The sequence below is a fragment of the Pedobacter sp. MC2016-24 genome (assembly GCF_015223055.1).
GTDB lineage: Bacteria > Bacteroidota > Bacteroidia > Sphingobacteriales > Sphingobacteriaceae > Pedobacter.
This window is the reverse complement of the sequence record NZ_JADFBX010000014.1, coordinates 57,672-115,342: the sequence shown is the minus strand read 5'-3', so window position 1 is coordinate 115,342 and position 57,671 is coordinate 57,672. Positions and strand designations below refer to the sequence as shown.

Annotated in this window: 47 protein-coding genes (2 of these 47 cut by a window edge); 16 read left to right on the top strand and 31 right to left on the bottom strand. The window is 41.2% G+C overall.

Features of this window, described 5'->3' with window-relative positions; translation table 11 throughout:
- From IM797_RS23105 to IM797_RS23080, 6 genes are all read right to left on the bottom strand, one after another.
- Positions 1-822, bottom strand: the 5' portion of a protein-coding gene (locus IM797_RS23105) for a RagB/SusD family nutrient uptake outer membrane protein (protein WP_194129573.1). 558 nt of this gene lie to the left of the window's left edge; the window shows 822 of its 1,380 coding nt (coding positions 1-822); it begins with the start codon at positions 820-822; its stop codon lies off the left edge, out of view.
- Positions 823-834: 12 nt separating this feature from the next.
- Positions 835-4,371 carry a SusC/RagA family TonB-linked outer membrane protein gene (locus IM797_RS23100; RefSeq protein WP_228099065.1) on the bottom strand — a complete coding sequence of 1,179 codons (3,537 nt, stop codon included), beginning with the start codon at positions 4,369-4,371 and terminating at the stop codon, positions 835-837.
- 369 nt (positions 4,372-4,740) lie between these two features.
- On the bottom strand, positions 4,741-5,841 hold the full coding sequence (locus IM797_RS23095) for a FecR family protein (RefSeq protein ID WP_194129572.1): 1,101 nt from the start codon (positions 5,839-5,841) through the stop codon (positions 4,741-4,743).
- A 91-nt stretch (positions 5,842-5,932) separates the two neighbouring features.
- Positions 5,933-6,490, bottom strand: coding sequence for an RNA polymerase sigma-70 factor (locus tag IM797_RS23090; protein WP_194129571.1), 558 nt, complete (start codon positions 6,488-6,490; stop codon positions 5,933-5,935).
- A gap of 73 nt (positions 6,491-6,563) precedes the next feature.
- Complete coding sequence (locus IM797_RS23085; RefSeq protein WP_194129570.1) at positions 6,564-7,118, bottom strand: hypothetical protein; 555 nt, start codon at positions 7,116-7,118, stop codon at positions 6,564-6,566.
- A gap of 31 nt (positions 7,119-7,149) precedes the next feature.
- A complete protein-coding gene (locus IM797_RS23080) occupies positions 7,150-7,722 on the bottom strand; it encodes a YceI family protein (RefSeq protein ID WP_194129569.1) in 573 nt (190 codons plus the stop codon).
- Between the two features lie 245 nt (positions 7,723-7,967).
- Between IM797_RS23080 and IM797_RS23075 the strand changes: the two genes are divergently transcribed.
- Positions 7,968-10,163 carry an ATP-binding protein gene (locus tag IM797_RS23075; RefSeq protein WP_194129568.1) on the top strand — a complete coding sequence of 732 codons (2,196 nt, stop codon included), beginning with the start codon at positions 7,968-7,970 and terminating at the stop codon, positions 10,161-10,163.
- Here IM797_RS23075 and IM797_RS23070 read toward each other — a convergent pair.
- Entirely contained in the window at positions 10,160-11,866 is a 1,707-nt protein-coding gene (locus IM797_RS23070; RefSeq protein WP_194129567.1) for an FAD/NAD(P)-binding protein, read from the bottom strand. The two genes, IM797_RS23075 and IM797_RS23070, sit on opposite strands and share 4 nt — an antisense overlap.
- A 7-nt stretch (positions 11,867-11,873) precedes the next feature.
- The gene (locus IM797_RS23065) at positions 11,874-12,353 is read right to left on the bottom strand and encodes a low affinity iron permease family protein (protein WP_370583112.1); all 480 of its coding nucleotides are present in this window, start codon (positions 12,351-12,353) and stop codon (positions 11,874-11,876) included.
- Positions 12,354-12,575: 222 nt separating this feature from the next.
- Here IM797_RS23065 and IM797_RS23060 point away from each other — a divergent pair, with 222 nt between their 5' ends.
- Positions 12,576-12,737 carry a lmo0937 family membrane protein gene (locus IM797_RS23060; protein ID WP_194129565.1) on the top strand — a complete coding sequence of 54 codons (162 nt, stop codon included), beginning with the start codon at positions 12,576-12,578 and terminating at the stop codon, positions 12,735-12,737.
- A 66-nt stretch (positions 12,738-12,803) separates the two neighbouring features.
- On the opposite strand, the gene IM797_RS23055 is transcribed toward IM797_RS23060, so the two are convergent.
- Both IM797_RS23055 and IM797_RS23050 read right to left on the bottom strand, forming a co-directional pair.
- On the bottom strand, positions 12,804-14,312 hold the full coding sequence (locus tag IM797_RS23055) for a hypothetical protein (RefSeq protein WP_194129564.1): 1,509 nt from the start codon (positions 14,310-14,312) through the stop codon (positions 12,804-12,806).
- Positions 14,313-14,464: 152 nt separating this feature from the next.
- Positions 14,465-15,268, bottom strand: a complete 804-nt coding sequence (locus tag IM797_RS23050; protein WP_194129563.1) for a universal stress protein — start codon at positions 15,266-15,268, stop codon at positions 14,465-14,467.
- Between the two features lie 127 nt (positions 15,269-15,395).
- Here IM797_RS23050 and IM797_RS23045 point away from each other — a divergent pair, with 127 nt between their 5' ends.
- Both IM797_RS23045 and IM797_RS23040 read left to right on the top strand, forming a co-directional pair.
- Positions 15,396-16,631 (top strand): carboxypeptidase-like regulatory domain-containing protein, encoded by a 1,236-nt coding sequence (locus tag IM797_RS23045; RefSeq protein ID WP_194129562.1) that lies wholly within the window; start codon positions 15,396-15,398, stop codon positions 16,629-16,631.
- Between the two features lie 44 nt (positions 16,632-16,675).
- Positions 16,676-17,749 (top strand): PA0069 family radical SAM protein, encoded by a 1,074-nt coding sequence (locus IM797_RS23040; protein ID WP_194129561.1) that lies wholly within the window; start codon positions 16,676-16,678, stop codon positions 17,747-17,749.
- 4 nt (positions 17,750-17,753) lie between these two features.
- Here the strand turns inward: IM797_RS23040 and IM797_RS23035 are convergent, their stop codons facing one another.
- The 5 genes from IM797_RS23035 to IM797_RS23015 form a co-directional block, all read right to left on the bottom strand.
- Positions 17,754-18,686, bottom strand: a complete 933-nt coding sequence (locus IM797_RS23035; RefSeq protein WP_194129560.1) for a hydroxypyruvate isomerase family protein — start codon at positions 18,684-18,686, stop codon at positions 17,754-17,756.
- Positions 18,679-19,641 carry an FAD:protein FMN transferase gene (locus tag IM797_RS23030; protein ID WP_228099064.1) on the bottom strand — a complete coding sequence of 321 codons (963 nt, stop codon included), beginning with the start codon at positions 19,639-19,641 and terminating at the stop codon, positions 18,679-18,681. The genes IM797_RS23035 and IM797_RS23030 overlap by 8 nt, the downstream gene beginning before the upstream one ends.
- Positions 19,642-19,722: 81 nt before the next feature.
- Positions 19,723-21,048: a Gfo/Idh/MocA family protein gene (locus IM797_RS23025; protein ID WP_194129558.1), complete on the bottom strand. Its 1,326-nt coding sequence runs from the start codon at positions 21,046-21,048 to the stop codon at positions 19,723-19,725.
- 38 nt (positions 21,049-21,086) lie between these two features.
- Positions 21,087-22,052, bottom strand: coding sequence for an SUMF1/EgtB/PvdO family nonheme iron enzyme (locus tag IM797_RS23020; protein ID WP_194129557.1), 966 nt, complete (start codon positions 22,050-22,052; stop codon positions 21,087-21,089).
- A 130-nt stretch (positions 22,053-22,182) separates the two neighbouring features.
- The gene (locus tag IM797_RS23015; protein ID WP_194129556.1) at positions 22,183-24,723 is read right to left on the bottom strand and encodes an ATP-dependent Clp protease ATP-binding subunit; all 2,541 of its coding nucleotides are present in this window, start codon (positions 24,721-24,723) and stop codon (positions 22,183-22,185) included.
- 289 nt (positions 24,724-25,012) lie between these two features.
- On the opposite strand from IM797_RS23015, the gene IM797_RS23010 reads away from it, so the two are divergent.
- From IM797_RS23010 to IM797_RS22995, 4 genes are all read left to right on the top strand, one after another.
- The gene (locus IM797_RS23010) at positions 25,013-25,612 is read left to right on the top strand and encodes a TetR/AcrR family transcriptional regulator (RefSeq protein ID WP_194129555.1); all 600 of its coding nucleotides are present in this window, start codon (positions 25,013-25,015) and stop codon (positions 25,610-25,612) included.
- Positions 25,613-25,678: 66 nt separating this feature from the next.
- Positions 25,679-26,770 carry an HlyD family secretion protein gene (locus IM797_RS23005; protein WP_194129554.1) on the top strand — a complete coding sequence of 364 codons (1,092 nt, stop codon included), beginning with the start codon at positions 25,679-25,681 and terminating at the stop codon, positions 26,768-26,770.
- The gene (locus IM797_RS23000) at positions 26,770-28,353 is read left to right on the top strand and encodes a DHA2 family efflux MFS transporter permease subunit (protein WP_194129553.1); all 1,584 of its coding nucleotides are present in this window, start codon (positions 26,770-26,772) and stop codon (positions 28,351-28,353) included. The genes IM797_RS23005 and IM797_RS23000 overlap by 1 nt, the downstream gene beginning before the upstream one ends.
- A gap of 19 nt (positions 28,354-28,372) precedes the next feature.
- Positions 28,373-29,680 carry a TolC family protein gene (locus tag IM797_RS22995; protein ID WP_194129552.1) on the top strand — a complete coding sequence of 436 codons (1,308 nt, stop codon included), beginning with the start codon at positions 28,373-28,375 and terminating at the stop codon, positions 29,678-29,680.
- Positions 29,681-29,780: 100 nt separating this feature from the next.
- Here IM797_RS22995 and IM797_RS22990 read toward each other — a convergent pair whose 3' ends face one another.
- Complete coding sequence (locus IM797_RS22990) at positions 29,781-31,418, bottom strand: hypothetical protein (protein WP_194129551.1); 1,638 nt, start codon at positions 31,416-31,418, stop codon at positions 29,781-29,783.
- Positions 31,419-31,629: 211 nt separating this feature from the next.
- Between IM797_RS22990 and ettA the strand changes: the two genes are divergently transcribed.
- A complete protein-coding gene (gene ettA, locus IM797_RS22985; RefSeq protein ID WP_194129550.1) occupies positions 31,630-33,309 on the top strand; it encodes an energy-dependent translational throttle protein EttA in 1,680 nt (559 codons plus the stop codon).
- Between the two features lie 66 nt (positions 33,310-33,375).
- Here ettA and IM797_RS22980 read toward each other — a convergent pair whose 3' ends face one another.
- Both IM797_RS22980 and IM797_RS22975 read right to left on the bottom strand, forming a co-directional pair.
- Positions 33,376-34,191, bottom strand: a complete 816-nt coding sequence (locus IM797_RS22980) for an alpha/beta hydrolase family protein (protein ID WP_194129549.1) — start codon at positions 34,189-34,191, stop codon at positions 33,376-33,378.
- Between the two features lie 13 nt (positions 34,192-34,204).
- Positions 34,205-35,080 (bottom strand): ROK family protein, encoded by an 876-nt coding sequence (locus tag IM797_RS22975; RefSeq protein ID WP_194129548.1) that lies wholly within the window; start codon positions 35,078-35,080, stop codon positions 34,205-34,207.
- Between the two features lie 143 nt (positions 35,081-35,223).
- Between IM797_RS22975 and IM797_RS22970 the strand changes: the two genes are divergently transcribed.
- Positions 35,224-35,847, top strand: a complete 624-nt coding sequence (locus tag IM797_RS22970; RefSeq protein WP_194129547.1) for an alpha-ketoglutarate-dependent dioxygenase AlkB — start codon at positions 35,224-35,226, stop codon at positions 35,845-35,847.
- Positions 35,848-35,856: 9 nt separating this feature from the next.
- Here IM797_RS22970 and IM797_RS22965 read toward each other — a convergent pair whose 3' ends face one another.
- Positions 35,857-36,342 carry a hypothetical protein gene (locus IM797_RS22965; protein WP_194129546.1) on the bottom strand — a complete coding sequence of 162 codons (486 nt, stop codon included), beginning with the start codon at positions 36,340-36,342 and terminating at the stop codon, positions 35,857-35,859.
- A gap of 154 nt (positions 36,343-36,496) precedes the next feature.
- Between IM797_RS22965 and IM797_RS22960 the strand changes: the two genes are divergently transcribed.
- Positions 36,497-37,048, top strand: a complete 552-nt coding sequence (locus tag IM797_RS22960; protein WP_194129545.1) for a helix-turn-helix transcriptional regulator — start codon at positions 36,497-36,499, stop codon at positions 37,046-37,048.
- A gap of 31 nt (positions 37,049-37,079) precedes the next feature.
- On the opposite strand, the gene IM797_RS22955 is transcribed toward IM797_RS22960, so the two are convergent.
- The 3 genes from IM797_RS22955 to IM797_RS22945 are packed head-to-tail and all read right to left on the bottom strand — an operon-like array spanning position 37,080 to position 38,889.
- Entirely contained in the window at positions 37,080-37,316 is a 237-nt protein-coding gene (locus IM797_RS22955) for a DUF1456 family protein (protein ID WP_194129544.1), read from the bottom strand.
- Positions 37,317-37,333: 17 nt separating this feature from the next.
- Positions 37,334-38,641, bottom strand: a complete 1,308-nt coding sequence (locus IM797_RS22950; RefSeq protein WP_194129543.1) for a DEAD/DEAH box helicase — start codon at positions 38,639-38,641, stop codon at positions 37,334-37,336.
- Between the two features lie 26 nt (positions 38,642-38,667).
- The gene (locus IM797_RS22945; RefSeq protein ID WP_228099063.1) at positions 38,668-38,889 is read right to left on the bottom strand and encodes a hypothetical protein; all 222 of its coding nucleotides are present in this window, start codon (positions 38,887-38,889) and stop codon (positions 38,668-38,670) included.
- 245 nt (positions 38,890-39,134) lie between these two features.
- On the opposite strand from IM797_RS22945, the gene IM797_RS22940 reads away from it, so the two are divergent.
- Positions 39,135-39,608, top strand: coding sequence for a ribonuclease H-like YkuK family protein (locus tag IM797_RS22940; protein WP_194129542.1), 474 nt, complete (start codon positions 39,135-39,137; stop codon positions 39,606-39,608).
- 1 nt (position 39,609) lies between these two features.
- On the opposite strand, the gene IM797_RS22935 is transcribed toward IM797_RS22940, so the two are convergent.
- From IM797_RS22935 to IM797_RS22925, 3 genes are all read right to left on the bottom strand, one after another.
- Positions 39,610-40,191, bottom strand: coding sequence for a DUF4468 domain-containing protein (locus tag IM797_RS22935; RefSeq protein WP_194129541.1), 582 nt, complete (start codon positions 40,189-40,191; stop codon positions 39,610-39,612).
- A 68-nt stretch (positions 40,192-40,259) separates the two neighbouring features.
- Positions 40,260-41,303: a porin gene (locus IM797_RS22930; RefSeq protein ID WP_194129540.1), complete on the bottom strand. Its 1,044-nt coding sequence runs from the start codon at positions 41,301-41,303 to the stop codon at positions 40,260-40,262.
- A gap of 42 nt (positions 41,304-41,345) precedes the next feature.
- Positions 41,346-42,713: an ammonium transporter gene (locus IM797_RS22925; RefSeq protein WP_194129539.1), complete on the bottom strand. Its 1,368-nt coding sequence runs from the start codon at positions 42,711-42,713 to the stop codon at positions 41,346-41,348.
- Positions 42,714-43,074: 361 nt separating this feature from the next.
- Between IM797_RS22925 and IM797_RS22920 the strand changes: the two genes are divergently transcribed.
- Positions 43,075-43,557, top strand: a complete 483-nt coding sequence (locus IM797_RS22920) for an SRPBCC family protein (RefSeq protein WP_194129538.1) — start codon at positions 43,075-43,077, stop codon at positions 43,555-43,557.
- Here IM797_RS22920 and IM797_RS22915 read toward each other — a convergent pair.
- Positions 43,536-44,492 (bottom strand): TIGR01212 family radical SAM protein, encoded by a 957-nt coding sequence (locus tag IM797_RS22915; protein ID WP_194129537.1) that lies wholly within the window; start codon positions 44,490-44,492, stop codon positions 43,536-43,538. The two genes, IM797_RS22920 and IM797_RS22915, sit on opposite strands and share 22 nt — an antisense overlap.
- Positions 44,493-44,597: 105 nt before the next feature.
- On the opposite strand from IM797_RS22915, the gene IM797_RS22910 reads away from it, so the two are divergent.
- Positions 44,598-45,716 (top strand): hypothetical protein, encoded by a 1,119-nt coding sequence (locus IM797_RS22910; protein ID WP_194129536.1) that lies wholly within the window; start codon positions 44,598-44,600, stop codon positions 45,714-45,716.
- Between the two features lie 301 nt (positions 45,717-46,017).
- Here the strand turns inward: IM797_RS22910 and IM797_RS22905 are convergent, their stop codons facing one another.
- The 4 genes from IM797_RS22905 to IM797_RS22890 all read right to left on the bottom strand — a co-directional run bounded on the left by IM797_RS22905 (position 46,018) and on the right by IM797_RS22890 (position 54,082).
- Complete coding sequence (locus IM797_RS22905; RefSeq protein ID WP_194129535.1) at positions 46,018-47,556, bottom strand: TlpA disulfide reductase family protein; 1,539 nt, start codon at positions 47,554-47,556, stop codon at positions 46,018-46,020.
- A 63-nt stretch (positions 47,557-47,619) separates the two neighbouring features.
- On the bottom strand, positions 47,620-49,158 hold the full coding sequence (locus IM797_RS22900; RefSeq protein ID WP_194129534.1) for a RagB/SusD family nutrient uptake outer membrane protein: 1,539 nt from the start codon (positions 49,156-49,158) through the stop codon (positions 47,620-47,622).
- Positions 49,159-49,168: 10 nt separating this feature from the next.
- Positions 49,169-52,732, bottom strand: coding sequence for a SusC/RagA family TonB-linked outer membrane protein (locus tag IM797_RS22895; protein ID WP_194129533.1), 3,564 nt, complete (start codon positions 52,730-52,732; stop codon positions 49,169-49,171).
- A 123-nt stretch (positions 52,733-52,855) separates the two neighbouring features.
- On the bottom strand, positions 52,856-54,082 hold the full coding sequence (locus tag IM797_RS22890; RefSeq protein ID WP_194129532.1) for a FecR family protein: 1,227 nt from the start codon (positions 54,080-54,082) through the stop codon (positions 52,856-52,858).
- A gap of 110 nt (positions 54,083-54,192) precedes the next feature.
- On the opposite strand from IM797_RS22890, the gene IM797_RS22885 reads away from it, so the two are divergent.
- Together IM797_RS22885 and IM797_RS22880 are read left to right on the top strand one after the other, a co-directional pair.
- Complete coding sequence (locus tag IM797_RS22885; RefSeq protein ID WP_194129531.1) at positions 54,193-54,783, top strand: RNA polymerase sigma factor; 591 nt, start codon at positions 54,193-54,195, stop codon at positions 54,781-54,783.
- Between the two features lie 137 nt (positions 54,784-54,920).
- On the top strand, positions 54,921-57,029 hold the full coding sequence (locus IM797_RS22880) for a carboxy terminal-processing peptidase (RefSeq protein ID WP_194129530.1): 2,109 nt from the start codon (positions 54,921-54,923) through the stop codon (positions 57,027-57,029).
- Between the two features lie 67 nt (positions 57,030-57,096).
- On the opposite strand, the gene xylA is transcribed toward IM797_RS22880, so the two are convergent.
- A protein-coding gene (xylA, locus tag IM797_RS22875) for a xylose isomerase (protein WP_194129529.1) crosses the window boundary here: on the bottom strand, positions 57,097-57,671 show its end. Its footprint extends 754 nt past the window's final position; the window shows 575 of its 1,329 coding nt (coding positions 755-1,329); its start codon lies beyond the right edge, outside the window; the stop codon is at positions 57,097-57,099.

The window sequence follows — 57,671 nt, the reverse complement described above, 5'->3', positions numbered from 1 at the left end:
CCTGGAGTAAATTCCATCAGGATGCGAGACCATGGTGGTTACGGTGGGAAAGGTAGCAGAATTGGTCAAATCAATCATCACAGCTTTGGTATCGGCCAGGGCCATCTCAGCATAACGCTGCGCTTCACTATATTCCCTTCTGTATAAGTAAATCCGTGCCAGTACGCTATATGCACCAGCCTTCGTGCCACGAAAACGCGCAGTCCCGTTGTCAAGAGGAAGGTTGGGAATAGCCTCATTGATGTCATCAATCATATGTTTGTAAATTTCAGCTACAGTACTTCTGCCCGGTGCCTTTTGACTTACATTGTCTGATGTAACAAAAGGCACAGCCAGGTCAGTAGCAGCGGTTGATGCATCATAAGGCTTGGCATATTCATTCACCAGATAGAAATAAGAATTTGCACGGCCTAGCAAGGCTTCGGCTTTAATACTGTTCCGCTGCGATACCGTTCCCCCTTCAGCCGCATCAATACCTGACAATACGGTATTAAAAAGGCTGATGCGCTTGTAGTGGTCACCCCATAAATAAGTGGGAGAAGTTACATCATTTGTAAACTGTGGCGCCCAGGTATAAACGAGTTCACCAAGGCCCGTCGGAGGATTGTTAACGGTTACCAGATCAATATTATCCGTCATGTAATTTAGAAGGGTCTGATCCATTTCAACGGTGAGCGTGGAGCTGTTCAACCAAAGATCATAGTCATTGGTTGTTTTCAGCAATTGCTTGCCCTTTGGTTCAACATCCAGATATTTGTCGCAGCCGCTAAAAACCATGCAGCAAAAAAGCAATTGGACGGCTATATATTTAAATTTCTTCATCAGTATAAAATTTTAAAAGTTAGTGAACAAACCAAGCGTATAGGTAGGAGTTACATACGATTTTGCATAGCTTCCCGTAGCCATACTGAAGTTATAACGGTTAAAGCCAACGCTGTACAAATTTGAACCCTGGGCTTTGATTTCTAAATTCTTAAATCCGGCCTTTTTGATAAAATTAACATCGTTTAAACGGTAAGAAACTGTTAAATCACCTAGCGTCATGTAATCACCATGAACCACATAATTACTGTTATAATTGTAAGCTACTCCAGCAGCAAAAGTACCCAGATCAGTCAGATTTGGAATATTTGTGTTCGCCTCATCGCCGGCAACCCTCCAAAAGTTATTTGACCCCGGTAAAGGTCTGTTGCCCGCTGGTGATGGTCTTGGCACCCGTACTTTAAAACCACCATAATAGTTAATCATGGCGAAGAAGTAAAAATTGCCAACATCAACCCGGTTACTTAATCCAGCATTAATAGTTGGAATGGATGTTCCAGAATACTGTACCAATCCTGAATCCTTATTCGACATCGCAGCAACTAAAGGATTTGAGGTAAGACTATTGTTGACGACATATGATGTGCCGCTTTGATCCACAATGATGGGATGGCCTTCATTATTAAGGCCTGTGGTATTATAAGAAAACATTGCACCTACCGGATAACCGCTTACATAGCCCAATAAATCAAGCACCTGCGGATTGTACTGGCCACTTCTGAAAACATCAAGTACCTTACTGTTATTTTTGGCTACCACAATACCCGTATTCCAATTAAAGCTTCTGGTAGATATCCAGTCTGCCTTCAGGCTAAACTCCAATCCGTTATTTCTGATGGTGGCGTAATTAATTAAGGCAGAACTGGCACCAAGCGTTGGGTCGATACTAGAATTACCCATCACATCGATCGTTTTTTTCGTATAATAATCAAAACTACCTGTGATATTTTTGAAAACACTAAAATCCAGTCCCAGGTTAAAGTTCTCTGTCTGCTCCCACCGAAGGCCGCTATTGGCATTGGACAATAGGATGAGCGATGGAAGGGTAGGTGTAGTCTGTGTATTGTTCTGAGCCTGGGCTATTACTTGTGGAAGTGAAAGTTTAGCTACATTTCCGTTAAATCCAAAAGCACTCCGGAGTTTCAACTGGTGAAGCCATTTAATATCGTTCATAAAGTCCTCCTTATGAATGTTCCAGGCGGCGCCCAGCGACCATAGCGGTTTATATTTATACTTTGGATCACTCCCAAAAAGGTTAGATTGATCAATGCGGATACTTCCAGATAAGGAATAGGTGTCTTTAAAGGAATAGACAACATTAGAGAAAGCTGATACAAATCGGTCGTCACTATAGGTCTGGTTAAACAAACTGTTCAAAGGCCCAAGAGGATAAGAAGTAACTAAAGTGCCTCTAACTGCCGCTACACCATTAATTATAGAAGCATAATCTACGGGCTGTTGCAGCAAACTCTGGTCATTATACCCAAAATAAGAAGCTAAATTGCCTTTATTTAAAACACTGCGTATTTCAGCACCTGCTATCGCATTAAGGGAGTGATTGCCAAATCTTTTATTGTAGTTCAACTGCGTACGTGCGGTATAACCAGTAGAACTCGTATTCTGCTGACGAAGGAAATCCCCGTCAGGAACGTTTCTTTTAAATGTCCCTCCTGCGGTCACGGTATAATTATTCACCCAAGCATTCACTTCATTAGACCCTTGAGCGGCTAAATGTCTGGCTTCAGTTCGGGAGGTCTCATAAACGCCACCAAACAAAAGATTAAAGCCTTTTCCAATGTCATAGTTAAAATTAGCAATGGTTTTGTTATTCAACGTACGTGTTTTGTTACTCACTGAATTAGCCTCAATTAGCGGATAATAGTTTTGATCTAACAAGCCTTGCGACATGATGAAACTATTATAAACTGGTGCATAACTTTTTGAAATGATAGGAGCAGGATTGCCGTTTACATCTTCATAACGCTCGTAACCTGCATAATCAGCAACGTTGGGTACAGGCGCAGCATTAATACGGCTTTCCTGGTATTCTGTAGTCAGTTCTAAGCTTAGTCGTTTGGCTAGTTTAAGCGTGGTGCGGCCCGTCAGTTGAAATCTGTTGTTACCATTCAGGATTGCATTATTGCGGTTCCCTGTATAATTGGCCGTAATGTAATACAGGGCAGCAGGCACCCCGCCAGAAATGTTTAAGGTATTCGTTTGCGTAACTGCAGTCCTTTGGAATAGACGGCTGTAATCGTTGAGATTATCATAGTTAGCCAGTTCCGCAAAAGAGCTTTCAGCCTGCGCAGGTGTAATAATGCCGCCGGCAAGCTGAGCCTGGATAAGAAAAGGAAGCGTTCGTTGTATACTACCAACTCCAGGGCTAAACAAGGTTGACCAGGTAGAGGGTACAATAATTAGCGCTTGTCTTTCACGTGTATAACTGGCGTTGATGCCCGACGCTTCTGGATCCCAACGGTAACGGCTGTAATTTTCCTCCGGTGTAAGACCTAATGTAGTCCTGAAATTGAACTGCGCAGCGCCAGGTGAAGCTTGTTTTCTTTCAATGACGATAACCCCATTTGATGCCCTAACCCCATACACAGTAGCAGAGGCAGCGTCTTTGAGGATTGTCACCGATTTGATTTCATTCGGATCGATCATATCCAATGTCAATTCTGTTGGATAGCCATCCACTACAATTAAGGGACTTTGGTTCGCCGACATGGTAGAAATACCACGAATGTTAAATAAAGGCCTATCAGTCCGACCAACACCAGGAGTAGTACTGGTAAATTGTATGCTGTTATTGATAAATAACCCCGGCAAACGGTTTACCAGTCCATCCAGGAAATTAGAACTTACCCGTGATTCATATTCCTTAGTACCGATTTGCGCCACAGCACCCGTACTTTGTTCTGGTTTAATCCGTTGATATCCGGTATTCACCGTCACGCCTACTTCCTCTAGTTTATTCACATCAGGCTTCATTACGATACGAAGATCTGAAGTATTGCCGGATGATACTCTGAATTCCTGGGTAAGATATCCTACATAAGAAACTGTAATCACTGCATCTGCGTCAACGCCCGGAAGACTAAATTCTCCACGGCTATTGGTTTGTGCGTACTTTCCAGTCCCCTTTACACGAATCGTGGCCCCTTGTAGCGGCTCCCCAGATTCATCAAGTACTTTACCCCGCAAGTCTGCCGCAGTAAAAACTGCGGTGATCTTGTCAAAAATGGTCTTTTCTCTGGGCTTCAGTACAATAAAATTATCTTTTACAGAATAAGTCAGATCCTGATCTTTAAAAATCAGCCTTAAGGCTTCCTCTAAATCTACATTCTTCAGATTTGCGGTTACCTTTTTTGCATTTTCAACTTCTTTATAGTTGAACAAAAAATCATAACCGGTTTGCGCTCTGATTTTATCAATGACATTGACCAGGGCATTATTCTTCTCATTTAACGTGATTTTCTGAGCGTAACCAGCAGCACTTACCTGCATCAGAAAAGTGGTCATCAGCGCTATGATTAAGTTAATTCGCATAATTAGCTTTCTTTTATCGGCTTCGTTAATTCGTCGAAAGACCGAATTCATAATCAATAGAATTTTTGGTGGGTTTTTCATACCTCATCGTTGGTTTGTATTCAAACATAGCAGGTCTATGACAGCCCATCATTATTGCTTTGTTGCGCAATAATGTCTAAGTTTGAATTGGTTTGAGTTGATAATAACTGTTTGCAAATAATTGTTCTTCCTGGCCTTGGTCAGGAATGGTTTGCTCAAACTATTCGCCGGAAAGTGTTGGTAGCACTTTTCGGCTTTTTATTAAGCCTACCGTTCTTCTGCTGATTTAATGGAGTAAAATTTCTTTCATGTGTTATTGTTTAGTTTTTAATTGATTTAGGTTGTTAATTATTTAGTCACGGTAATTTTTTTACCGTCTATTTTAAACTTTACGCTGCCCGTAGCCTGCATCCTTTCAAGCACGCTGGAGATATTCCTGGTTCTGGATACCGCAGCACTGAATGTTTCATTAACAGGGGCATCAGGTGCATATACGATAGTTACATCATACCAACGCGACAACTGGCGCATAATGTCCCTTAATGTTTTTGCACGAAATACAATATTGCCATTTTTCCAGGCCACAGCTTCTTCAGTATCCGCTTTTTCTACCCGTATATCGCCAGTAGCATTCAACGCTTCTTCACCAGGTTTCAGCAAAACTTCTTTTCCGCTAGATAAAGATACTTTAACCGAGCCCTCCAGTAAAGTAGTTTTGATACCGATTTCATCTGCATAACTATTCAAATTGAAATGGGTACCCAATACTTCAATACGTTGTGTATGGTTTTTTACAATAAAAGGGTGCGCTTTATCTTTTGCTACTTCAAAATATGCTTCGCCCTCCAACAATACCTCCCTGGTTTGCCCGGAGAATTTTGCAGGAAAAATCATTTTTGAATCCGCATTCATCCAGACATGGCTACCATCAGGTAAAACAATCTGATAGGTCCCCCCTCGTGGAGTAGTTGTGGTCAGCATCTGATTCGGTTTGATTCCAACACTATCTACAACACTGCCATCGTTATACTTCAAACTGGTGGCGTCAATAACTACCCCATTTTTAGCATCACTAAGCTGAATAGTTTTACCGTTAGAAAGTGTCAATGTTGCGGTATTTGTTCCCGGCAAAACATCATTTTTATAAACGATTTCAGCGTTAAGATTCAAGAGAACCTTTGAGCTGTAATACCAAAACCCAAAAACAACAGCCATTACAGCGGCAATAGAAGCTACTTTATAATAACGTAAGCGAACGACACGGGGAGAAGTGATCTTTTGATTGATGTTTGTCAACATACGACTTTCTATGCCAGCAAAATCCGTAACTGGCAAATCTTCATTTTGCCAGGCATTACACCATTTGTTGTATCTACTCAGTTCCTCGTCGCTTGCAACTCCACTTGAAATACGCCCGATTAACTCAAGCCATTCTTTATCATTTATCATCCCTTAATTTAGTATCGTTTAATACATAGGGACATCAAACCCAGCCAGCCCCCAAAAGAAATGATAATTTATTTTAAAATTGTGAGCCCGATCAGATTAAGGTTGACCAGAATGACATTTTGCCCAATCCAGATTTGAGTTTTTTCAATACAATAGTCATCTGGTTTTCCACAGTCTTTTCTGAAATGTTCAACCGGGCAGCGATTTCTTTATTAGAAAGGTATTCATTACGGCTCATTTCAAAAATCATTCTGGACCTTTCAGGAAGCGCAACTACAAACTCATTGATGGCGTGTTTAAGTTCCTTAACTTCTAAACTATCATCAACAAACGATTCCTCTTGTAAAGGTTTTGCAGACAAAATTTCGTATCTTCTCTTGCTACCCTGTATCACCCGCGTTAATTTATATTTAACCGCAGCAATTAAATAGCCCTTTAAAACATTTACATTGATTTTTATCCTGTTTTCCCAAAGCCAGACAAATATATCCTGTACAGCATCGGTACATTCATCCTCATCTTTGAGAATGTTAAAAGCATATTGATACAGATATTGTACGTAACGGCGGTAAATTTGGTTAAAAGCTTCCCGGTCTCCCTCTTTTAGCAAGGCAGTCAATTCCTGATCTGTATATTCGCTATATGCCATTGTAGGATAAGGTAACAAAACTTCACAACAAACATATAGAATATTTAACTAACAAGGCATCATCGGCTCAAACTTATCCATCATGATCAGACTTAATGATGTCATCACTAATTAAATTAGACAATTGCCGCCTTAATTTTGCATTACCACGGTTCAAATCCGCTAAAAGCACCCGCTTTTTAGCCATGTATTGTGCTGCATGCTTAGGGTCGTATTTTAGCATCCAAATGGTGTTGTAGATGAGATCGGCATATTTAACCGTTTGAGCGGCAGGACTAATTGTCAACAGTCTTTTATGTTCCAGCAATTTACGTGCTGACTTACTCAATTCCGGATAGTCGCCAGAAGTATAAACATCAGTGAGTTCAACCACACAATACGTAATCGCGTACGCTTCGTCATGACTGTAGCCAAAGCCCAGCAATGCAGCCAGCAACTCACTTTGTGTCACCTCCGTATCCTCAAGCAAGTCATGGCATAGGCCAATTTCATAACCCAATGTAACGACTGGTCTTGCCATTTCTGCCACAGCAAACAGATGCTCAACATACGGTTTATTAGTCCCCCTAATCAGCTGTCCCTGGTGCTGAAGTGACACCCATTGTTTCAATTGCGTTCTAGGTTTCATACCAGGCGCGCGCTATCTCACAGAACAAAGATTACTTCTTAATAAACTCTCCATCCGCTTTAATCTGAACCTCCTCACTCAACATTGGAGCAGGAAATTTCGCACCTAGATCAAAGTCAGATCGCTTTAAAGTTCCTGTCAACTGAAATCCGGAAACAAATGCTTTAGACTGTGGGTTTTCAATCGTCCCCCTAAACCATAAATCCAGCGTAACAGGTTTGGTTACACCATGTAAAGTCAGGTTTCCAGTCAACGTATACTTATCTTTAGACACATTTTTAATACCCGTACTTTTAAAGGTCATGTTTGGATACTTTGCCACATCAAAAAAGTCTGCACTTCTTAAGTGTTCATCACGTTTCTCTACCTGTGTATTTATGGAAGCAACTTGTACGCTCAACTCGAATACTGCATCACTAAAATCTGCTTTAGTTGTCTGGGCAGAAGCAGTAAAAGTATTGAACAAGCCATCTACACTTGAAATACCCATATGGGTAATGCTAAAAGTTAGTTTGGAATGCATCGGATCTGCAGTCCAGGTACCTTGCGCAAATGAAGCAGTACCAACAAACAAAATGCTTAGGAATAAGAATAGTTTTTTCATGATTTTGTTTTTTTTATAATTAGAAGTAAATCTGTTCTTCTATTAAACACTCAAAGTCATGATATTGTTTATCTAATCCATCCACCCAGGTCCACCTTTCTATGAATTACTGATCAGATGTTAAACAGGCATGAAGATTACAATTAAGGAATTAAAGCCTGAGCAAAAAAAGGCAAACATTTTCACTGCAAGTTATAAATTATTCAGAAGCTTGTTTAAATTCGCATTTCTTCAGCGTAATTTTAATGGAAAAACTAAAAAATAACTTTTTTCAGGCTTATTTTGCTATGCCCGTGCCACGTATAATCGTTAGAACCGACTGTCCGGAGTATACAATCCTCTCTGTCAATACAGCGTTTGAAACACTCATGGGACAGGCAGCAGAACAAGCGGCCGGAAAGTCTATTTTCCAATTATTTCAAGCAAATCCACCCAGCATTAATGGAAATGATTTATTAAGCGATGCGCTAGAAAAAGCAACAGATACCAATAACCCCATCGAAATTCCTAAACTTGAAATGGCTGCCAGTCAATCAAACGGAACTTTAACCTGGTATCATATTGAGTTGTTGCCAGTTGCCGAAACCAACGAAAAACCTGGCTATTTGATCATCACCACCAGGGATATCACACAAACTATACTAAATCAACTGGAGTTGGAAGAAGCCAGTTACCGTGAGCAAACGCTGCATGAAGAGCTGGCGGCAACCAATGAAGAATTACTCGCTTCCAATGAAGAACTCAGCACAACCATAGAAGACCTGAAACAATCAAGGGAAAGTTTGCAGGAATTGAATGATGAGCTGGAAAAAAGGGTCATGGATCGAACCGCCGAGCTTATGCTAGCCCAGGTAAAACTGAAAGAAAAGCATGCTCTGCTAGATACCATCATCAACGAAGTTCCTGCCGGAATTTGCGTATTTGATGGCCCGGAAATGAAAATGGAAATGGCCAACAAGAAGTTACTGAACCTCTGGAAAAGGGACGAGTCAATTATGGGTATGCCCTTAATCGAAATTATGCCAGAGCTAAAGGAACAGGCATTTCCACGTCTGCTTCATGAAGTGTATACTACTGGTATTGCGCACTCGGAAACGGATGCCCGTGCCGAATTGCTGGTTGAGGGGATTAAAAGAGTCGTATACCGGGATTTTTCATACACCCCAATTAAAAGAAACGATGGTAGCACGCAAAGTATTGTAGCTTTAACCATTGATGTCACAGAGCGTAGTTTGGCACGCCTTCGTGAACAGCAATTGATAGAAGAACTATCTGCCACCAATGAAGAATTATCTGCTTCAAATGAAGAACTGGCAACGACCAATGAAGAGTTGAACGAAGCTCATGAGATGCAACGGAAGTTAATATCCAATCTGGAACAAAGTGAACTGCGTTTCCGCATGGCTATAGAAGCTGCTCAAATGGGATCGTGGCACATCGAACGCAAAACAAAAGCACTTTTGTACAATGAAACCCTGGCCAAATTATTTGGCTACGAAGGGAAAACGCCCATGACTTATGACCAGGCCATTGCCCAGGTTACCGAAGATTGCAAAGAGAAATTGCTCGCCGAAATAGAAAAAGCCATCGAAGATGGTGGAGAATACGATGTGACTTATGCGCAGCGGCGCTTTAATGATGGCGAGGTGATCTGGTTACGTTCATTAGGCAGGGTAACACCAGATGAATATGGAAATTTCAGCGTTTTTTCTGGCGTAGTAATGGACATTACCGAACAAAAAGAGGATGAACAGCGTAAAAATGATTTCATTGGCATGGTTAGCCATGAGCTGAAAACACCTTTGACTTCATTAAAGGGATATGCACAAATCCTGCATCTGAAGGCCAAAAAAAATCAGGATGACTTTGCACTTTCTGCATTAGCTAAAGTAATTGACCAGATCAAAAAAATGACTGGATTAATTAACGGTTTTCTGGATATCTCCCGGCTGGAATCAGGAAAAATTCATTTAGATAAGAGCCATTTTAACCTGGATGAACTGATTCTCGAAAACATAGAAGAAACCAGTCTGCTCAACACCAGCCACCATATCATTTTTAACGCTTGCCCACAAGTTTCAGTAATTGCAGATCGGGACAAAATATCTTCTGTCATTTCTAACATTATAGGAAATGCAGTAAAATACGCTCCGGAACAAACAGAAATCGAGATTAATTGCGAATTGAATGATACACACGCCAGGATTACAGTGAAAGATCAGGGCACGGGCATCGCAGAAAAAGATGTAGAAAAACTCTTTGACCGCTTCTACCGTGTAGAAAGTGAACAGACACAACTGATTTCCGGGTTTGGTATCGGCTTATACCTTTGTGCTGAAATTATAGAACGCCACCATGGAACAATAGGGGTAGAAAGTAAAATCGGTGTGGGATCTACATTTTACTTTACTCTGCCCATAGCAAACCAACCTGTTGCTTAAACAAATAAACCTTTAACAATTGCTTTAGAGGCAGCTTCACTAAAATCCAATCCAGAATAATCGGGATTATATCCCCCGATGTAAGGTACAGCCATGACATAAATACGGTCATTCAATGCTCCATAGCTATCCACCACCTGAAAATGATCATTGATGGCAATTCCTGGTACGGTTAAATAATAATCCCCAAGGTCGTCCTGCGTAACGGCCCGACCGGCTTGTAAAGCTTTTTGACCTTCATCTGCCGATCGAAACTTCAGCTTCGCAGGGCTCACCGTTTGATTTTTCAATAAACTTTTAAAAGGAAAATCAGCATAAGCCATATGTGGCTGTCCTACACAGTTGACATAAGTTTTAAAATAAACAGCTTGTTTTTCACCATTTTCATCGGTGTAATGATACGTTGCACCCCCTTCACTAACGGCCTCTACTTCGCTATCTTCACCTACCGAGATCAGATCAAGCATGCCAGCCTGATGCATTGCCAGCAACTCCTCGCTGGAACTTTGCGGGATGTAAGCAATAACAATCGAAATTAAAGGAGAGAGCGATTTTTGCAATCGCTGCATATCTTCAGCAGAAAGGTACTTGGCGGGATAATTCAAAGCAAAACTCAATACCCCAAGCATCTCTTTCCAGTATACAGATTCCCGGCGACGAATGGACTGTTCTGCCTCCTTATACTCCGCTTTGAGCAATTGAAAAGGATCCAGACTTTCCCGAAGTGCCATCATGGCATCGACAAATTCTTCCAGCTTCATCTCTTTAATCTGTGCATAAAACTCAGGCTCTTTCGCTTGTATCGGGGCTTTAAAATCATGCTCAAACACATAATCTAAAGATAGGAAACCATCGTTTTGAGCAATATGCGCTGCAATTTCCGCTTCAGTAAGCAATGCATCATTAGACAAGTGCGAATCTTCCAAATGAAACCGTACGGCAGGTAACATGCCATTACGGGTGTGGAGCACCAATTTAAAGTTTGCACTTTCCGGGTACAATTGATAGGTTAGCTTGCCATCAGCATCTTTATCAAAAGCCCCGTTATATCTGGATAAGGTTCTGATTGCATCAACCGCTGTTAAGGAAGAACCTTTGATGGCTACCGGATGATCTAACTTTAAAGCTAGCTTAACTGGCGGATAAGGTGAATCGAAATAGCCTGGCACCTTACCTTCCTGATGCTGTGGCCAGTTGTGGCCAATGCAAATGATGGCGTGATCAAATTCGATTTGTTCCTTTCCATTGACCTCGATCAGCACTGTTTCCTGATCCGGGTTATCAATAATATCTGTGACCTCAGTGTTATAATATACTTCATAATCAATTCCAAGCTCCCTGGCCTGCTTCTGCAGCAAGTCGAATTGAGCCGTCAGGTATTGACCAAAAAGTAAGCGGGGCAAGACTTTATATTCATTAAATCGATTCGGGTCGATGTGAAACTTGTCCAAGGTATCTTTAGGTACAGATTTAACCCATTCCTCCAGGGTAGTTACAAGCAATGGAATTTCATTACTCGACACATTGGTGATGTGTTCATCATTCGCCCCATCAGCACTGTAAGGCATACCAGCACCTAGTTTCTTTTTTCGCTCAAATATGCGGATTTCCAGGTCAGTTTGGCCAGATTCCAACAAACGTTTGAACATAAATAAGCCGCTTGGTCCACCGCCAAGAATGGCAATACGTTTTATACTTTCCAATTTGTTATCAACTTTTATGAATGGTATGATCTGTGCTCTTTTGTTGCGACAACCGTTGATCTGCCGCTTGTCGATTCGCCTGATCTATAGAATGCGACTTGTGAATATCATCATCAGCTTCAGCTTTTTCAGAAAGTGTAGCGTAATATTTATGCAATACATCAAGTTCGAGTTCAGTCAGATCTTCAATATCTACCATACGGTTACTGGCATGCCTGCTGGCTGCAATAAGCTCATTCAGTTTCAGCTGAATGGCTTTTCCATCCTTGTTCTGTGATTTCTGAATGAGAAAGACCATTAAAAATGTCACGATGGTCGTGCCGGTATTGATGACCAACTGCCAGGTGTCTGAATAATGAAAAAAGGGCCCGGTAATCACCCATGTCAGCACAACACCTGCAGCAATTCCAAAAGCCATAGAGCTTCCGGTCCAGCAGGTGATCCGGGTTGCAATATTTTCAAATTTATTTTGTGCTTTAGATTTCATGCTCATTTTTAGTTGATGAAAAAATCATTAAAAAATTAAAAGCATTAACAACGTTTGCTTCACTTTGTTTAATAAATTAATTAAGGTTATTTCACAAAAAATGAAACAAAACATTTTTTACCCAATGATGTTTAATCACTAATCGACCTCAGGATGTTTAATCTTCATCCTAGTGGATCTCGAACATTAACGATTATTATATAAACTTAAAATAAAAAAATCATGGGAAATTTACTCTATTTGGTTGCTGTTGTACTGATCCTTTTATGGATATTCGGGTTCTTCTTTAACGGATTTGGTCCAAGTGCAGGGGGCTTGATCCACATTTTATTGGTCATTGCTGTCATCGCTATTCTACTTAAAGTGATCAACAGGGCATCGTAATTTCACAGTTTGGAATGATACGGTCATCATGGCGGTATTATTCCAAACTTCAATTACTACTTATTATTATCTTTTAGGAAATCGTTGTAACTTCTGTCGTTGCCAGGCAGTCCACTGGCTCAACGCAAATCTAACAGGTGAATCAGGATACAATGCGTTTATGCGCAATTGAAGGTTATTGTGGTCATCTTTAAGCTCATCGTACAAACCTATGAATAAAAAGTATTGGTAAACTGCATGATTTAGAAATCCAACATATTCATGCACAATTCCGTCTTCATGTTTGTTTTTCTCCGTTAATATTCCGTCTGAAATCATTTCGCCGTAGGCATTTTTAAATTCGTCTAGGCCTGCAGTCAGCTCTTTTTTAGCCACAAAATGAGGCAAATGTCCGTAAGCAGTTAACCGGACAAATTGTTTGAGCAGCAACAGTTTTTCCGTATAATAATTACTCTGATAGATTTTCTCACGAATAAACCGATAAATAAGCTCATAAAATATAAGGTCTGAAGGATACTGTTCCAGATGATCTTCCTCATTAAATTGCAGATAAAACTGCAGATGTATCGGAAATCTCAACTGCTCCAAAAGCATTGGGTTTGAATTGAGTGCAAGAACCAATCCCGATTTCATGGCAATTTGCTTAACCTCCGTTTCGGTTAACAAGGGCACATTAGACCCGGTTTCTTCATCATAATGATGGCCACGAAACCAATTGCTTTTCAGGAAATCTACATCCCCCATCAATGCGTAGAACCTGGTCCAGGTAGTAAGCCGCATACTCATGATCACTTTAACAACCGACGTTCGGGTTAAAGTCTGAAGAAAATCCACAATCTGACCAAAAAGCTCATCTTTGATTCTCCTTTCAGAAACCAGTTCGGTAAAATTATCAAAGATCAAAAAAAACTTTCCCTCCTGTAACTGGCATTGACGATCCAGATAACTGATCAGGTGCATTTGTGCAGGAATCCCAAGAATTCGCTTAATATACTCTTCCACTGTCGCTAAAGAGCCATTGGGCTTAAACAGATCGAGTGTTCTGACAAAAACAACAGTAGAATTGGAATAGGGAGCATCCGGGGCAAGAAAACAATCTGTGACCAAATGGCTTAAAAGTGTCGTTTTCCCACAACCACTATTTGCAATGAAGCACATCAAACGTTCCTCCCTTTCATAAAAGTCAAGCAGATCCTGCGCAGCAAATGACCTTCCAATGGTTTGCTTGATGGGGATCCCAGATCGGTATTGCATGGCTTTCAAAGCAACTGCGACTACACGGGCAGCCCTTTCCCTAACTTTCGTCCAGGAGGCGTCTTCTGCAGCAGAACGGTCACCCTCCACAGTAAAAGAAGAAGCATACTCTGATAAGGCCATCAAGGTATATCTGGAAAAATTGTAACTGACCGAAGCAAAACCAAAAAAACGTTTGATGGTGGTTTCACTTACATTCTTCTTAAAATCTGTCTGAATGGCTAAGGAAATGGCTTTACAATCTGAAGGTGTGATCACCTGAATCCCCCTTTTATAGAGAATGGAGGCTCTTAACTGATTCAATTGGGTGGATAAATTCATAGGAGCGCTAATTATTTTAACCATTTGATTTTTCTATAAACAAATATTTAAAAAAAATGTTTAAAAATTGAATCAATGGATAAATAAACCACGCACAAAACAAGTCTCAGTTCTCAGAAATGACATATTTATATCAATAACCATGCAGATCATCATATTGGAATAGACAATAATGGTATTTTTAGTCCTGCTGCCATAACTCTTGTTTTGCTGCGATGCACCATTGATGCCCAAAAGCCATAGGTCTTGGGGATCATGATTAACAGATCTGCCCGAAATTCTTCTATTTCTTTAGCAATCTCCTGGATAACCGAATTTGAAGCTACATTTTTATAATAATAGTGTATTCCCTCCAGTCCTTCATTCAAATCATAGGTCAATCCATCCATTTCCGAAATTTTCTGATCTACACTAAATATTTCCATTTCCCCGTCAAGTGTGGTGACAACCTCCTTAATTCTTGAAATGATGTGTTGAGGTACACCCTGGATCATATCACAGGCAAACAACACTCTTTTCGAACCTTCAAACTTAGCCCCCATCGGAACAGCAAGAATAGGTACCTTGAGCCGTTTAATTGCTCCTGTTGTCCTATTGCCCCAAAGATCCTGCTCCAAAGTACGTTCAGGCATCCCCAATACCAGTAATTCAGCTTCATAATCCAAAATGAGCCCTTTCAAGTCCTTTTCCAGATAGGAAAATGAAGTTTCATGGTCAACTTCAATATCGTATGCATAAGACAGCGTGAACGCTTTTTCTATCAGCCGGATTTCATTTTCAGTCATAAGTCTTTGAATCACATCTGCAGGTAATAAAGTATTAGATGCATGAAAAGGAATAACAAATGAATTGAACAAAATCAATTTCGCATTGATCTGTTTGGCGATCGCAGCTGCATAAGCTACAGCATTCTCAGCGATTTCAGAAAAGTCAGTTGCAGCCACGATATTTCTCATAAAGACAATGTTGGTGAAGGGTAAAGATAAAGGAGATCTGCCACGAGACTAAGATCCCAAATGTTAAAATTGCTAAAAAATTCTTTAATTTTTAATAAAAACTCAACGATTTATTACATTCGCCTTCATGATTAAAAAGCTGTTGGTCTTTCTGTTTACGCTCTTTGCTGGCATTCATGCTTACGCCCAAGCTTCGTTCTCCATAACCGGCACAGTACGCGACCAAAAAGAGACCTTGCCAGGCGCAGGGATTTATTTAAGCGGTTACCAGATCTCCACCGTGGCCGACATCAACGGAAATTTTAAAATCAGCAATTTACAACCAGGAAGTTATGACCTACTGGTGCAAATGGTCGGATATGTACCGTTCTCCAAAAGTGTAATCATCTCGGATAAATCCGTACAGGTAGATCTTGTTTTGAAAGAAAGTACAGTTCATTTAAATGAAGTGGTAATCCATGCCGATCCCAATCGTGCCAAATACATCAAACAGTTTAAAGAGTTTTTTATAGGTACCACGCCCAATGCGGCACAATGTAAAATCGTGAATCCCCAGGTGCTGAACATAGATTATGATGTCACCAAAAGCACATTGACCATACAAACAGATCAGTTTTTAATTATTGAAAATAAAGCATTGGGTTATCGTTTAAAATATATGCTCGACAATTTTGAGTACAACTCCAGAACACGCATCATTTACTTTTCAGGCCACCCCTTTTTTGAAGAGCTGAAATCCAGTGGGGAAACGCGGAAAAAATACATTGAAAAAAGAGAAATCGCTTACTATGGCTCTTCGCAGCATTTTTTCCGATCACTATATCGCGGAAACAGCAAGGAAGAAGGTTTCATCATCAACAAAATGATCAAGGTTCCGAATCCTTACCGCTACCCTGACAGCATCATTCAGAAAAAACTGACACAGCTAAAAAGCCAGGCCAAACCAAATGCCATCACCAAAAATCCAATGGCCAGGGATACAGCAATGATCGCTTTCTGGCGGAAACAGGAAGAAATGCCCCGATATGTAGACCAGCTGGACCGGCGGGAGATTTCGCCACAGAACCTGGTTTACACCTATAACAACAATTTAAAAATGCTCGATGCCACGGGTGCATTGGCAATCATTTATACAAAAGAAAGAGAATCCTTAGCTTATTCTAAAACGAGTTTCTGGATTTTCCGTCCACTTGATGTACCGGATTACGAAATTTCAGTAGCCAATCTGGCACACCGTGACATCCGCTTTTATGAAAGTGGTGGTATTTACGATCCGAGAGCAATGTTGTATGAAGGTTTTTGGGCCTATGAAAAAGTAGGCGATATGGTTCCAATGGACTATATCCCCCTGGAGAAAAAATAAATAGCCACATTTGTTTTTACTAAAATTATTAGTAATTTTAACTAATGATATTAGATGAAGAAAAGCCGGACAATTACCTAAAAGGTCGTGGAGCCCAATTCAACCCACACAATCGTTTTGCCAAAAATGACTATGTTCAGGAACATCAGGAAGGAATTGACGATTGGGAACAGGAAACTCACAAAACCAAATTCATTTATGGGAAGTCAAAATCTATTGTCAATAAAGTAGAAAGCCCTGATGTCGGCATGGCTTACTCCTTAAACCCTTACCAGGGTTGTGAACATGGTTGCACCTATTGCTATGCGCGCAATGCACATGAATATTGGGGTTTTAGCGCTGGTTTGGATTTTGAACAAAAAATCATTGTAAAAGCTGATGCCCCGGCACTGTTTAAGAAATTTCTGGAAAGAAAGAGCTGGAATGCCGAAACCATATCCCTATCGGGAAATACAGACTGCTACCAACCCGCCGAAAGAAAATTCAGAATTACAAGGCAATTGCTGGAGATTGCCCTGGCCTACCGGCAACCCATCGGCCTGATCACTAAAAATGCACTAATCTTAAGGGATAAAGACATTTTACAGGAAATGGCTAAATTAAACTTATGCATGGCCTATGTATCTATCAACAGTTTAAATGAAGACCTTAGACAAAAAATGGAACCCAGAACCACCACTGCAAAGCAAAGACTTAAAATTGTAGAAGAAATGAGTAAAGCAGGTATCCCCATGGGTGTCATGGTTGCCCCATTGGTACCTGGATTGAGCGATCATGAAATCCCTTCCATTCTCAAGACCATAGCCAATTGCGGTGCTATTGCCGCAGGTTATACAGTAGTCAGGTTAAATGGTGCTATCGGTGGTATATTTGAAGATTGGTTAAGAAAAAACTATCCGGACAGGTTTGATAAAGTCTGGCACATGATCCAATCCTGCCATGGTGGAAATGTAAATGACAGTAGGTTTGGCGACCGGATGCGTGGCGATGGAAGCATTTCTAAAATGATCCAGGATAGTTTCAGACTGCATTGTCGCTTGAATCATTTGAACGAAAAAAGAATCCAGCTGGATTCCAGTCTGTTTAAAGTACCGAAAATTCAGCTGGATCTATTTTAATTATTTATAAGAAGTTATCCACTTCCCGATAAGCCTGAATCACTCGCATTTCACCGGCTTTACCAGGCTGGGAATTGCCATGCTCCATACCCATCACACCTTTATAACCTTTCTCGTAAAGGTGCTTAAATAGATTCTTATAATTGATTTCTCCGGTAGTCGGCTCCTTTCTTCCCGGGTTATCCCCAATTTGGATGTAGGCAATTTCATCCCAGCAGCGGTCCATATTAACAATCAGCTGGCCCTCTGTTTTTTGCATGTGATAAATATCATACAAGATCTTGCAGGAAGTACTGTTTACGGCCTTGCAAACGGCATAAGTCTCATGCGTTTGTTGTAAAAACAGTTCCGGAGTATCGCTCAGGGTTTCCAATACCATAACTAGTCCATGTGGCTCAAATACTTCTGCCCCGGCACGCATGGCATCAATTACATTGGCAAATTGGTTGCCGTAAGGCAGCTTACGTTCATAAAAACCTGGCACCACAGTAAGCCACTTGGCATTACAGCGCTTAGCTGCTTCAACAGAACGTTTACAAGTATCTACAAAGTTATCTTTGAATTCTTTTTTCCCAGTGGTCAAAGAAGTCTTCCAGTTGTCGCCACTGTCTACTACAAAAACCCCCATCCGCATGCCCAGCTTAGCCAATAAATCACCTATTTTGCTTTGCTCCTCTACCGGCCTTTTCAGGTAACCATTGTCTTCAATGGAACGAAAGCCCTGGTCGTACATGAAGCGGATCTGATCCAGAAAATCGTCTCCTGCACTATTTTTGAACATGCCCTGGTGTGGGGCATAGTCTAAATTAAAAGTTTTGCCTGCGGCAAGACCATCTGTCTCTGCATTCTTGCTGCTGGCCAATACATCTAATGAACTGCCCGCAACAATTGCAGCTGCCCCTGCTAAACTATTTTTTAAAAAATCAATTCTATTCATGTGGATTGTTTTTTACATCTGTAATGATCATTTTTCTAAAGCCCCGGGTCATGGTATCGGCAACCATTCCATTTTTGCGGTGGTAAACCAGGTAAGCCTCCATTCCCTTTCTCGCATGAACAAACCTGAGCGCCTCCTCTACATCCATAGCCATCACGGCATTGTCGTAACCATCTGCCGTCAATGCATCCTTTGCGTACAGGGTAACACTGATCAACTCGTTATCTAAGGGATATCCAGTTTTAGGATTGATGAGGTGACTTACTTTTTTTTTACCACGTTCTACAAATTTCCGGTAATTGCCCGAGGTGGTTACTGCACCATCGTTGAGCTGGATCACATTGCGGATCACCGGCTCGTCACCCGCCCCTAATGCAGGCCCCTCCACGCCAATCCGCATCGCCGAACCATCAGGCTTGGGTCCTTTTATCCTTAACTCCCCACCAATTTCTACCACAAAAGCGGTAATCCCCATGGCGAGCAGGTAATCAGCTACCACATCCACACTATAGCCCTGCGCAATGCCATTGAGGTCAACTTGCAGACAAGGCTCATCTTTGTACAGAGAATCGCCCTTCAAATGGATTTTAGGCATCCCCACACATGGCAATATGGACTTAATTAAAGCGGCATCCGGAAATTCCAGGATCGGTTTAGCGCCAAAACCCCAGGCCTGAACCAATGGAGCTACGGTTACGTCAAACTTACCCTGGGTATCCTCGTAAATCGCAAATGACTTTTGCAGCACTTTTAACATATGAGGATCCAGCCTTAATCCATGCGCTGAGGCATTGAAACGGTTGATCAGGGTGCTCGGTTTGTACAAGGACATTGAAGCATCAATCACGGCTAAAATACTGTCTACACTAGATTTGGTTACCAAACTATCCACGGCAAAATACTTAATAGAGTAGTCCGTACCCTGCGCATAGCCATGAATATTAAACTCACGCATTGATTTCTTCTGATAAAAAAGAAGGAATAATGTTGAAATCCAAAACAGGAAATGCTTACCTATAGCCCACATCACCAGGCTTTATAATACCTTTGTTTTACCTGGCATTGGCACCGGATATAAACCATTCTCATCTGGCAATACTTTAGGATTTGATGTCCAGCTCAATTGATCCGGAAACAAACTGTTCTCCGCAGCCAGGGCCTCATCCCATTTAACAGGTTGTCCTGAATAGGTTGCATAGCGACCTATAATCGCAGTAAAACAACTTTTTGCGGCACGATCCGCATCCCAGAACTTATACTCGCCCTTACTGATGGCATCAAACAACTCGTCATGTTCGGTCTGATAAGGATTTGCATTTCCTTTTGAAGGGTGATTGAACAATTCTTTACCTTTAAGATCCCATAACATACCTTTATTACCGGCCGATAAATAAGTCCGGCCTTTGGTGCCCTGGAAAGTTTCATCTACCCGGTTTGCTGTACCTTCAAAGTGGCGGCACTGACTGTAGATTACAGCGCCATCTGCATAAGTCAGTTCTACTGAATGGTTGTCATAAATTTCTCCATAATCTTTTCCTGTTCTCCAGGCGCGACTTCCAGTTCCCTGAACAGAGACAGGATAAGCATTTTTAACCCAGTTGGCAATATCTATGTTGTGCACATGCTGTTCTACAATGTGATCACCGCAAAGCCAGTTGAAATAATACCAGTTACGCATTTGGTATTCCATCTCCGTTTGATTAGGCTGACGTTTTTTTACCCAGACACCACCGCTGTTCCAGTACACCTGTCCGCCCACAATGTCGCCAATCTGTCCGTCCTGAATGCGTTTCAGTGTTTCTCTGTAATTGGCCTGATACCTGCGTTGTAAACCAACCACAACATTTAATTTTTTCTGTTTGGCCAGTTCTGCTGCCGCCAGTACGCGCCGGATTCCTGGCGCATCAACCGCTACAGGTTTTTCCATAAACACATGTTTGCCCTGTTTCACGGCTTCTTCAAAATGCATAGGCCTGAAACCAGGAGGCGTAACCAGTAAAACCACGTCGGCGAGCGCGATGGCTTTGGCATAACCATCAAATCCGACAAATCTACGCTCCTGCGGCACGTCCACTTTCTCCTTAAAGCGTTCGGCGATTTTCTGATAGCTGCTGTTCAGGCGATCTTCAAAGGCATCGGCCATTGCCACCAGCTTCAGATTGGCTTTGGTACTCAATGCCTGAAAAGCAGCACCGGTACCACGGTCACCGCAGCCAATCAATGCAATTTTAATCGTATCATCAACAGAAGAGTGTGCTGCACCACCAGCAAAAGCAAATTGGTTCAGCATCATACCGCCTGTCAGCAGTGCAGAAGTTTTCAGGAAATCGCGCCTTTTGCCGCGTAGTTCATTGTGGTTCATCGTTTTGAGTTTATTTGGTTTTAAGATTGTGAGTTCATTTAGTAATCGGCAATGGGTGCTTTATTGAAATAAGCATCAATTTCCGCTTTTGTCGGCGTCTTTACTGGCCTAACCAGGCGAATTCCGATAAAAGGAGCCTCCGGAAACCACCAGTTACTTTTAGGGATCTGTGGATCAAGCTGTTTCCAAACCGGATCAGAGGCTAGCCTGGCAGCGGAACGTAAGTCTGCAGCAACATCATCATAATTCCCACCCCGGATCACATTGGCGTATAATTTATCGGGAACAACGACCGGATTAACAGCCAAAGACGCTGCCGCCACTGCTTTATAATCTTCAGTATACTGATCATAAGTCCACTCCCCAACATTTCCATAAATATCATACAGGCCCCATGGATTTGGCTTTTTCTCCCCTACCGCATGTGTTTTAGCGGCGCTATTGTCTTTATACCAGGCATACTCAGCAAGTTTGCTTGCATCGTCGCCAAAAAAATAGGCTGTGCTGGTACCTGCGCGACTGGCGTATTCCCATTCGGCTTCTGTTGGCAGCCTGTAAAAGACACCAGTACGGGCATACAGCCATTTACAATACTGAATGGCGTTATACTGGGTCATTGCCAGTGCAGGGTGATTTTCTTTTCCCATACCAAAAGTCATGTCTAAATAAGGTTTTGTCGGCCGCGTAACCGCATCTACCTGTGCCGGAACCGGCGCCGTACTGTGTGTCGTTTCATAGTCCTTATATAGAAAAGGTTCATAAATATCCCAGGTCACTTCAAAAGTACTCATCCAGAACGGATCAATTTTTACTTTATGCAAGGGCAGTTCATCTGCTTTGCCATTTTTGCTGCCCATCATGAATATCCCGCCTGGGATGGCCTGCATTTCAAAATTCAATTTTGTGCCTTTGATTTCTTGTGTATAAGCTCCCATTTTTTCCTGCGCATGGCTAGCCAGTGTCAGAAAAACAAGAGGGAGCATCATCGCTAATTTTCGCTTCATGGATGCTGATCTGCGTTTCATTTATATTTTACCTTAACCTATTTACTCCCTAAAATAGAGCCATTTATCGTAAAAACCAAAAACCCCGGACAGTTTTTCTGCCGGGGTCTTTTAAATGTGCTTAAAACGCTTATTCTATACTTCCTTCTTCTTTTTTCTTTTTCTTACCCGCTGCTTTAAGCACAACTACGATCTGATCAGCTTCTTTATCGTAATCAATTTCTAAAGTATCACCATCGTGGATTTCACCTTTCAGAATTTCTTCTGCAATCGGATCCTCCAGATATTTCTGGATCGCACGTTTCAACGGTCTTGCACCAAATGCAGAGTCAAACCCTTTATCAGCAATGAAATCTTTGGCTTTATCAGTCAGCTTCACTTCATAACCTAAGTTATGTACACGTCCGAACAAAGATTTCAATTCAATATCAATGATTTTAAAGATTTCTTCTCTACCCAGTGAGTTGAATACCACAACATCATCAATACGGTTTAAGAACTCAGGTGCAAAAGCACGTTTCAAAGCATTCTCAATTACACCTCTTGAATGGGTATCCGCCTGATTCGTTTTAGCAGTGGTAGAGAAACCTACGCCCTGTCCAAAATCTTTCAACTGACGTGCACCAATGTTAGAGGTCATGATGATGATCGTATTTCTAAAATCTACTTTACGTCCTAAACTATCAGTCAGCTGACCTTCGTCTAATACCTGCAACAAGATATTGAATACATCAGGATGGGCTTTTTCAATCTCATCCAGCAAAATAACTGCATAAGGCTTACGGCGTACTTTTTCAGTCAACTGTCCGCCTTCTTCATAACCAACATATCCCGGAGGCGCGCCCACTAAACGGGATACCGCAAATTTCTCCATGTATTCACTCATGTCAATCTGAATCAGTGAATCGTCACTATCAAACATGAAACGAGCCAATTCTTTTGCCAATTCAGTCTTACCAACACCAGTAGGGCCTAAGAAAATAAATGAACCGATTGGTTTTTTAGGATCTTTTAATCCAGCTCTTGTACGTTGTATTGCCCTGGTCAGTTTTTTGATGGCATCATCCTGTCCAATAATTTTAGACGACACGGTATCAAACATATTCAGCAATTTCGTACTGTCTGTTTGTCCCACACGTTGCAACGGAATACCAGTCATCATAGAAACTACTTCAGCTACATTATCTTCTGTAACGGTATATCGTTTCGTTTTGGTTTCTGCTTCCCATTCTGCCTTAGCACGCTCCAGCTCCTCCAACAGATTTTTTTCAGTATCTCTCAGTTTCGCAGCCTCTTCGTATTTCTGGCTTTTTACAACTTTATTTTTTTCCAGTTTAATCTCTTCGATCTTATTTTCGATAGTAATGATGTTCTCCGGAACATGGATATTGGTTAGGTGAACCCTTGATCCAGCTTCATCTAAAGCATCAATCGCCTTATCAGGTAAAAACCTATCGGTAATATACCTTGAAGTCAAAGCCACACAGGCATTGATCGCTTCATTAGTATAAGTTACCCCATGGTGATCTTCATACTTCTCCTTAATACGGTTTAGAATTTCAACCGTTTCATCAGGAGTAGCAGGCTCAATCATCACTTTTTGGAAACGACGGTCTAATGCACCATCTTTTTCAATGTACTGACGATACTCATCTAAAGTCGTTGCACCGATACATTGAATTTCGCCCCTTGCCAAAGCAGGTTTGAACATGTTCGAAGCATCTAATGAGCCAGAAGCACCACCTGCACCTACAATCGTATGAATCTCATCAATAAATAAGATCACATCTGTAGATTTTTCCAGCTCGTTCATCACGGCTTTCATACGCTCTTCAAACTGTCCGCGGTATTTAGTACCTGCAACCAAAGAAGCAAGATCTAAAGTAACCACACGTTTGTTGAACAATACCCTGGATACTTTACGCTGAACAATACGCAAGGCAAGTCCTTCTGCAATCGCAGATTTACCAACGCCTGGCTCACCGATCAGGATAGGGTTGTTCTTTTTACGACGGGAAAGAATCTGAGATACACGCTCGATCTCTTTTTCACGGCCAACGATTGGGTCTAAACGACCTTCCTCTGCAGCTTTGGTTAAGTCTCTTCCAAAATTATCTAAAACCGGCGTTTTAGATTTGATGTCAGACACTTTCTTAGGGCTGCTGAAGCTTTCTTCCTCACGATAATCATCGTCACCACCTGTTGATGCGCTATTTTGAGTTTCATCTCTGAAACCGTTTTTATTCACTTCAACTTCCTGTTTGAAAATTTCGTAATTCACGTTGTACTGCAATAAGATCTGAGAAGCAATGTTATCGTCATCGCGCAGAATAGAAAGCAGCAAATGCTCTGTTCCAATCAAATCGCTTTTGAAAATCTTCGCTTCAAGATACGTGATCTTTAAAACCTTTTCGGCCTGTTTGGTTAAAGGGATATTCCCAAGGTTAACCGTCACACTGGAGGTACCTCTAACCGAGTCTTCTATCGAACGACGAAGTTTTGAAGTGTCAACACCCAGTGATTTTAATATTTTGATGGCCATACCATCGCCTTCGCGAATAAGGCCTAACAAAAGATGTTCTGCGCCTATGTAATCGTGACCTAATCTCAGGGCTTCTTCCCTGCTAAAAGAAATCACATCTTTTACTTGTGGAGAAAATTTAGCTTCCATATATACCTTTCTAATTCAGGAACGCTCTAAACTATAAAATATGTTTTATAAATAGGCACCTGTATTTTTTTTATTTTATCAACAATTACGCCATTGGCCAATAATCCGATGTTGCAACTGACGTTATTTCATAAATGTTACCTTTTTTTGACTATTCTATCTATAATTATAAAATAAGAAGCAACTCTGTCAGTATCCCGTATAAATATAAGTAAAGTATAAATTAAGCGCAATAGCACTTGACAATCTAAAAACTATTCTTACATTTGCATACCAAACGGTCGGTATTATGATTGACACTAGAGAACATATCCTCAACACTTCCTTAAAACTGTTTCTGCAGAAGAGCTTCAAAGAAGTGACAATGAAAGAAATTGTGGAAACCACGGGACTCTCAAAAGGGGCATTCTATCATTATTTCAGTAGCAAGGAAAAAGTTTTTGAAGAAGTGGTCGATTTCTTTTTATCCGACTTTATGAAGTTCGATTTCAGCAATCTTTCTCATGATTCGTTAAAATCATTTTATAGCGACTACCTGAAATCAATGGAAGAAAAAATACAGTCGGCAGGTAAAATAGGTCTGGTAACAGGTGATACCTTCAATGCAAATCACTACTTCCTGTTATTTGACGCCTTAAAAATGCTGCCTTCATTTAAAGACAAACATCTTGAGCATAACCAAAATGAATTAAATGCCTGGACTGAAATAGTCACTTCGGCTAAAAAAAGTGGAGAAATCAACTCTAAAATTCCCGATGAACTTATTGCCAAAACATTCATCTATCTGGGTGATGGGTTTGGAATGCACTTAATTATTGATGGTGCGGCCAGCAAGATGCATGAACTTAAACCATTATTTGACGGAATTTACATGGGCTTTAGGGCCTAAAATTTTTTTACCTAAAAACATACCGAACGGTCGGAATATATAGAAACACTGGAAGATCAAAGTAAAATGGAAAAAGAAGAAACAATGACCAAGAAGAAATCAATTAAACTTTTAATCATAGGAGTCATCGTACTCTTGATTGCAGCGGGAGGTTATTACTTCTGGAAAAAAGGTGCAACCTATGAAAGTACAGACAATGCACAGCTTGACGGCGACATTTTACCCGTGCGTGCAGAAATCACAGCTAAAATAGATCGTATCTATTTTACAGACAACCAATTGATCAAAAAAGGGGACACACTACTCGCTTTTGATACGACAGAATTAAAAACCAGAATCCTGCAGGCCGCTGCTGCTTTGGAAAATGCAAAAGCAAACCTGGAAATATCCGGATCCAGGGCCATAGCCAGCGGTGAAAATGCAAATGCTTCGAGTCAAAATTCTGCAGCTTACCAACAGGATATGCTCGCCGCAAAGACGAGCTTCAGAAAAGCACAAAAAGATTTTGATCGCGCATCTGCTTTACTTCAGGCAAAAGCCATTACGCAACAGCAGTTTGAAGATGCCCAAGCCAATCTTTCCATTACCAAAGTAGAGTACCAGAAAGCTGTAAATCAGCAGCAGTCATCTGTGGCCTCCTCATCAGGTTTAAAAACGCAGGCCAAAGCAGAAGAAAGCCAGATCATGGCAGCAAAAGCTACAGTAAAACAACGTGCAGCAGAACTACTACAAATACAGCAACAACTCGCACATGCTTATATCATTGCACCATTTGATGGTATCGTAACGAAAAGGACTGCCCAACAAGGCCAGTATGTAACTGCCGGCGCCCCTTTATGTACGGTAATCAATCAAACCAAATTATGGGTTACGGCCAATTTCAAAGAAACACAACTTAACAAAATAAAAATCGGACAGCAGGTTCTTATAAAATTAGATGCCTATCCTGACCTGAAACTCAATGGAACAGTAGCTTCATTTGGCGGGGCAACTGGTGCCAAGTTCTCTCTGATCCCGCCCGATAATGCATCCGGAAACTTCATTAAAATCACGCAGCGCTTTCCAATACGAATCGTTCTTTTTTCTTTGCCCAAAGACAAACCGACTGTTCTGTTTGCCGGCTTAAGTGCTTTTGTAAAAGTTAGAGTAACAGAATAATGGAAACTGAAGTCCAACAACAAGCCATCAGCTATCCAACTGGTCTGACAAAAGCAATTCTCATTGCTACGGCAATCTCCTGTGCCATCATCGAATTGATAGATACCACCGTAGTTAACGTATCTCTGCGTGAGATCAGCGGGAATATTGGGGCTACCACAACAGAAATAGCCTGGGTCATCACTGCCTATAGCATTGCGAACGTAACCATCATACCGCTATCAGGCATGCTTTCCAATCTCTTCGGCCGCAAAACCTATTTTACCGCATCAGTACTCCTGTTTACCTTTGCCTCTTTAATGTGCGGACTATCTGACAGTCTCTGGACCCTCGTATTCTGGCGTTTCATTCAGGGATTGGGCGGTGGGGGACTATTATCAACAGCACAAGGAGTGATTCTGGGTGCATTTCCACCCGAAAAACGGATGACGGGAATGATGATTTATGGGATGGGTATCATTGTCGGACCCGCATTCGGCCCTATATTAGGCGGGTATATTACAGATAATTTTTCCTGGCACTGGGTATTTTTCATTAACCTTCCCATCGGTGTAGTCGCTAGTATTTTATCCTGGAAATATATCCCCAACCTGGAAGGGGTTCCCAAACCAAAAATAGACTGGTGGGGCATTTTATTCCTGGTCATCGGTATTGGCAGCCTTCAATATGTTCTGGAAGAAGGAACTGCGGCCGACTGGTTTGAAAGTCATGAAATTATCTTCTTTACAATCACAGCGACGCTTGGTATTATCGCTTTTATTATCCGTGAACTCAGTATCGATTTCCCTGCGGTAGACCTTCGCTTGTATCGAAGCTTTAACCTGTTAATGGGTAATGTGATGAACCTGATCATCGGAATGATCCTGACCGGTACAATTTTTATTTTCCCTCTTTTTGTACAAACATCGCTCGATTGGTCTGCCACTCAAACTGGCGCTTTCATGATTCCAAGCTCGCTCTTTATCATTGTCGGCATGATCATCGGAAAGAAAGCCATGGAAAAAGGAGCAAATCCTAAAATTCTCATCCTAATTGGTATTGTATTGAATATCCTTTACCTGGTCATGCTGTCTTATTCATCTCCAGAAAGCAATAGCAGCAATTTCTTCTGGCCATTCATGATTCGCAGTGTCGGAATCATGTTTATGGTTCTACCGATTTTTGACCTTGCTATGGCTGGCCTTACCGGTAAAGATCTTGCCCAGGCAGCTGGTTTAACCAATATGTTCCGTCAAATGGGTGGTGCCATTGGAGTGGCTTTGATGAATATTTATGTAAACCAGGAAAACGCCTTTGTCCGAAGTACAATGATTGGTAATATCAGTGAGTATAATCCAATCAGCACAGAAAGACTCAGTGGTTTTACTCAATTATTTTCAGACGCGGGGTATTCAACAGATGAGTCTGCGGCAGCCGCATATCAGCTGATGAACCATACCCTTACCAAACAGCAGGCGCTCGTCAGTTACAACCATGGATTTATGTTTGTTGCCATTTCACTACTAGCGGCTATTCCCATTGTTTTGCTTATCAAACACAAGAAAAAAGACAACAATTCCAGTGTATCTATGGATGCACACTAACTTTATTAAATTTCACCAAATGAAACGATACATGACCTTAATCTTCATGCTGTTATACCTTTCAGCAGTGGCCCAAAATACTGATACCTTAAAGATTAGTCTGCAACAGGCCCAGGCACTTGCATTAAAAAACAGATTTGATATACACGCCAATCAATATGACATTGACATTGCCAACAATAACATCGTCAAAACCAGGAACGAATGGCTACCAGACCTCAGTGCAGGTGGTACGATCAGGTACAACACGCAGTTACAAGCCACGCTCATCCCCACTGGATTTTCTGGTTCGAGCCAACCACAATTGTTGGCCCTGGGTTCTAAAAACACCACCATATTTGATATTGAATTAGATCAGCCGATTTTTAAACCCAACCTTACAACAGATATCAAAATTGCGCGAAATGATCTGGCTACTCAAGAAGAAAGGAACAGGGCTTACGAAATTGAGATCAAAACTCAAGTTAACTACTCCTATCTCAATGTACAGTTAAAAGCGCTGCAGTTGAAAATTATGATCGATAACCAAAATCGGTACCAGGATTATTATACCGTCGCAACTGCGACTTTCAAGGCTGGCGCATTATTAGAAAATGATCTGCTTAAAGCAAAACTTGATTATCAGAATGCCCAAACAGAATCTGAAAAAGAACGGCAGCAGTACGAACTGAGTCTCAAAAAATTAAGTTACCAGCTCAACATTAGCAACAGCCTTAACCTTGTGCTTACAGACACCATCATCGCAGACAAACAAATTCTAATGGAAGCGGCCGGTCCTTCACGCACAGAAATCAGACTGCTGCAGTTGCAGCAGGAGGACATCAAACTGCAGAAACAAAAAATAAGACAAAGCAATCTTCCTGTAATCTCTTTGTTTGCCAACTATTCGCAGCAGTTTCTAAATGATAATTTCAACTATTCCACGACAAAAATGTGGTCGCCATTTAGCTATCTGGGCTTAAAACTAAATGTACCAATAAGCCTGATATTTAAAAACAAAGCAAATCTGAAAGAATTCACACTAAAGGACAAACAAACGGCATTACTACTGAAACAAAAAAATGCCGATATCAATTATGAAATTCAAAATGCCACCACTACATTAAGTAATGCGGCTAAGAATATGCAGACCGCCAAAAGCAATTACGATTTATCGAGACTTATCTATAACACACAAAAACAACAATATAAATTCGGCGCTTTATTATATAGACATCTACTTGATACCGAGAAATCACTCAGTACAGCCGAGCAGAATTACGTTAAAACTGTTTACGATTATCTCCTGGCAAAAACCGATTACTTAAGAGCGAATGGAAGCTTATAATACCATTACCAGCTTCCCTCATCTAACTTAAAGCAATATAGATTAGTTATTAACCTATATTGCTTTAAGATAATCGTTTTCTAATTTCCGGTATATCTGCTTACTGTGCACTTTTCATCTTGTCGTACATCGTATTCAATTTATTGCATAATTCAGAACAATCTGCATTTAAATTTGTGGTCCACCAGGCAAAACAGTATTTACCAATGCAACAGCCGCACCATTTTCCTGTTGGTCTATTTTGCGGTTGCGGGTGACTGAAATAATTCAAAGCATATTCGATCGTTACACTCACCGGCTCTCCGTTATAAAAAGTCTGGTAAGTATAACTACCCAGGTTTGTCGCTTTACCATAAACTTTACGGACGGTCGGGTGATGTTTTATAGGCGTCTTATCATCGTCCAGCACCATTGCACCACTCAACGTATCTTTCTCAATCGGGATCAACCTGAAACAAAAACTCGTACCACCACAGCCACCATCATCACAACCGTTACAATTGTCGCAGCCCATCAATACACGGCCTACTGGTGCAACATGAAATATAGGGAAGGGCATGGCAAACAACCTGCCATTTCCATCTTGTTTTAAAGTATAACCCAGCGAAACCTCATCATTTTTCAGCCTTTTTTTGAATTCAGCACTTTTCGTAGCAAATGAAACCATCAATGGTTCTACGAACACAGCCTTTGTATTTTCATCACCTTGTCCTTCATAATTGCTTAAAGCAATTGCCTTTCCGCCAGTAATCGATGCTGGAATAACCTGTTGCTGGTTATTAACCGGAAACAGCAATGCCGACAATGAACCAACCGTCCCCGCATCCTGGTCTTTTGCACTGGCAATTGCCGGAGCAGATGGAGTTGAAGCAGAAGCTCTGCTCCTCCTGACCTTACCAATTGCCAAACTCATCCCTACCTTAAATCCCATGCTTTGGTACGACATAGCCTTGGTCGCTGATGACACCGTAGTTCCCATTTGCATCTGATCTAAGTTATACAAACCCTGGTCATTTGGTTTTCCCTGAGGTTTAAACACAGTTCCATCACGCTTCAAATCTGGTCCCGAAGTATAATTACCCTCCACATAAAATCCCAGTTTACCTGGAAAATAAGCGACACGCAGTTTTGGCATCAAGGCTAAGCCCGTAATTTTACCTGAAGGCTGACTGTATAAATTGTAAGTGTAACTTTGCCCATTTACCGTATTGTTTTGGCTAAACTGAAGTTCGGTTTGTTTAATAGACCTGTAGCCTGCATTTAAGATTGGAGAAATGGTCAGCTTACCGAAAGAAAAATTGGCTTGCATACCCGCTTCTGCCTGGTAAACAGGCACCTTGCTATCAACAGGTCTGGTTGCGTATGAAGTCTGACCAGACTGGCCAATGATACCATAACCAGGATAATTTGAAGGATATGCACGCAAATCACCTTTAAAATACTCCGCTCCGGCATTCAGACCAATGCTAAAAATGGTTTCTGAAGTTGAACTTTCCCAATTACCTGCCATAGGTACATACAGACTGGCATTGAGCGCCAATCCCTTATTAATGCCATAGTTATTTTTAACATCCTGACCAGGATTATTGCTTCCAGCACCAAAGGAAATCAGCATATTACCTCCAGGTTTTTTGCCACCCCGTACAATGACTCCTTTGATCGGCTGTCCAGGAATTTGAGCGTAACCTACACTTGCAGAAAGCAACAAAGCACAGGCAATTTTAGTAAAAGTTTTCATGATTTGGTTGTTTATTTGATTGATATCAATTCAAATCAAAAAATGTTACCCATTCATTTTAATCATTGATCAAACGATCCTAAGCGATATTGATTCCTGATTGCTGGGTGATCAGTAACAAAGTCTTATCTTTGCAGGCAACCAATCCAGAAATAATTGGTCATTTAAACGATTTATAAGTCATAAAAAGGCTATACACTATAAAATAATTATGTCAGACGAAAAGATAATTTTCTCAATGGCGGGGGTAAATAAGATTTATCCTCCCCAAAAACAAGTTTTAAAGAACATTTACCTTTCCTTTTTTTACGGTGCTAAAATCGGGGTAATCGGTTTAAACGGTTCCGGAAAGTCCTCTGTTTTAAAAATCATTGCAGGTATCGATAAGGCCTTCCAGGGTGAAGTGGTCTTTTCACCAGGTTATACCGTAGGCTACCTGGCACAGGAACCTGAGCTGGACGAAAATAAAACTGTTCGCGAAGTAGTGGAAGAAGGTGTAGCTGAAATTACTGCCATTTTAAAAGAATACGAAGAAGTGAACGAAGCATTCGGTTTAGAAGAGAACTACTCTGATGCAGATAAAATGGATAAACTGATGGCCCGCCAGGGTGAACTGCAAGATAAAATCGATGCAGTAAACGCCTGGGAACTGGATTCCAAACTGGAAAGAGCAATGGACGCTCTACGTTGCCCGGATCCGGAAACTAAAATCGGTGTTTTATCCGGAGGTGAACGCAGACGTGTGGCCATGTGCCGTTTATTGCTTCAGGAGCCTGATGTTTTATTACTGGATGAGCCAACCAACCACTTGGATGCGGAAAGTATCGATTGGTTAGAACAATTCCTGCAAAACTATAAAGGAACCGTTATTGCGGTAACCCACGACAGGTACTTCCTGGACAATGTTGCCGGCTGGATCCTGGAATTAGACCGTGGTGAAGGTATTCCATGGAAAGGAAATTATTCATCCTGGTTAGACCAAAAAGCGAAACGCCTTGCCCAGGAAGAAAAAACAGAAAGCAAACGTCAGAAAACACTGGAACGTGAGTTGGAATGGGTACGTATGGCACCAAAAGCCAGACATGCAAAATCTAAAGCACGTTTATCCAACTATGATAAACTGGCCTCGGAAGACGGGAAAGAAAGAGAAGACAAATTGGAGCTATTTATCCCGGCTGGTCCAAGGTTAGGAAATGTAGTGATCGAAGCCAATGAAGTCACCAAATCTTATGGTGACAGGATTTTATTTGAAAACCTGAGTTTCTCTTTACCTCCTGCTGGAATTGTTGGAATTATCGGACCAAACGGTGCCGGTAAAACGACGCTATTCCGCCTCATCACCGGTCAGGAAACCCCTGATGCCGGAACTTTCCGTGTTGGTGAAACGGTAGCCTTGGGTTATGTAGATCAGATGCACAATGACCTCGACCCGGATAAAACGGTGTATGAAAACATCACCGATGGCCTGGACAATATTCAACTAGGCAATAAGGCAGTAAACGGCCGTGCCTATGTTTCCAAATTCAATTTCAACGGAGGAGATCAACAGAAAAAGGTAGGCATCCTATCTGGTGGGGAGCGCAACCGCGTACACCTGGCCATTACTTTGAAAAAAGGAGCCAACGTATTGTTACTCGATGAGCCTACCAACGATATCGACGTGAATACTTTGAGAGCACTGGAAGAAGCACTGGAGAACTTTGGCGGCTGTGCAGTAGTGATCAGTCACGATAGGTGGTTCTTAGACCGGATCTGTACACACATCCTGGCTTTCGAAGGAAACTCACAGGTTTACTTTTTTGAAGGAAACTATAGCGATTACGAAGAAAACCGTAAAAAACGCTTAGGTGATGTGACACCACACCGCATCAGGTACAAAAAATTAGTGTAATTCATGAATATAAAAAATCCGGTATCAGAACGATACCGGATTTTTTATGCAGATAAAATAAAGCGACTAACCGCGATTAAAAAAATCATTGAAAAACAACAACTGATACTTAATGGCATTGGCCCAATATGGCCAGGTATGGGCACCTGGTCTGATGATAAAATCATGCGGTATATTCTGATACACCAATTCGTCGTGCAACTTGACATTCACATTATAGAAGAAATCATCTCGCCCACAATCAATAATCAATGCAAGCTTGTTTGGAATCAACAAGTGTGTCATGTTAATGATGGTGTTCTCTTTCCAGCGCTGCGGATATTTTTCATAATCACCCAACCTTTTGGCAATATTCCAGTTTAATGGAAATGGAGTGATGTCTACACCTCCACTCATACTGCCCGCAGCACCAAAAACATCCTGATGCCTGAAAGACAAATACAAGGCGCCATGTCCACCCATACTTAAACCAGTAATCGCCCGTCCTTTCCGGTCTTTAACTGTCTTGTAGTTCTTATCAATGTAATTGACCAGCTCCCTGGATACATAAGTCTCGTATTGCCAGGCCGGGTCTACCGGACTGTCAAAATACCAACTTGTTACATTTCCATCAGGACACACGATAATCATTTGATATTGATCTGCATATTGTTGCAGGGCAGGAACTTTTTTAATCCATCCGCTATAAGCATCACCCGCCCCATGAAGCAGGTATAAAGTAGGTAAAGCTTTCGCATCCGCATAACGGTCCGGTGTAACAACTACGGCCTTGATGTCCTTTTTCATGACCTCACTATGGGTTACAACAGTGTCTACTTTAGCGGCAAAAGACAGCTGGCAAGCAAGAACAGAAACGGCCAGCAAAGCATAAAATTGTTTCATAAATTGTTGTTGTCTATTCGTTAATCCATACACTTGCCGCCCCAACAAGCGCAGCATCCTCCCACATCTCAGTTTGTTTAATCACTACGGTCTGATCTTTAAGCTGTGTTTGCAGCCGGGGCATAAAATGAACCCAGTTGCGTGCGATGTTACCACCTATAACCAGAACCTCCGGCTTTTCTGCTTCAATAAAGTCATTGATAAAAGTAGCCAGGTTATCCGCAAACTCATCAAAGATCTGATCCTTCAAGGCCTGATCTCCGGCCTGCAACAGTTCTTCTACATTTTTAATCGTCCCGCCATTGGTCAATTCCGCATATCTTTTTGAAAACCAGCGTGTAGAAAGATATTCTTCTGCTTTGCTCTCCTGAAAAGGTATAGCCGCGCGATTAACGTCCACCACTGTACCACTACAATTACTGGAAGAACCAAGTCCTGTACCCAGCGTAATGCCAATTGCACGGGAAAAATTTACTGCCGCACCGGCAACCAGTTCACCCGTTAAAAAAGCAACAGCATCATTGATAAACACCACATCAGCAAGCGCGATATTCAAACGTTCAGATAAGATCTTTCCAACTGCTACGCCGTACAAAGCATCGTACTTTTTAACATCTTTAAAAAGCCCGATACCATTGGTATAATCAAAAGGACCGGGCATGGCTATCCCCAATTTAGCTTCGCCAAAAGGAAAGTTATCGAGTAAGGGCTTTAAAGCTGAAACCCAGGAGTCAAAAATTAAATCGGCAGTATCATTGGAAGGTACACGCTCCCTGCTTAGACTTCCCTCAACAACAGATAATGCGGTGGCGTCTATGTAAGCTGCGGTAATGTGCGAACCTCCAATATCGACCCCAATAACCGGGCGCTCAACAACTTTTGAAATCATAAAATTGGGTTAAATTATTTAGGATAATTATCAAATAAAGCTAAATTAAAAAAGAGATAAAAATCTTTTTTTTCTTTTAAGCAAGAACCGGGTTTTATTTACAGCAATTAATCCGCATTTTTGACGCATCTGACTTAACATACATGGATTTATTTACTAACGAGGCGGAAAAAGACAGAAATCTATTACCTGATGGCGGTACTGTAAATTATTATGGCTGGCTGATGCCCAGGCAACAGGCCGATCACTATTTTGAAGTTTTACTGCAACATATTGAATGGAAAAGTGATGAAGCCATCATATTCGGCAAACACATCCTGACCAAACGTAAAGTAGCCTGGTATGGCGACATGCAGTTTGAATATACTTATTCCAATACAACCAAAAAAGCCTTACCCTGGACGAAAGAATTATTGGAACTTAAAAGCCTGACAGAGCAAAAGTTGGGAGAACGTTTCAATTCCTGCCTGCTCAACCTTTACCATAGCGGCGAAGAAGGTATGGCCTGGCATAGTGACGGAGAAAAAGACCTGAAAAAAAATGGGGCTATCGCCTCCTTGAGTTTCGGTGCCGAAAGAAAATTTTCTTTTAAACACAAGCAAACTGAGCAACAGGTATCGCTTATTTTGGAACATGGCAGTTTACTGGTCATGAAGGACGCGACACAAACCAATTGGCTGCATCGCCTCCCTCCCACTAAACTCATTAAAAAGCCCAGAATAAACCTGACTTTCAGAACCATTGTTGATCAGAGTCCGGTCAGGTAAATTCACTACTTATTTTACAAATGTTGACTTCCAGTAATCTTTACAGTATCTGTTCTGAAAATAAATAGCCTTAAGCAAATCCCTTACATCTTCATTAAACTTGGTATACAATTCATTTTCATTCGCGACTCCATCTTCCTCAGGCCTTGTTAGTCTGGGTAAATCCATTAACCAGTACTGGGGCTCCTGGGTTTCAAAAAGGTTGTACTTTTTCCAGAATGCTTTGATCACTTTGTATGGCGAATAGTTATCCTCGATCTGGTAGGTAGCAAATCGTTCCAGCACAGACTCAGCTTCCAGTTCCCTAATTTTTAATGTCCGTTTTTCTTGTTTCATTTCAATCTGATTGTTTTTTATGTTCGTTATTTTAAAGTACTCCTTGAATCTGGGCTCCCGAAGCGTCAATTGGATCCTGACAAACCAATACAGCCCCCCCGGAGCAGCAACCCATAAATTGAAATCAGATTCAGCAAAAGCATCCATTGTTGCAGTCAATATTTTCCAATCACCCTCAAAAAAAATAATTATTTCACAAATATTAGCAAATCATGATTTTAAAATTAAACATCTATACCAAATGTATAAAAACATATTTCAAAATACAAAATAAAATATTAAATAAGATGATCGCTATTAGTCACTTTGATTAGTGTCAAAAAAAGAGAAAACCGCCAAAACCGAGTACGCAGAACGATTGAGAGCCTTTCGTAAGATGGCTGAAGTTTCCCAGGAAAACCTGGCCAAGGCGCTAGCTGTACACCAACCCTACATTGCTTCTATCGAAGCCGGAAATGTAAGTATTGGAATAGACAAACTTGAAGAAATTGCCGCCTACTTCGGCATTAAATATTACAAGTTTGCCGATCCGGAATACCCGATTCCTCCTAAAATGGAATTACGCGAAAATATTGAGAAATATGTCAGGTCTACCCAAACAGAGCCAGGCTATCTCAAGGATGAGTCGCGCACGTTTGCCAAGCACATTGATGCACTTCTGGAAACAGATTTCTTAAACGAATTCAAAACGGCGAAAGAAATCGCTCTAGCCTGCAAAAAACGTTTTGATGTGGACATTGAAGCCTTCAGGGTTACAGACATTCTATCCCGTCAGCCAAGAAAAAATCTGTTAGACGTCATCAAACCAGAAACAGGGAAATTTAACCGGTACCGCTTAAAGACAGCAAATCCGGCAAAATCATAATTCAATAATTACAATGAGAAAAGCAAATGGACTAATCCATTTGCTTTTCTGGTCTTGGGCCACGTTTATAAATCACCAGGCCATTTAGGAAATTACGTAAAATCTGATCCCCGCAAGGCTTAAAATTAGGGTGATCATCGCTCCTGAAGAAAGAACCCAATTCACTTTTCGTAATTTTAAAATTCACCAATTCCATGATTTTGATGATATCATCATTGGTCAGCTCCAGCGCAACGCGCAGTTTTTTAAATATATCGTTATTACTCATCTGTTGTTATTAATGGTTTACATGGCAACCTCTATCTTAACCTTTTTATTTTTAATCCGCTCATTGGCCAGTTTAGTTAAAACTTTCCCCACCAGCTTGCGCTTCACGGCAACGTAAGATACCTGATCTTTGACTTCAATCAATCCCACATCTTCTTTTTGCAAGCCTCCCTTTTTGATCAACAAACCAACAATGTCTATTTTATTTACTTTGTCTTTTTTACCGGCAGCAATATAAAGGGTTTGCCAGGCACTGTCTTTGGGCAAAGCAAAAACTCCTTTTAAACTTTCAGTTTCAATATCAGCTTTCAGAAAAGGATACTTTTCATCGTCAGCCAGAATCAGATAGGCCGTTCCCTTGGCATTCATCCTTGCCGTACGCCCATTTCTGTGCAAAAACGCATCTTCTGTATATGGAAGTTGATAATGTATAATACAGGAAACCTCGGGAATATCCAGTCCACGAGAGGCCAGATCCGTAGTGATCAACATCTGAATACTGCCATTCCTGAATTTCAGCAATGCCCGCTCACGTTCATCCTGCTCCATTCCACCATGAAAGATATCATGTGCCAAATCCTGATCGATCAGCAAGTCACTGATGCGGTCTACGGTCTCCCGGTGGTTACAAAAAATCAAGGTGGTTTGATTGCCAATTTTACAGATCAGCTGCAGCAAAGTATTTAACTTATCTTCTGCCGTAGTGAGCACCTTTTTCAGTTTCAAATCAGGTACCACCTTTACATCCTGTAAAAAGTTAATGTGCACCGGATTTTGAATCCCGGTAAAATCCGGAATCTCGTCCATTGTCGTAGCAGACGTGAGGATGCGTTGTTTTAAGGAAAGCAGTTTACGGATGATGTATGACATATCTTCCTGGAAACCAAATTCCAGGGCTTTATCAAACTCATCCAAAACCAGTGTCGTAATCGTAGATTCATCAAAATTCTCATGACGCAGGTGATATGCGATCCGGCCCGGCGTACCAATTAAAACCGCTGGAGGTTGCTCAAAATTATTACGCTCTGTTTTTACGGCATGTCCGCCATAACAGCAATTCACTTTAAAACCAGTTCCCATTTGCTTAAAAACCATTTCGATCTGTAAGGCAAGTTCTCGTGAAGGAACCAGCACCAAAGCCTGTACACCTTTAACACCGGCATCTAAATTGTTAAGTACAGGCAATAGGAAACCCAGTGTTTTACCTGAACCTGTTGGCGCAAGCAACACAAGATCACTCCCTTTCTTTGCAGCGGCAACCGTTTCCAATTGCATTTCATTCAGGGATGTAATTTTCAGTTTCTCCAGTATCTTTTCTACCATCATGGCACAAAGATAATGGAATTAAGCCATTAAAATTTGAGATACTTCTTTCTAAGGTGCTTTAAGGAATTATTCAACCGCGAATCCAACTTCATCAACATATGCCCTCTTTCAGAAATCCAATTGGTCATTTGGTGATTGGCCTGTTTTATCGGGGTATATACACGCTCATCCATTAGCTCATTGTAATCAACTGATGCCCTGCTTTGCTGCATCATATAAAACTCATTTATCAATTCTGCTTTTATCATGCTCATTCAATTTTATTCAGTCATTCATCTACCAATTATTTGATCAGTGTAGTCTATAACTAACGCATCTAAATCTGGCCTAGTATAACAAACTGAGCTAAAAACAGTTTTAATTGATCAATAAGTTGTTGACAATTAACTATTTGTTAGCAATTAAACAACAAATAATTAATGGCTTTCTGAATTTAACCACCTATTTTTAGATAACCTGAATACGGGTTGTTTAAATAATAACACCAATACGTATGATTTGGAAGAAATTTAGCGGCGAAGTTATCCACACGCCCATTTTAGAAGAGGTTGAACAAGCCATCATCAGGGAGACTGACAAGGGCTATCGCCTAAAGATCTGCATCGGAACAGACTCACAGGTAAAGGGTCATTTTACCGATTTTGCAACAGTTATTGTGCTACTGAGGGAGCAACATGGCGGATTCATGTACATCCACCAGGAAAAGACCAGCCAAAAGATGAGCATCAAAGAAAGGATGCTGGTTGAGGTACAAAAGTCGATTGAAACGGCGTATGCCATTTGCGACCTCCTGGATTTGTATCATGTAGACCTGGAAGTACATGCCGACATCAACACCAATCCGATGTTTAAATCAAACAAGGCATTGAACGAGGCCATGGGCTATATCTTAAGCATGGGCTTTATCTTTAAAGCCAAACCAGAAGCTTTTGCCAGCTCTACCTGCGCCGATAAAATGGTACATTAGTTTACCATTTTTTTGTTGAAATTACCGGCACAGCCTTCAATACAGGCTGTAAAGGACTACTTTGCTGCATCGCAGTCTTAAAACGCGCCGCAAAGGCATTCACATCTTTTGTAGTCGCCTTTACATAAGCATCCCATTCACCCGCATTTAATTTGCCCGGCTTACGTTCCAGGGGCACACCAATACTGGTAGCCGGTATAAAATTGCCATACCTATCGCGTTCATAAGGAATAAAATTAAAATCAGTCAGCCAGAAGCGGTATTTTCCCGCCCTTAACTCTGCATAAAAATTATACAGCACCTCACCAGAAGGCCTGCTCAAAACCAATGCAGTTTTACGAATGATCGTTTTACCCGCAGCCTGCAGGATACTATCCGAAGCTTTTGATTTAACTTTTAACGCTTTCCCCTCTGCTTTAAGAAAAATATCCAGCCGCTGCCTTAAAGAATCGCGCGGAACTGTTTTCAGGTCTACCACTTCGTAAAAAATAAGTTTCCCACTTTCATCTAAAGACAAAGGTTTGTCCTGGGCAAAAACAGTTACGGTGATCAACAGTAAAGCGGTTAAGAAAAAGGTCTTCATAAATATCAGGTTCAAAAAAAGCCACCAGACCAAATCGGTGTGGTGGCTTAAAGTTAAGGTAATTGAGACTAAAAAGCGTAAACCAGTGCCAATGAAAATTGAGAGGCACTTTTGGTAGGCAATAAGTTACTTTTCGCGAACATATCTGCAGATCCGTTGTCAAATCTAACCTCAGGAATAAAGGTCAGTCCGCCAGACTTAATGTTCGCCGACAAGGTTACTGCAGTTACAGATTCGCCCGGAACAACATTCAGGTTTGCAGCACCATTTACTTTATCTTTTGTGCTGAAGTATTCACCTCTTACACCTAAAGATACCGCAGGACTGAAAGCGTTTTGCAGATATAAAGCCGCACCGCTATAACCGCCGCCACTATTTCCTATGGTATAATCAGCTGCATTCAAACCAATCTTCACCTTTTCAGTCACCTGATAGGAAGTTGTTAAATCCATGATGGTACCCACACCTACAGCACCAGCAGATTTACCAGAAAGCACATTCAAATAAGCAGTCCAACCTTCAACAGGAGAAACAGTCAATTGCGCGCCTATATGCGATACACCATTTACATCTGTATATACATTCCAGTCGTCAAACAAACCCACCATCAAACTTACTTTATCTGTAAAGGCATAACTTCCTTTAATTCCAGCATTCTGGAACGGACCCGCGCTGAACAAATAAGAAGTTGAGTAGTTAAAATTGGCTACCGGCGAGATCACTTCATAACCAATAAATGTACCCATAAAACCCGCAGTCATGGAAAACTTATCCGTAAAAGCGTAAGAAGCATATAAGTTCTGGATATGAAAAGACTCTGCACCCTGAGGCACTAAAGACCCTGCCTGCCCACGCGGACCAAATGACAACTCACCTACAAACGAAGCTTTACCTGTAGTTTTCTTTAAAGCCAGATCAATCATTCCGATAGAAATCGAATTCTGATCACTGGCAAAACTGGTTGCTATATTAGGTACTTTGGCAAAATCATACTTAAAATAGGTATCTACTGAACCAGATATTTCTAAAGGTGCTACTTTGGCTGCTTCTTGAGCATAAGATACAGATGCCAGCGACAAGGCTGCAATGGTTAATGCTGATTTTAGTTTCATAATTAGTTTGGTTGAGGTTGAAAATTTAGGTGGTTTAGGTTATTATAGTTCGTTCTCGATCTCCTCGCCGGTTGTCGCAAGGATCAAAGTACCTTGAGAATATTTCTCATTGTGCTGACTCGCATCTAAGCCTTCTTCTTCTTCTTCAGAAGTTACACGGATCGGTTGTACCAGGTTGATCAGTTTGAATATGATAAATGACATTACAAAACTGAATACGATTACGATCACTGCACCTTTTAACTGTGTCAGGAAAAAACCAGGGTTGCCATACAGCAAGCCGTCTACACCAGCAGGATTTACTGTTTTAGTAGCAAATACACCAGTTAACAACATACCCACGATACCGCCCACACCGTGGCAAGGGAACACATCTAAAGTATCATCCAGACTTGTTTTTTGTTTCCAGGATACTGCAAGGTTGGAAATAACAGCAGCAATTACACCGATGAAGATACTGGAAGGGATGCTTACAAAACCTGCTCCAGGCGTGATGGCTACCAGACCAACTACTGCACCGATACAAAAGCCCAGTACAGATGGTTTTTTACCTCTGGAAACATCAAAGAACATCCATGACAATCCAGCAGCACCTGCTGCAATGTTAGTGGTTAAGAACGCAGATACCGCCAGGCTATTTGCAGCCAAAGCTGAACCCGCATTGAAACCAAACCAACCAAACCACAGCAGTCCTGTACCGATCAATACATAAGGGATGTTTGCAGGTGGTACTTCGCGGTGTTCGATGTGTGATTTTCTACGTTTCAAAACCAATGCCCCTGCTAAAGCAGCCATACCAGCCGAAATGTGTACTACTGTACCACCAGCAAAATCAAGCACCCCCATTTTTAACAGGAAGCCATCAGGCGACCAGGTCCAGTGTGCCAAAGGTGAATACACAAACAGCGCAAACAATACAATAAATAAGATATAAGAAGTGAAACGGATACGCTCAGCTACAGCACCAACCACCAAACCTGGTGTAATGATGGCGAACATCAATTGAAATACAGCAAATAATGACAGTGGTATGGTACCCCAGGCCGGACCTGAATTTACACCCTGGAAAAAGAAAAACGTGGAAGGGTTTCCAATAAAACCACCAATGGTATCTCCAAATGCCAGGCTAAATCCTACAACTACCCAAAGCACGGTAACAACACCGGCAGCCACCACACTTTTGATCATGGTAGAAAGGATATTTTTGCGATGAACCATACCTCCGTAAAAGAACGCGAGTCCAGGAGTCATCAAAAATACCAATGCTGCACATACTAATACAAAGGCAACATCAGCTGCGTTGTATTTTCCCTCATCAAAGTTAGGAAGTAAGGGAATAAACAGAGCCAAAATTGCAATTATCATTAAAACTGCAAATGGACCCCACTGTTTGAATAAAACTTTTGCCATAATTTTAAATTTTACTTGTTATAATTTTAATTTGTTTGATTTTATTTGATAAATCTAGTAATTAAATCCAATAAATAATATTTACAACAAAATAAAATAACGAAAACGTTGTAATTTTCATCAAAAAAATACAAAAACTATAGAAATATATTAAAAACAGGATGCATATTTTAAATATTTACAAGATTTACATTAAAAACACAGCTATTTTTTTGATAAAAAAGTAAAAATCACACAAAATCAAAGAAAAATGTAAACACAAAAGGACAAAACCTAAAAAACCAGCACAACTATATAATCTGGAGTAAAAAAACAATTGCTAAATCTGGATGTTGTACTTTTGTGCAATAGCATTCACATCATGAGATCTTATCAGCTTAATTTCAGTCAAAAATTACCCATTTCCCTGGCCGAAGCCTGGGATTTCTTCTCCTCTCCGCTCAACCTGGCTAAAATAACGCCCGAAGACATGGCATTTACGGTAACATCTGACCTGAATACCATAGAAAAGATGTATCCTGGCATGATCATTACCTACAAGGTATCTCCTGCATTGGGCATCAAGCTGGATTGGATGACTGAAATCACCCAGGTGGTAGAAGGAAAATACTTTATTGACGAGCAAAGATTCGGTCCATACAAGTTCTGGCACCACCAACACCACTTTAAAGCAGTAGAGGGCGGTACGGAAATGCTAGACCTGTTAACTTACGGATTACCTATGGGCATATTTGGCCAAGTAGCCAACAGTGTATACGTTGCCAGCAAATTGCAGCAGATTTTCAGCTACAGAAAAAAGAAAGTGATCGAATTATTTGGCGCTTATTCCGCTACAGAAACATAAGCACTTCCCTGTACAATACCCCTGCGTTCAATTTCCTTATCAATATAAGTCTGAATAGCCGATTTATTTAAACCCCAGTTGGGTGCGATCAGCAGGTCCCAGTCCGAAATCCCAAACAATCGCTGAATCACAATATCTGGTCTCAACAGTGGAATTAATTTGCACAACAGATCGGTATATTCTTCCAGAGAAAACAATTTGAAAGGTTCTTTCTTGTATTTGACACCCATAATCGAACCTTCCACAATGTGCAAGTGGTGAAACTTCACAAATTTGATTTGAGGAAAACGGTTAATCTCATGAATATAACCCAACATCATTTCTTCAGTTTCCCATGGAAAACCAAAAATGGTATGTACACAAAGATCCAGTTTACTGTTTTCAAGCAATTTCACCGCTTCTACAAACTCACCATGACTGCAGCCGCGGTTGATTTGATTTAAGGTCTCATCATAAATTGATTCCATACCCATCTCCAGATCAACATCGTAGCGGTCGGCATAACTTTCCAGCAAGGCTACCTTCTCTGCGTCGATGCAGTCTGGCCGCGTACCTACTGAAAAACCAACCACATCTTCAGGATTAATCGAAAGTGCTTCGTCGTACATCATTTTTAAATAATGTACCGGGGCATAAGTATTGGTATTGGGCTGGAAATACACAATAAATTTATCAGCTTTATAAAAGCCTTTACCTCTTTCCATGCCTTGCTCCAGCTGCTCACGAATGGTAGGCAGCTTTCTCGACAACTCTGGGGTAAACGAATCTACATTACAATAGGTACAACCACCATAGCCTTTACTGCCATCGCGGTTCGGACAGGTAAAGCCCCCGTCAACAATTACTTTAAACACACGCTGTCCTTTATACTTTTGCTTAAGGTGCGTACCGTAATTATTATATCCTTTAATACCTAAATCTAATAGAGTTCCCAATTGCTTTTATTTTTGGCAAAAGTACGGCTTTTTAATTTATTCTATTGTTTACCGAATTTCATTCTTTATTTTTTGTACTTTTTGGGAGTCAAACCTATGATAAACATGATCAGATACCTGTTGGGATTTTTATTATCGCTAAATTTTGCCATTGCCCAGGCCAATATGGCCAAACCCTATAATGATGGCAGCGAACACTCTGTTCTTTTTTCCAGTAAAGCAATTGACGTGTTGAAGGAGAACATCAACATTAAAATCATTCAGGATGATGGATATTTGGCCAGGTATCAAATTAAATATGAGCTAAACAGCCCCTCAGCAATTACTTTACCCCTATTGTTCATTGCATCAAACCTGTTTAACGATCCCATTGTTACGGTAAACGGCCAGCCTGTTTCCATTACCCGACCGAAAAAAAATTCAACCGGAGAATTCAAAACCTTTAGTTTTATTGAACCTTACCAGGATGAATATGTCCGGGTTCATTATGAAAAGAAAGAATCCACCGTGGTTCGGGCTGATGATCTCGCTTATTTTGTCACGAGGCTTAAGGAAGGACAAAACACAATTACAGTGACTTATGATGCCCAAATTGAAACCAATAATTTTGGTTTTACAAGAAATCTGGGACTGGAATACGCATTGTTCCCTTCCAAATACTGGAAATCTTTCGGCCCGATTCATATCAACCTGCAACTTCCGGAAAAATACAAATTCCAAGATGCATCTATCGGAAATCCGGACGGCAAAGATGCTGATCATCTCATCTGGACCTTAAAAAATATACCAACTGCAGATCTGCGGATTAACCTCAAACCTGTGGTCCCGATTTTTTCTGCAGTTTTACTCTTCCTTGATCCTCTTGGTGTTTCCGCCCTCGCTTTCCTTGCTTTGGTATATTTTCATTTTAAACGAACAAGGAAACACCGGACATTGCAGGAACCAGGTTATAACTGGAGCCTGGCCATCGGAAACCTGCTCATTCCTCCATTGGTTTATACAATCTATTTCGGAACTTACAACCTGATTGACTGGTCGCTTGGCGATCTGGCTCTGGGCAGACATGGCTATGTATTGCTACTCGCTTTTACCCTACCTGTATTTTGGGTAATTTACGTTCTGGGCATGTGGTTGGTGGATTTACATTACAAGAAAAGACATCAAGTTTTAATTGAACTAACCAAACCGGTACAATCAGACTCAAAACACCCTTCGTTTAAATAATAGTCAGCACCAGCATGACTGTAGGAAAAGTACGGAATGAATACAGCTTAAGTACAGACCCGCTTTACCCCTGCTTTACCCCCCCGCTACCCCACCCTTACCCCTTCCTTACCCTTAGGGTAAAGCAGGGGCAAGGAAGAGCTAAAGCAGAAGTAAGGAAGCCCTGTACTTAAGCTGTATTCATTCCGTACTTACAGCATAGGCACCAAGAACCTTAATTATTGTTTTTCAGGCGTTTATGCAATTGTTTACATTTTAGGTTTTTGGTTAAAAACGCATGCAAAAATGTGTCACAAAATACTTAGGCTTTATGTGAAAGTATGGTATTGATCATCAGCTCCAGATCGTCCTCATTATCCCCATCTGTCCGGAAATTAGAAAAGATCAGTCGGCCGGTTTGGTCGATCAGAAAATTCATTGGCGCAGCGTTCCGGTTATCCAGGTTTCCTTTTATACGTCCTTCTACATCTTCCAATGGCGTAAAACTATAGCCACTGCTTTTCATAAACGGAACTACGTAATCGTTTTGTTTGGATACGATATTGATACCGAGGTATTCAAGATTCTGGCCTTTGAATTTTTTAACTACACTTTCAAAGTGTGGAAATTCACCTCTGCATGGACCGCAGCCAGGAAACCAATACGTGAGCAAAACAACTTTGCCTTTATAATCCGCAAGAGAAGCTTCGCCAGGTGTTAGATAGCGCTTTAAGCCGTTAAATGGTGTAGCAACTTTAGCAACCAGATCCAATTGTTTCCAGATATCGGTAGTGATACCGACCTCACTTTTACCAAGTTTAAGGCCGTAACCGGATATCGCTTCTTTAAGTACCACAGAAGGACTTTTTGAGAAATCAACCAGTAAGCTATCGTAAGCTGCGCTTGTCTGGCCAGCAATGTCATTAGCCTGGGCTTTTAATAAGGTTAACCCCGTTTTAAACGATGAATATCTGGTTAACTTGATTTGTTTTAATACTGCCAGCGCCTCGGTTCCTTTTTTCTGATCGATTAATGTTTTGGCTTTGGTTACGGTTTGTGCCTGCAGAACCAGGGCCGGCCATTCTTTCCGTTCGCCCTTTTCAGTTTTAGCCATTTCCTGCGCCAGTACTACCGCTTTTTTAGGATTTTCTGAAAGCAGGACATTGAAGTAGGAAGACATGCCACTTGAAGACCAGTTGAACTTTTCAGGTGCATAACTGTTGTACAACAGTTCAAAATACTTCAGCTTATCGGCATTTTTTTTAGATCGCGCGCCGAGCCAGTATAAAGCTTGTGCACCACGTTCATGATTGGGGAAGCGCTTAGCCACATCGACACTCATCTGTTTCCATTTCGTTTCGTCAATGCCACCGAATGAAGAAGCATAATAAAATGCATAATTTGGATTGGAAGGATCTGAAGCTGCCGCTTTAGCCAGATACGCACGTGACACCGTAAAATCACCCCAACGTTCCCCATCTTGCCATAAACCGCCCCAGGCTTCTGTAAATTTGGGATCCAGCGCTACTGCTTTCAACAGGTACGGCTTTGCCTTCGGACTCTCCTCGTCCAGATAAGCTTTTGCAATGGCGTATGGAACCATTGCTGATTTTGGATACTTGCTCATCCAATGTGCATATTCATTTTCCAACTGTGGGTTTTCTGTGCCCATGGCTTTGATGTAAGCCTGGTGTACTTTTGGACTATCTATACTTGCTTCAACAGCAGCTTTCAGTTTAGCCAGCTGAGCGGGATCAGTAACGACTTCTGTTTTGCCACGTTGTGCGATTCCTTGAAACGAATGGAAAAATAATAAGGTTGCTATGAGCAAACCAGCGGTGTTTAGTCTATTCAAAATCATAATTATAAGTTTTAATGGTAAACAGGCTTTTAGAAAAAAATCCTAAAAGCCTGAAAAATTCAGTTAATAAGTATTTTGTTCAATGGCCCCATTGCTCGAAATGATTTCAGTACGCGGAACAGGTGCGGCGTAGCGTCTGGAGTTTTTTGGTAAACTATACGTTTTGACCGGCTCATTAAATAATACAGTAGAAGCATTAAATGGATAAAATGATTTTGTCAGTGTCACATCATCATTTGGATCATCATTATTGTTATATCTGCGGATATCAAACCACCTCTGCGTGAATGGCAATTCACGTCTTCGCTCTTCAGCGATTTTTTTGATGGCGTCATCTTTACCTGAAGCGACAAGGTTCACCCATGGTCCTGGCTTCATCCGTTTTGCCCTGAGTATGTTCAGAGTACTCATTGCGCCAGAGGGGTCATTAGAACGGGCTTGTGCTTCTGCCTTGGTTAATAATACTTCTGCCACCGTTGGTCCGGATGGGATCCTGTCTTTGAAAAAGAAAATATAACCTGGATAATCATAAGCAGGTTTAGACATGCCACGATCATAGGAATATCCTTCCACAATATGATATACATACCTCAGGTCATTGGTCTTATCATATAGATTTAACAAATCGGCACTGGGAATGTACCACCAGGATTCATGAGATAACATGCGATAATACAAAAATTCTTTCCATCCGATCATATCGGTTTGATCGGTCTGGTTATCGTGGGTATACGGATATTTTAAAATCAGGGTCTGGGCATTTGGTGTACCAGAATTGATGGTGATGGACTGGTCTTTTCCGTATTTCATTTCGGTGTTGTAATCCACCAGTACATTGTAATCTGCAAGTGCAGCATTAGCGTATTCAATTGCTTTGGCATTGTTGTTTCTGTTTAAGTAATAACGTGCAGCAAAAGCATTGACACCTGCTTTACTAGCTCTCCAATGTCTTGGTTTACCACTTTGCGTTAAGGATAGTGGTGTTTTTAAAGCCTCTGCTAAATCAGCCTCGATCAATGCGTAAACTTTGTCTAAAGGTTGACGGGCTAAAGGCTCTTCAAAACTGGTACTGGTTTTAATGGGTAAGCCCTGCTCATTTTTATTCTGCTCTGTATACGGGAGGCAATAGGTATTTGCCAATACCCAGTAACTGTAAGCCCTGATGAAATGGGCATCTGCTTTGATGATTAATTTTTCAGCATCAGTTCCCGTAACTTTATCCAGGTTAACCAGTGCAAGATTCGCGGTAAATATTTTTTTATATTCCCCGCTCCAAAATCCTTCCCTGGTATCGTCCGGAAGGTATTGTGTATCCCAATAGGTAAACTGAATGCCAGCCATACTTGAAAACACCCCGCGGCCACCATTATACAGATCGGTAGTGAGGCCGAAATCATCGGTACTATAAATCGCTGTGCGGTTTCCTTCGGTATAAAAGCTGTTTTGATTGTTTAATAAAGCATCAATTTGCGCTGTTGTTTTTACCACAAGAGAACTGGTTTTAGAAGGAGCTTCTTCCAAGAATTTCTTGCATGAAGCAAATAAGAAAACAACTGCCACTAAAGGCAATAATCTGATATGGAATCTATGTTTATTGTTCATGATTTTAGTTTTAAAATTCACATTTGAAACCCAATGAAACCCTTGGCTGAGGCTTTAACGTCCCCATTCTATATTCAGGATCTTCGCCAGCATTATTGGCAACCAGGGTAAACAGATCATTTCCCTGAGCAAATACCTGCAAACGGCTCATTTTTATTTTAGACAAGACTTTTTGAGGGACATTATAGCTGAGGTTAACTTCCTGCATCCTAATGTGTGAGGCACTTTCGATCAGATAACTCAGGTTCTGGTGAAACCTGTCCCAGAAATAATACCTCGGCTCAATCAGGTTTTGTGGCAAGGGAACAATCTCATTCGGATTACCATTGGTCACCTCAGACAATTTGTTGTTGGGCAATACTCTTCCTGTCCAGGTTGGTGGATAGTTAAAACCCATTCTTTGAAACTTGTGCCCGAATTTACCGGTTACTACAAATGAAAAATCGAAGTCATACACTTTAAAAGAGTTGATGAATCCAAGCGTATAAGGGGCAACAGCAGTACCCATATTTAGCAGATAATCCCTTCCATCGCCTGGTGTAAAGGCGCCAAAATCATACAAAGCCCCTCCTGCTCCGGTAACCATAGGCTGTCCGTTTTGCATACCTGCATACCGGAAACGCCATAGCGTATTGGCATCCAGACCTTCAACATAGGCTCCTGTGCCACCGCCAACCAGTGTAGATGCGGCATAGTTTGCGACAAACAATTTGGTAATCTTATTTTTATTGTAGGAGAAATTCACATTTCCACGCCAAACAATGTCATTATCTTTCAGCTGCTGCATGGTACCCAATTCCAGTTCAATTCCCTTATTGGTCATTTCAGCATTGTTTAATTTCTGGCTGGTGGTACCATTTACGGCCGGGATAGATAAGGTGGCAATCAAATCCTTACCTGATTTGTTGTACACATCTAATTTTCCGTATAGTTTTCCATGAAACAAGGAATAATCCAGACCCAAATTCCATGTTCCTGTTTTTTCCCATCTCAAAGTTGGATTACCAAAGCTGGAAACCGTAGCGGTAACATCACCGGTATAAGTATTTGGAATGGCACCCATCGCAATCAATGGCCTGAAAGAAGTACTCCTGTCTACATTTCCATTATATCCATAAGTTGCTCTCACATTTAGCCTGTCTACCCAGATTACATCTTTTATGAAGGGCTCCTTGCTCAACTGCCAACCGAAACCTGCCGACCAAAAAGGTGCATACCTGTAAGATGGATCATCGGTGATGAGATTGGAGGCATCGGTACGGATGCTACCTGAGATGGTATATTTATTATTATATGTATAGGCAGCGTTTCCAAATAAAGAGAGGTAACGGTCTGTGCTGTAGCTATAACTGTTGGAATACCCAAAGGTTTGATTGCTGCCCAACCAGTTTTTAATTGGGAAAAATGTTCCACCCGGACCGTTAGGAAAAGTCCCCACACTTAAAGTCTGCTCATTAAAGCCATAAGTAGTCGGATTTCCAAAGTTTTCGGATACGATGTTATTAATCTCCGATCCGCCTACAAAATTCACTTCATGTTTTTCATTAAACCTACGGTCAAAATTGATCTGGCTCCTGAAATTATAGGTCTCCGCCCTGGCCCTGCTCTGGGTAAGCGTTCCGCCTTTAGGTAAATTTAAAGTGATCTTGTTGGTCACCTGGTCCCAAGTTACGGCGGTGTTTACTGCGTTTCTTACGGCAAAAGTATTCTCGTTATTGATCGCCTTATTGGAGGTATTGAAAAGTTCATATTGCAGTTTGGTATCGAAAGAAAGACCCTTTAAAATTTTAAACCTCAGACCGGTCTGCAAACGTGTGTTCAACTGCTCAGCAGTAACCTTCCTGTTGGCAATCTCCTGAATGGGATTATAACTCCAGTCTGCATACGGAAATAAGGCCGTAGGGACAAAACGTTCAATAATCGGAGTGTAATACCTAGCTATATTTGTAAGAGACCCATCATCATTTCTAAGCATTTCATATGGAGAAAGGCCTTGAATATCGGATAAATTGACTCCACTGCTGTTAATTTTATTGTAATTTACCATGGCAGAAAAAGTAAATTCCAGCCATTTGAATACTTCAGCATTGGCCCTATAATTAAAGTTATATTTTTTATCATTTGTGCCTTTAAAATTGGACTTGGTGTCCTCATATAGCAGCGATAAATTATTACTCATCTTACTTGTAGAACCCGAGAGATTCAAATTGTATTGTTGGGCAGCGGGACTGGTTAATAGTTCGTCCCTGATCTGATCTTTATTGCTTAATGTTTTGTACTTAGCTAAAAGTGCATCGCGCTGAGCCAGCGTAATGAAGCCTAAAGCATACTCACTTAAGGCTGTTGTACCCAGAGACCATGCTTTACCATTATCTGTTGCCAGGGATCCGGAATTGATTTGTGCACTCCAGTTACCAAAAGATTTCATTTCATAATCTATGGTTTCTGCTGAGGAAGCCAGGGGGTTTACATAATCCAGATCTAATTTTCCTGAAATTTTAGTGAAAGCAGAAAAGTTCACCCGCAATGGAATTCCTTTTTTTACCTTTTTTGTAATGACTACAATTACACCGTTGGCAGACCTTGCTCCCCAGATCGAAGCTGCTGCTGCATCTTTCAAAATGGTGACACTTTCAACGTCATTTGGATTGATGGTATTGAAGTCGCCCTGGATGGCAAAACCATCTACCACGACAAGTGGGCGGGCATTGGCTGTTAAACTGGTTTGCCCCCTAATCTCAAACCTGGGGTTACCATCTGCATCTAGTGTAGCCTGCATGCCTGCCGTAGTACCAATCAATCGCTGCGAGATATTTGTGGTTGGTTTATCCAGCTGGTCGCCTGAGATCACATTGATTGCACCGGTGGCCCGCTCTTTTGGTAAGCTTTGATATCCGGTGCTCACCACCGATACAGCTTCTAATTCTGATGACAGCACATCCAGAACAATGGTTATAGAAACAGATTTACCGACGACGATTTCTTTGGTTTTATAACCTATAAAAGAAACAACCAGTACAGCCCCTTCATCTACATCTGCAAGCTGAAATTTACCCATTGCATTCGTTACTACGGTTCTGTTTGAATTTTTTAACCGGACGGTCGCACCAGCCAGGGGATTACCTTTGTCGTCTATGATACTCCCGGCAATGTTAAACTTCTTAAAAAAATCCTCAATCGTTCCAAAAATGGTTTTACCTTTCTTTCTGACTACGATCGTATTCTGATCAATGGAATACACCAATGGTTGTCTGGAAAAGGCATCGTCGAGCACACTTTTCAACTCGGCACCTTTGACATTGATGTCTATGCGTTTTGCATTTTTTAAATCCTGAGGCTGGTATAAAAAATCAAATCCGCTCTGGGTCTTAATCTCCTTAAACAATTGTTGTAAGGTGATGTTATTTTTTGACAAACTTATTTTCTGCGCAAATCCACCTGCACTTACTTGTAACAGTGTGAGGAGGAGTAGCAAACAGGTCAGATTAATTCGCATAATCGTTTGTGTTGAAAACACGGGTTTCTTTGAAGTACAAGACGAGCGCCTATACCTCAATTGAATGTAAAAATTCATACATTTGAGTAGTTTGGGTTAGTTGATATGGTTGTCTGAATACAATATTGTCGGGTAACCCTACTATTGCCAGGAGTGGGTCGAATCGCTCCTGGTTTTTTGTTACCCTATGCTTAAGTAAATTTATGGCATAACGGTAATCCTCCTTCCTTCTATTTTAAAGTGCATATTTCCGGTTAATTCAAATTTCCTAAGGATCTCAGATACATTTTTAAAACGGGATACCGATCCTTCGAACGTACTGCCGCTAAAATCTCCGGCATAAACAATTTCGACATCGTACCACCTTTCAATTTTACGCATGACACTAAATATATCTTCGTCTTTCATGAGAAAGTATCCTTTTTTCCAGGCGATGACACTTTCCAAATCTACGGTTTTTAACGTCATTTCATTTGCCGTAAGAACGGCTTGTTCGCCAGGTTTTAGTATAGCTGGATTCAATTTTATGCTGTGCCCCTTTTGCGTTGGAGAAACACGGACACGACCCTTAACCAGGGTTGTCTTCACTTCCGGTTCATCAGCATAGCTATTGATGTTAAAATGTGTCCCCAACACCTCTACCTCTTGTCCTCTGGTGACGACAACAAATGGCTTTTTCTGATCATGTGCAACCTCAAAGTAAGCCTCTCCAGTCAACTCAACTTCTCTTTTATGCTGAGATTTAAATGCGGTGGAAAATTTTAAAGAAGAAGCTGAATTTAACCAAACCGAAGTCCCGTCAGGTAAATTTACCTGATACTGCCCCCCTTTAGGTGTTGCAATGGTATTATAGATGTCCTTGCGATCTGTTTTTCCTTTAGCCACAGCATCCGGTGTAGCAGCCAGATTATAAATCAATTTCCCGTCAGCAGTTTTTGAAATGGTAATCCCTCCCTGTTCGGCAAGCGTACCAAGCCCTGCATCATTTAATATAATTTTACGCCCATTGCCGAGCGTCAGTATGGCTTTATTACCTCCGGGCTCGATGTCGTTGGCTGTTAAATGGTCACTTTCGTGCTTCAGCACTGCTGTCCTTTGTACAAAGAAGAAAGCGCCTATCGAAAGGATGACCAGAACTGCGGCAGCTATGGTTGCCCGATACCAGAGTTTACGTACAACAGGTATTGCTTGAATTTTAGGATCGGAAAAACGCTTATCCCGTATAATCCGCTGATATAATAATTTCGATTGCAATTCCGAAAAAGGATGAGCAATATCCCTGCTGTTCCATACACGTTCCATAAAGCTATACAGTTCGGCATCTTCACTGGATGCCAAGATCAAATCCATCAGCTTTTCATATCCATCGGCATCAACTTGATTACTTACATAATCAACTAATAAATTATGTATAGACTGCTTATCCATTATTGTTATTAATCATATATTTACTGCGTTTCATACTGGTAATACACGGCAGCGCCCACATATAACTAGTCGAATTGAAAATATTTTTCTATTATTCCTAAAAATCAACAATGGCTGTAGAAATAATTAGCGAAGACAAGCTTGTTGCAGGTTTGCGTAATAGCGAAGAGCCTGTATTCGCTGTTGTATTCAACACCTATAAAACAAAGCTTTATAGTTTTGCCTGGCGTTTTCTAAAAGACCGGACTTTGTGTGAAGAAATTGTACAGGAAACCTTAATTACCCTTTGGACAAACCGATTGGAGCTTGACCCCAAATATCCCTTAGGCCCTTATTTGTATACCATTGCCCGCCGACTGACTTTAAATATTTTACGCAATGCCGCAACTGCAGGAGCGGCAAGGGAAAAACTATGGCTGAGTTTGACTGAGGCGCACAACGAAACTGAAGACGCTGTGCTGTTGGCAGATTTAGAAGAATTTACTGAACAAACAGTATCTAAATTACCCAAACAGCAACAATTGATCTTTAAATTAAGCCGATACGAAGGGCTTACACACGAACAAATAGCCACCCAGCTCAACATCTCCAAAAACACGGTCAACAACCATTTGGTAGAAGCACTCAAAAATCTTCGTAAACATTTCAGAAATTCAGGAATATCTTACGGTATTCTTATTGCCTGGATGCTTAGACCTTAAACACCAGCAACCTGAACCACGTAACAGTTTAGTTGCTTAACCGCTGTGAAGCCTCATGTTTTTTAAAATCCGGATAACTACCTATATATTTGCCATCTCCGACCTTATCATTCAATAATTAAAACTAAAACGATACAATGAAGAAACTTTTTAAGTGGATAGCACTTCCTGTCCTGTTCCTTTCGACAACGCTTGCATTCAAAAGCGCAGGCCCTGGCGATCCGGAATCCAAACAGCAATTGCTAACCTTGATCAGAATGGCCATTAGCCAGGCCCACACCAATAACATTGCAATAAACGATGATTTTTCCAGACTGGTTTGGCAAAAATACATCAGCTTTCTGGATCCCAACAAACAGGTTTTTCTGAAGTCGGATATTGAGCAGCTTAAAAAGTATGAGACCACGATAGATGATGAAATCAATGGAGCACCAATCTCCTTTTATTCGGCCTGCCTTGCCATTTATAACAAACGCCTGGCCGAAGCGGAAGCAGGATACATTAAGAACCTGCAAAAACCATTTGATTTCAGCAAAAGTGACAAAGTCCTGCTGGAGCCGGATTCTATTGATTTTGCGGGCAGTCCGGCAGCATTAAACCAGCGCTGGAAAGATGAATTGAAATACCGTGTACTGGACAACCTGTTGTCATTGCAGGCGCAACGTAGTGCCAGTGCTGCTGCAGATCCATTACGGAAGAAAACAGATGCAGAGCTGGAAAAAGAATCACGTGAAAAAGTACAGAAGCAATTTGACAGAACGTTTTTACGGTTAAAGTCGAATCTAGCCGATGACAAACAGTTTGCCCTATTTCTGAACAGCATTACGGAGATTGTAGATCCGCATACGACGTATATGCCACCGGCCGATAAACGTGCGTTTGACGAAAGCATGAGCCGCAAGTTTTACGGTATTGGTGCTGGACTTAAAGAAGAAGACGGCTTAATCAAAGTAACGAGTCTGGAACCTGGAAGTCCGGCCTGGAAAAGCAAAATGATCGATGTGAACGACATCATTTTCAAAGTTGGTCAGGGATCGGCCCCGATGGAAGACATTACCGGAATGGCCCTGAGTGATGCGGTTAAACTTATCCGCGGTGATAAAAATACGGAGGTCCGTTTGCTGATGAAGAAAGCTGACGGTACGGAAAAAACGGTGATCATGATCCGCGATGAAATTGTACAGGAAGATGCTTTGGCGAGAAGTGCGGTGATTAACAACAACGGAAAAAAGATCGGATACATCTATTTGTCGGGTTTTTATGCCGACTTTAAAAATGCCAATGGTGCACATTGTGCAGCGGACGTAGCTAAAGAACTGGTTAACCTTAAAAAAGAAAACATTGAAGGATTGATCCTTGACTTGCGCAATAACGGTGGCGGGTCATTGCAGGAAGTTGTAAAAATGCTGGGCTTGTTTATTAAAAACGGGCCAATGGTACAGGTAAAAGGCCGTACAGGCAATCCTCAGGTATTGCGTGACAATGATGAAGCACAATTGTATGCAGGTCCGCTTGTGGTGATGGTCAATGCACTAAGCGCCTCGGCTTCCGAAATATTTGCCGCAGCGATTCAGGACTACAAACGCGGCATCATCATGGGAAGTACTTCTACTTATGGAAAGGGAACAGTTCAAACGACCTACGGATTGAATATCCCGGCAACGGCGACTACTCCGGCTAAGGAATTTGGCGCTATTAAGTTAACCATCCAAAAGTTTTACCGTGTAAATGGTGGCTCTACACAACTCAAAGGCGTAGTTCCAGACATCATTTTGCCTGACCCTTATGATTTCATGAAGCTTCGTGAAAAAGATAAAGTAGAATCTTTGAAATGGGATCAGATTGCAGCGGTTGATTTCAATTATCCTCCTGGCGTTATAAACGAAGATGGGATTATTAAAATGGCCAATGACCGCTTAAAAAAGGATCCTACATTCAGCAAAATGACAAGTGATATCGACTGGTTTGGTAAAAATAATGAGCGCAGGTATGACCTGAGCATGGCGAATTACAAGCTTAGAAAAGACTCGCTTAAAATTAAATCCGATGAATTGAAAAACCTGCAGAAACTACCGAAAGGTCAGGAACTACAATTGAGTGGTTTAACTGCTTCGAATACCAACACGACCGCGAATCCGGTTGATGAGGCCAAAAGCACCAAATTTAAAGAATGGATAAAAGGCCTGAGTACTGATGTTTATCTGAAAGAAGCTACACAGGTGACAGCAGATATGATGGTTAAATAAGATAAATAGCCATTACAAAAAAAGCCGTTCATAAAAATGAACGGCTTTTTTTGTACGATTTGATCTGCTAAATGTATCTATTGATGATGTTTTCCAGCAATTCCTGTTTACCACTGATGGTTGCAGGTTCGCCTTGTTCAACGGCATAGTTGCGCAAATCTTCCAGGCTCAGCTTACCTGCTTCAAATTCCTGACCTTTGCCACTGTCAAATGAGGCATAACGTTCAGAACGGATTTTCTTAAAGTCAGATTGTGTCAGGATTTTATCTGCCGTTACCAAGGCACGTGCAAACAAATCCATTCCACCGATATGTGCATAGAATAAATCTTCCCTGTCGGTAGAGTTTCTGCGGATTTTTGCATCGAAGTTGATACCGCCACCTTGTAAACCACCAGCTTCCAGGATGATCAGCATCGATTCAGTAATTTCATTGATGTCGTTTGGAAACTGATCGGTATCCCAGCCATTCTGGTAATCGCCACGGTTGGCATCGATAGAACCCAGCATACCCGCATCTGCAGCAACCTGAAGTTCATGCTGGAATGTATGTCCGGCTAAAGTAGCATGGTTTACTTCCAGGTTTAACTTAAAATCGTTCAGCAAATCATAACGTTGTAAAAATCCAAGTACCGTTGCCGCAT

Coding starts and splice junctions, on each gene's coding strand:
- IM797_RS23100 (WP_228099065.1), bottom strand. CDS start 4,371: ATGCGAATTAACTTAATCATAGCGCTGATGACCACTTTTCTGATGCAG.
- IM797_RS23095 (WP_194129572.1), bottom strand. CDS start 5,841: ATGATAAATGATAAAGAATGGCTTGAGTTAATCGGGCGTATTTCAAGT.
- IM797_RS23090 (WP_194129571.1), bottom strand. CDS start 6,490: ATGGCATATAGCGAATATACAGATCAGGAATTGACTGCCTTGCTAAAA.
- IM797_RS23085 (WP_194129570.1), bottom strand. CDS start 7,118: ATGAAACCTAGAACGCAATTGAAACAATGGGTGTCACTTCAGCACCAG.
- IM797_RS23080 (WP_194129569.1), bottom strand. CDS start 7,722: ATGAAAAAACTATTCTTATTCCTAAGCATTTTGTTTGTTGGTACTGCT.
- IM797_RS23075 (WP_194129568.1), top strand. CDS start 7,968: ATGGAAAAACTAAAAAATAACTTTTTTCAGGCTTATTTTGCTATGCCC.
- IM797_RS23065 (WP_370583112.1), bottom strand. CDS start 12,353: ATGAAATCTAAAGCACAAAATAAATTTGAAAATATTGCAACCCGGATC.
- IM797_RS23060 (WP_194129565.1), top strand. CDS start 12,576: ATGGGAAATTTACTCTATTTGGTTGCTGTTGTACTGATCCTTTTATGG.
- IM797_RS23055 (WP_194129564.1), bottom strand. CDS start 14,312: ATGAATTTATCCACCCAATTGAATCAGTTAAGAGCCTCCATTCTCTAT.
- IM797_RS23050 (WP_194129563.1), bottom strand. CDS start 15,268: ATGAGAAATATCGTGGCTGCAACTGACTTTTCTGAAATCGCTGAGAAT.
- IM797_RS23045 (WP_194129562.1), top strand. CDS start 15,396: ATGATTAAAAAGCTGTTGGTCTTTCTGTTTACGCTCTTTGCTGGCATT.
- IM797_RS23040 (WP_194129561.1), top strand. CDS start 16,676: ATGATATTAGATGAAGAAAAGCCGGACAATTACCTAAAAGGTCGTGGA.
- IM797_RS23035 (WP_194129560.1), bottom strand. CDS start 18,686: ATGAATAGAATTGATTTTTTAAAAAATAGTTTAGCAGGGGCAGCTGCA.
- IM797_RS23030 (WP_228099064.1), bottom strand. CDS start 19,641: ATGCGTGAGTTTAATATTCATGGCTATGCGCAGGGTACGGACTACTCT.
- IM797_RS23025 (WP_194129558.1), bottom strand. CDS start 21,048: ATGAACCACAATGAACTACGCGGCAAAAGGCGCGATTTCCTGAAAACT.
- IM797_RS23020 (WP_194129557.1), bottom strand. CDS start 22,052: ATGAAGCGAAAATTAGCGATGATGCTCCCTCTTGTTTTTCTGACACTG.
- IM797_RS23015 (WP_194129556.1), bottom strand. CDS start 24,723: ATGGAAGCTAAATTTTCTCCACAAGTAAAAGATGTGATTTCTTTTAGC.
- IM797_RS23010 (WP_194129555.1), top strand. CDS start 25,013: ATGATTGACACTAGAGAACATATCCTCAACACTTCCTTAAAACTGTTT.
- IM797_RS23005 (WP_194129554.1), top strand. CDS start 25,679: ATGGAAAAAGAAGAAACAATGACCAAGAAGAAATCAATTAAACTTTTA.
- IM797_RS23000 (WP_194129553.1), top strand. CDS start 26,770: ATGGAAACTGAAGTCCAACAACAAGCCATCAGCTATCCAACTGGTCTG.
- IM797_RS22995 (WP_194129552.1), top strand. CDS start 28,373: ATGAAACGATACATGACCTTAATCTTCATGCTGTTATACCTTTCAGCA.
- IM797_RS22990 (WP_194129551.1), bottom strand. CDS start 31,418: ATGAAAACTTTTACTAAAATTGCCTGTGCTTTGTTGCTTTCTGCAAGT.
- ettA (WP_194129550.1), top strand. CDS start 31,630: ATGTCAGACGAAAAGATAATTTTCTCAATGGCGGGGGTAAATAAGATT.
- IM797_RS22980 (WP_194129549.1), bottom strand. CDS start 34,191: ATGAAACAATTTTATGCTTTGCTGGCCGTTTCTGTTCTTGCTTGCCAG.
- IM797_RS22975 (WP_194129548.1), bottom strand. CDS start 35,080: ATGATTTCAAAAGTTGTTGAGCGCCCGGTTATTGGGGTCGATATTGGA.
- IM797_RS22970 (WP_194129547.1), top strand. CDS start 35,224: ATGGATTTATTTACTAACGAGGCGGAAAAAGACAGAAATCTATTACCT.
- IM797_RS22955 (WP_194129544.1), bottom strand. CDS start 37,316: ATGAGTAATAACGATATATTTAAAAAACTGCGCGTTGCGCTGGAGCTG.
- IM797_RS22950 (WP_194129543.1), bottom strand. CDS start 38,641: ATGATGGTAGAAAAGATACTGGAGAAACTGAAAATTACATCCCTGAAT.
- IM797_RS22945 (WP_228099063.1), bottom strand. CDS start 38,889: ATGATAAAAGCAGAATTGATAAATGAGTTTTATATGATGCAGCAAAGC.
- IM797_RS22940 (WP_194129542.1), top strand. CDS start 39,135: ATGATTTGGAAGAAATTTAGCGGCGAAGTTATCCACACGCCCATTTTA.
- IM797_RS22935 (WP_194129541.1), bottom strand. CDS start 40,191: ATGAAGACCTTTTTCTTAACCGCTTTACTGTTGATCACCGTAACTGTT.
- IM797_RS22930 (WP_194129540.1), bottom strand. CDS start 41,303: ATGAAACTAAAATCAGCATTAACCATTGCAGCCTTGTCGCTGGCATCT.
- IM797_RS22925 (WP_194129539.1), bottom strand. CDS start 42,713: ATGGCAAAAGTTTTATTCAAACAGTGGGGTCCATTTGCAGTTTTAATG.
- IM797_RS22920 (WP_194129538.1), top strand. CDS start 43,075: ATGAGATCTTATCAGCTTAATTTCAGTCAAAAATTACCCATTTCCCTG.
- IM797_RS22910 (WP_194129536.1), top strand. CDS start 44,598: ATGATCAGATACCTGTTGGGATTTTTATTATCGCTAAATTTTGCCATT.
- IM797_RS22905 (WP_194129535.1), bottom strand. CDS start 47,556: ATGATTTTGAATAGACTAAACACCGCTGGTTTGCTCATAGCAACCTTA.
- IM797_RS22900 (WP_194129534.1), bottom strand. CDS start 49,158: ATGAACAATAAACATAGATTCCATATCAGATTATTGCCTTTAGTGGCA.
- IM797_RS22895 (WP_194129533.1), bottom strand. CDS start 52,732: ATGAATTTTTACATTCAATTGAGGTATAGGCGCTCGTCTTGTACTTCA.
- IM797_RS22890 (WP_194129532.1), bottom strand. CDS start 54,082: ATGGATAAGCAGTCTATACATAATTTATTAGTTGATTATGTAAGTAAT.
- IM797_RS22885 (WP_194129531.1), top strand. CDS start 54,193: ATGGCTGTAGAAATAATTAGCGAAGACAAGCTTGTTGCAGGTTTGCGT.
- IM797_RS22880 (WP_194129530.1), top strand. CDS start 54,921: ATGAAGAAACTTTTTAAGTGGATAGCACTTCCTGTCCTGTTCCTTTCG.